The sequence below is a fragment of the Paenibacillus xylanilyticus genome (assembly GCF_047246825.1).
GTDB lineage: Bacteria > Bacillota > Bacilli > Paenibacillales > Paenibacillaceae > Paenibacillus > Paenibacillus xylanilyticus_B.
The window spans coordinates 115343-173013 of the sequence record NZ_JBFOLB010000006.1; the positions used below are offsets into that span (position 1 = coordinate 115343).

General features: G+C 48.9%; 57 protein-coding genes and 2 riboswitches (2 of these 59 running past the window's edge). Of the genes, 8 read left to right on the forward strand and 49 right to left on the reverse strand.

Features of this window, described 5'->3' with window-relative positions; translation table 11 throughout:
• Nucleotides 1-1165, forward strand: the 3' portion of a protein-coding gene (locus AB3N00_RS25625; protein ID WP_413037096.1) for an alpha-glycosidase. It extends 599 nt beyond the left edge of the window; only the last 1165 of its 1764 coding nucleotides appear in the window; the start codon falls outside the window, past its left edge; it ends in the stop codon at nucleotides 1163-1165.
• Between the two features lie 172 nt (nucleotides 1166-1337).
• On the opposite strand, the gene sdaAA is transcribed toward AB3N00_RS25625, so the two are convergent.
• From sdaAA to serS, 31 genes are all read right to left on the reverse strand, one after another.
• Complete coding sequence (gene sdaAA / locus AB3N00_RS25630) at nucleotides 1338-2279, reverse strand: L-serine ammonia-lyase, iron-sulfur-dependent, subunit alpha (RefSeq protein WP_413037097.1); 942 nt, start codon at nucleotides 2277-2279, stop codon at nucleotides 1338-1340.
• On the reverse strand, nucleotides 2269-2958 hold the full coding sequence (gene sdaAB, locus AB3N00_RS25635) for an L-serine ammonia-lyase, iron-sulfur-dependent subunit beta (RefSeq protein WP_413037098.1): 690 nt from the start codon (nucleotides 2956-2958) through the stop codon (nucleotides 2269-2271). The genes sdaAA and sdaAB overlap by 11 nt, the downstream gene beginning before the upstream one ends.
• A gap of 214 nt (nucleotides 2959-3172) precedes the next feature.
• A riboswitch (glycine riboswitch) is annotated at nucleotides 3173-3298 on the reverse strand.
• A gap of 195 nt (nucleotides 3299-3493) precedes the next feature.
• On the reverse strand, nucleotides 3494-4774 hold the full coding sequence (locus tag AB3N00_RS25640) for an MFS transporter (protein ID WP_413037099.1): 1281 nt from the start codon (nucleotides 4772-4774) through the stop codon (nucleotides 3494-3496).
• A 207-nt stretch (nucleotides 4775-4981) separates the two neighbouring features.
• Nucleotides 4982-6502: a PH domain-containing protein gene (locus tag AB3N00_RS25645; RefSeq protein ID WP_413037100.1), complete on the reverse strand. Its 1521-nt coding sequence runs from the start codon at nucleotides 6500-6502 to the stop codon at nucleotides 4982-4984.
• Complete coding sequence (locus tag AB3N00_RS25650; protein WP_413037101.1) at nucleotides 6495-6989, reverse strand: PH domain-containing protein; 495 nt, start codon at nucleotides 6987-6989, stop codon at nucleotides 6495-6497. The genes AB3N00_RS25645 and AB3N00_RS25650 overlap by 8 nt, the downstream gene beginning before the upstream one ends.
• 30 nt (nucleotides 6990-7019) lie before the next feature.
• The gene (locus AB3N00_RS25655; RefSeq protein WP_413037102.1) at nucleotides 7020-8108 is read right to left on the reverse strand and encodes a LolA family protein; all 1089 of its coding nucleotides are present in this window, start codon (nucleotides 8106-8108) and stop codon (nucleotides 7020-7022) included.
• 27 nt (nucleotides 8109-8135) lie between these two features.
• On the reverse strand, nucleotides 8136-9608 hold the full coding sequence (locus AB3N00_RS25660; protein ID WP_413037103.1) for an ATP-binding protein: 1473 nt from the start codon (nucleotides 9606-9608) through the stop codon (nucleotides 8136-8138).
• A complete protein-coding gene (locus AB3N00_RS25665; protein WP_413037104.1) occupies nucleotides 9605-10315 on the reverse strand; it encodes a response regulator transcription factor in 711 nt (236 codons plus the stop codon). Before AB3N00_RS25665 ends, AB3N00_RS25660 begins: the two co-directional genes overlap by 4 nt.
• A 200-nt stretch (nucleotides 10316-10515) precedes the next feature.
• On the reverse strand, nucleotides 10516-11556 hold the full coding sequence (locus tag AB3N00_RS25670) for a phosphotransferase enzyme family protein (protein ID WP_413037105.1): 1041 nt from the start codon (nucleotides 11554-11556) through the stop codon (nucleotides 10516-10518).
• A 240-nt stretch (nucleotides 11557-11796) separates the two neighbouring features.
• A complete protein-coding gene (gene pstB / locus AB3N00_RS25675) occupies nucleotides 11797-12552 on the reverse strand; it encodes a phosphate ABC transporter ATP-binding protein PstB (RefSeq protein ID WP_175395826.1) in 756 nt (251 codons plus the stop codon).
• A 12-nt stretch (nucleotides 12553-12564) separates the two neighbouring features.
• Nucleotides 12565-13452: a phosphate ABC transporter permease PstA gene (gene pstA, locus AB3N00_RS25680; RefSeq protein WP_175395944.1), complete on the reverse strand. Its 888-nt coding sequence runs from the start codon at nucleotides 13450-13452 to the stop codon at nucleotides 12565-12567.
• A gap of 2 nt (nucleotides 13453-13454) precedes the next feature.
• Complete coding sequence (pstC, locus tag AB3N00_RS25685) at nucleotides 13455-14390, reverse strand: phosphate ABC transporter permease subunit PstC (protein ID WP_236146679.1); 936 nt, start codon at nucleotides 14388-14390, stop codon at nucleotides 13455-13457.
• Between the two features lie 114 nt (nucleotides 14391-14504).
• The gene (locus AB3N00_RS25690; RefSeq protein ID WP_413037106.1) at nucleotides 14505-15437 is read right to left on the reverse strand and encodes a phosphate ABC transporter substrate-binding protein; all 933 of its coding nucleotides are present in this window, start codon (nucleotides 15435-15437) and stop codon (nucleotides 14505-14507) included.
• Between the two features lie 445 nt (nucleotides 15438-15882).
• Nucleotides 15883-16014, reverse strand: coding sequence for a hypothetical protein (locus tag AB3N00_RS25695; RefSeq protein ID WP_413037107.1), 132 nt, complete (start codon nucleotides 16012-16014; stop codon nucleotides 15883-15885).
• 316 nt (nucleotides 16015-16330) lie between these two features.
• Entirely contained in the window at nucleotides 16331-17623 is a 1293-nt protein-coding gene (locus tag AB3N00_RS25700; RefSeq protein WP_413037108.1) for an arsenic transporter, read from the reverse strand.
• 140 nt (nucleotides 17624-17763) lie between these two features.
• A complete protein-coding gene (locus AB3N00_RS25705) occupies nucleotides 17764-19857 on the reverse strand; it encodes a methyl-accepting chemotaxis protein (protein ID WP_413037109.1) in 2094 nt (697 codons plus the stop codon).
• Nucleotides 19858-20085: 228 nt separating this feature from the next.
• On the reverse strand, nucleotides 20086-21129 hold the full coding sequence (locus AB3N00_RS25710) for an EAL domain-containing protein (RefSeq protein WP_413037110.1): 1044 nt from the start codon (nucleotides 21127-21129) through the stop codon (nucleotides 20086-20088).
• 210 nt (nucleotides 21130-21339) lie between these two features.
• Entirely contained in the window at nucleotides 21340-23601 is a 2262-nt protein-coding gene (locus tag AB3N00_RS25715) for a bifunctional 2',3'-cyclic-nucleotide 2'-phosphodiesterase/3'-nucleotidase (protein ID WP_413037111.1), read from the reverse strand.
• A 482-nt stretch (nucleotides 23602-24083) separates the two neighbouring features.
• Entirely contained in the window at nucleotides 24084-24500 is a 417-nt protein-coding gene (locus AB3N00_RS25720) for a pyridoxamine 5'-phosphate oxidase family protein (RefSeq protein ID WP_095291705.1), read from the reverse strand.
• A 406-nt stretch (nucleotides 24501-24906) separates the two neighbouring features.
• Nucleotides 24907-25365 (reverse strand): NUDIX domain-containing protein, encoded by a 459-nt coding sequence (locus AB3N00_RS25725; RefSeq protein ID WP_413037112.1) that lies wholly within the window; start codon nucleotides 25363-25365, stop codon nucleotides 24907-24909.
• A gap of 63 nt (nucleotides 25366-25428) precedes the next feature.
• A complete protein-coding gene (locus tag AB3N00_RS25730) occupies nucleotides 25429-26193 on the reverse strand; it encodes a LamB/YcsF family protein (protein ID WP_413037113.1) in 765 nt (254 codons plus the stop codon).
• The gene (locus AB3N00_RS25735; RefSeq protein WP_413037114.1) at nucleotides 26193-27218 is read right to left on the reverse strand and encodes a biotin-dependent carboxyltransferase family protein; all 1026 of its coding nucleotides are present in this window, start codon (nucleotides 27216-27218) and stop codon (nucleotides 26193-26195) included. Before AB3N00_RS25735 ends, AB3N00_RS25730 begins: the two co-directional genes overlap by 1 nt.
• A complete protein-coding gene (gene pxpB, locus AB3N00_RS25740; RefSeq protein WP_413037217.1) occupies nucleotides 27215-27940 on the reverse strand; it encodes a 5-oxoprolinase subunit PxpB in 726 nt (241 codons plus the stop codon). The genes AB3N00_RS25735 and pxpB overlap by 4 nt, the downstream gene beginning before the upstream one ends.
• Nucleotides 27941-28015: 75 nt before the next feature.
• Entirely contained in the window at nucleotides 28016-28597 is a 582-nt protein-coding gene (locus AB3N00_RS25745; protein WP_413037115.1) for a histidine phosphatase family protein, read from the reverse strand.
• Nucleotides 28598-28646: 49 nt separating this feature from the next.
• Nucleotides 28647-29219, reverse strand: coding sequence for a DUF1572 family protein (locus AB3N00_RS25750; protein ID WP_413037116.1), 573 nt, complete (start codon nucleotides 29217-29219; stop codon nucleotides 28647-28649).
• A 52-nt stretch (nucleotides 29220-29271) separates the two neighbouring features.
• On the reverse strand, nucleotides 29272-29601 hold the full coding sequence (locus tag AB3N00_RS25755; protein ID WP_175395837.1) for a DUF952 domain-containing protein: 330 nt from the start codon (nucleotides 29599-29601) through the stop codon (nucleotides 29272-29274).
• Nucleotides 29602-29653: 52 nt separating this feature from the next.
• Entirely contained in the window at nucleotides 29654-30211 is a 558-nt protein-coding gene (locus AB3N00_RS25760) for a GNAT family N-acetyltransferase (protein ID WP_413037117.1), read from the reverse strand.
• Between the two features lies 1 nt (nucleotide 30212).
• Entirely contained in the window at nucleotides 30213-30584 is a 372-nt protein-coding gene (locus tag AB3N00_RS25765; protein WP_413037118.1) for a DUF2809 domain-containing protein, read from the reverse strand.
• Between the two features lie 56 nt (nucleotides 30585-30640).
• A complete protein-coding gene (locus AB3N00_RS25770; RefSeq protein ID WP_413037119.1) occupies nucleotides 30641-30850 on the reverse strand; it encodes a hypothetical protein in 210 nt (69 codons plus the stop codon).
• Nucleotides 30851-31011: 161 nt separating this feature from the next.
• Nucleotides 31012-32118 (reverse strand): Ig-like domain-containing protein, encoded by a 1107-nt coding sequence (locus AB3N00_RS25775; protein WP_413037120.1) that lies wholly within the window; start codon nucleotides 32116-32118, stop codon nucleotides 31012-31014.
• 255 nt (nucleotides 32119-32373) lie between these two features.
• Nucleotides 32374-33678: a serine--tRNA ligase gene (serS, locus tag AB3N00_RS25780; RefSeq protein WP_413037121.1), complete on the reverse strand. Its 1305-nt coding sequence runs from the start codon at nucleotides 33676-33678 to the stop codon at nucleotides 32374-32376.
• 389 nt (nucleotides 33679-34067) lie between these two features.
• On the opposite strand from serS, the gene AB3N00_RS25785 reads away from it, so the two are divergent.
• A complete protein-coding gene (locus AB3N00_RS25785) occupies nucleotides 34068-35303 on the forward strand; it encodes an MFS transporter (protein WP_413037122.1) in 1236 nt (411 codons plus the stop codon).
• A 441-nt stretch (nucleotides 35304-35744) separates the two neighbouring features.
• Here the strand turns inward: AB3N00_RS25785 and AB3N00_RS25790 are convergent, their stop codons facing one another.
• Together AB3N00_RS25790 and AB3N00_RS25795 are read right to left on the reverse strand one after the other, a co-directional pair.
• The gene (locus AB3N00_RS25790) at nucleotides 35745-36254 is read right to left on the reverse strand and encodes a hypothetical protein (RefSeq protein ID WP_413037123.1); all 510 of its coding nucleotides are present in this window, start codon (nucleotides 36252-36254) and stop codon (nucleotides 35745-35747) included.
• A gap of 151 nt (nucleotides 36255-36405) precedes the next feature.
• The gene (locus AB3N00_RS25795) at nucleotides 36406-37806 is read right to left on the reverse strand and encodes a phospholipase D-like domain-containing protein (RefSeq protein WP_413037124.1); all 1401 of its coding nucleotides are present in this window, start codon (nucleotides 37804-37806) and stop codon (nucleotides 36406-36408) included.
• Nucleotides 37807-38166: 360 nt separating this feature from the next.
• Nucleotides 38167-38279, forward strand: a riboswitch (TPP riboswitch).
• Between the two features lie 325 nt (nucleotides 38280-38604).
• Between AB3N00_RS25795 and AB3N00_RS25800 the strand changes: the two genes are divergently transcribed.
• The 5 genes from AB3N00_RS25800 to AB3N00_RS25820 all read left to right on the forward strand — a co-directional run bounded on the left by AB3N00_RS25800 (nucleotide 38605) and on the right by AB3N00_RS25820 (nucleotide 42586).
• Nucleotides 38605-39645 (forward strand): ABC transporter substrate-binding protein, encoded by a 1041-nt coding sequence (locus tag AB3N00_RS25800; protein ID WP_413037125.1) that lies wholly within the window; start codon nucleotides 38605-38607, stop codon nucleotides 39643-39645.
• 35 nt (nucleotides 39646-39680) lie between these two features.
• Entirely contained in the window at nucleotides 39681-39971 is a 291-nt protein-coding gene (locus AB3N00_RS25805; protein ID WP_095291668.1) for an MTH1187 family thiamine-binding protein, read from the forward strand.
• Nucleotides 39971-40729: an ABC transporter permease gene (locus AB3N00_RS25810; protein ID WP_413037126.1), complete on the forward strand. Its 759-nt coding sequence runs from the start codon at nucleotides 39971-39973 to the stop codon at nucleotides 40727-40729. Before AB3N00_RS25805 ends, AB3N00_RS25810 begins: the two co-directional genes overlap by 1 nt.
• 43 nt (nucleotides 40730-40772) lie before the next feature.
• Nucleotides 40773-41681 carry an ABC transporter ATP-binding protein gene (locus AB3N00_RS25815; protein ID WP_413037127.1) on the forward strand — a complete coding sequence of 303 codons (909 nt, stop codon included), beginning with the start codon at nucleotides 40773-40775 and terminating at the stop codon, nucleotides 41679-41681.
• Between the two features lie 98 nt (nucleotides 41682-41779).
• Entirely contained in the window at nucleotides 41780-42586 is an 807-nt protein-coding gene (locus tag AB3N00_RS25820) for a TatD family hydrolase (RefSeq protein WP_413037128.1), read from the forward strand.
• A gap of 72 nt (nucleotides 42587-42658) precedes the next feature.
• Here the strand turns inward: AB3N00_RS25820 and nfsA are convergent, their stop codons facing one another.
• The 11 genes from nfsA to AB3N00_RS25875 all read right to left on the reverse strand — a co-directional run bounded on the left by nfsA (nucleotide 42659) and on the right by AB3N00_RS25875 (nucleotide 52193).
• Nucleotides 42659-43402 carry an oxygen-insensitive NADPH nitroreductase gene (nfsA, locus tag AB3N00_RS25825; protein WP_413037129.1) on the reverse strand — a complete coding sequence of 248 codons (744 nt, stop codon included), beginning with the start codon at nucleotides 43400-43402 and terminating at the stop codon, nucleotides 42659-42661.
• Nucleotides 43395-44060: a TetR family transcriptional regulator gene (locus AB3N00_RS25830; protein WP_413037130.1), complete on the reverse strand. Its 666-nt coding sequence runs from the start codon at nucleotides 44058-44060 to the stop codon at nucleotides 43395-43397. The genes nfsA and AB3N00_RS25830 overlap by 8 nt, the downstream gene beginning before the upstream one ends.
• Nucleotides 44061-44210: 150 nt before the next feature.
• Nucleotides 44211-45371, reverse strand: coding sequence for a YhgE/Pip domain-containing protein (locus AB3N00_RS25835; RefSeq protein WP_413037131.1), 1161 nt, complete (start codon nucleotides 45369-45371; stop codon nucleotides 44211-44213).
• Nucleotides 45372-45624: 253 nt separating this feature from the next.
• Nucleotides 45625-48147 carry a heavy metal translocating P-type ATPase gene (locus AB3N00_RS25840; protein ID WP_413037132.1) on the reverse strand — a complete coding sequence of 841 codons (2523 nt, stop codon included), beginning with the start codon at nucleotides 48145-48147 and terminating at the stop codon, nucleotides 45625-45627.
• 162 nt (nucleotides 48148-48309) lie between these two features.
• Nucleotides 48310-48510, reverse strand: a complete 201-nt coding sequence (locus AB3N00_RS25845; protein WP_175395853.1) for a copper ion binding protein — start codon at nucleotides 48508-48510, stop codon at nucleotides 48310-48312.
• Between the two features lie 51 nt (nucleotides 48511-48561).
• Entirely contained in the window at nucleotides 48562-48963 is a 402-nt protein-coding gene (locus AB3N00_RS25850; RefSeq protein ID WP_175395950.1) for a metal-sensitive transcriptional regulator, read from the reverse strand.
• Between the two features lie 139 nt (nucleotides 48964-49102).
• Nucleotides 49103-49591: an N-acetyltransferase family protein gene (locus AB3N00_RS25855; protein ID WP_413037133.1), complete on the reverse strand. Its 489-nt coding sequence runs from the start codon at nucleotides 49589-49591 to the stop codon at nucleotides 49103-49105.
• Nucleotides 49592-49690: 99 nt separating this feature from the next.
• Nucleotides 49691-49873 carry a hypothetical protein gene (locus AB3N00_RS25860; RefSeq protein WP_175395855.1) on the reverse strand — a complete coding sequence of 61 codons (183 nt, stop codon included), beginning with the start codon at nucleotides 49871-49873 and terminating at the stop codon, nucleotides 49691-49693.
• A gap of 86 nt (nucleotides 49874-49959) precedes the next feature.
• Nucleotides 49960-50571: a hypothetical protein gene (locus AB3N00_RS25865; protein ID WP_413037134.1), complete on the reverse strand. Its 612-nt coding sequence runs from the start codon at nucleotides 50569-50571 to the stop codon at nucleotides 49960-49962.
• Nucleotides 50572-50603: 32 nt separating this feature from the next.
• A complete protein-coding gene (locus AB3N00_RS25870; protein ID WP_413037135.1) occupies nucleotides 50604-51119 on the reverse strand; it encodes an HXXEE domain-containing protein in 516 nt (171 codons plus the stop codon).
• 183 nt (nucleotides 51120-51302) lie between these two features.
• Nucleotides 51303-52193, reverse strand: coding sequence for a DMT family transporter (locus tag AB3N00_RS25875; protein WP_413037136.1), 891 nt, complete (start codon nucleotides 52191-52193; stop codon nucleotides 51303-51305).
• Between the two features lie 105 nt (nucleotides 52194-52298).
• On the opposite strand from AB3N00_RS25875, the gene AB3N00_RS25880 reads away from it, so the two are divergent.
• The gene (locus AB3N00_RS25880) at nucleotides 52299-53183 is read left to right on the forward strand and encodes a LysR family transcriptional regulator (RefSeq protein ID WP_175395859.1); all 885 of its coding nucleotides are present in this window, start codon (nucleotides 52299-52301) and stop codon (nucleotides 53181-53183) included.
• A gap of 126 nt (nucleotides 53184-53309) precedes the next feature.
• On the opposite strand, the gene AB3N00_RS25885 is transcribed toward AB3N00_RS25880, so the two are convergent.
• The 5 genes in view from AB3N00_RS25885 to AB3N00_RS25905 are tightly spaced (at most 23 nt apart) and all read right to left on the reverse strand, a layout consistent with a single transcriptional unit that may run on beyond the window.
• Nucleotides 53310-54068: a nucleoside phosphorylase gene (locus tag AB3N00_RS25885; RefSeq protein ID WP_413037137.1), complete on the reverse strand. Its 759-nt coding sequence runs from the start codon at nucleotides 54066-54068 to the stop codon at nucleotides 53310-53312.
• Nucleotide 54069: 1 nt separating this feature from the next.
• Nucleotides 54070-54741, reverse strand: coding sequence for a sulfite oxidase-like oxidoreductase (locus tag AB3N00_RS25890; protein WP_095291643.1), 672 nt, complete (start codon nucleotides 54739-54741; stop codon nucleotides 54070-54072).
• A gap of 23 nt (nucleotides 54742-54764) precedes the next feature.
• Nucleotides 54765-55688, reverse strand: a complete 924-nt coding sequence (locus tag AB3N00_RS25895) for an ABC transporter permease (protein WP_413037138.1) — start codon at nucleotides 55686-55688, stop codon at nucleotides 54765-54767.
• Complete coding sequence (locus AB3N00_RS25900) at nucleotides 55672-56739, reverse strand: ABC transporter permease (protein ID WP_413037139.1); 1068 nt, start codon at nucleotides 56737-56739, stop codon at nucleotides 55672-55674. The genes AB3N00_RS25895 and AB3N00_RS25900 overlap by 17 nt, the downstream gene beginning before the upstream one ends.
• Nucleotides 56736-57671, reverse strand: the 3' portion of a protein-coding gene (locus tag AB3N00_RS25905) for an ABC transporter ATP-binding protein (protein ID WP_413037140.1). The gene runs 564 nt beyond the window's last position; the window shows 936 of its 1500 coding nt (coding positions 565-1500); the start codon falls outside the window, past its right edge; it ends in the stop codon at nucleotides 56736-56738. Before AB3N00_RS25905 ends, AB3N00_RS25900 begins: the two co-directional genes overlap by 4 nt.

A 57671-nucleotide genomic window follows, 5' to 3' on the forward strand; every position in this document is an offset into this window, starting at 1 on the left:
TAAATATGATACCGAAGACTATCTGCGGGTAGATCGGCATTTCGGTGATGCAGATACAGTGAAACGGCTGGTTAAGCTGTGCCATGAACGCGGCATCCGGGTGCTTCTGGACGCGGTGTTCAATCATTCCGGGAAGACGTTTGCGCCCTTTGTGGACGTGCAGGAGAACGGAGAGAAGTCCAAGTACAAAGACTGGTTCCACGTACATGAGTTCCCGCTTGATGTGAAAGATGGTATCCCTACCTATGAAACCTTTGGTTTCGAGCCTCACATGCCCAAGCTGAACACAGAAAATCCCGAGGTGAAAGACTATCTGCTGAAGGTTGCCGAGTATTGGATCAAGGAAGTGGGCATGGACGGCTGGCGACTGGATGTCGCGGACGAAGTGGATGATGCATTCTGGCGAGAATTCCGCCGGGTAGTGAAAGCTGCGAATCCTGATGCGTACATTCTCGGTGAGATATGGAATGAATCCTCGGCCTGGCTGCAAGGCGACCAGTTCGATGCCTCCATGAACTATCCGTTTACCGATGCCGTGAATGGTTTCTTTGTGAAAAATAAAATGAATGCCGAGACGTTCGCGAACTCCATCGGCCGGCAATTGTCACGTTATCCGCTGCAAGCCAGCGAAGTGGCGTTCAACCTGTTGGACAGCCATGATACCCCAAGGCTGCTGACGCTATGTGAAGGTGACCAGCGCAAAATGAAACTGGCGGCGCTATTCCAGTTTACTTACATAGGAACGCCGTGCATCTATTACGGAGACGAGATTGGGCTGGATGGTGGAGCTGACCCGGGCTGCCGGAAATGCATGGAGTGGGATGAAGCCAAGCAGGACCGCGAGTTGTTAGCCTTTTATCAACAGCTCATTGCGCTTCGTCATGCTCACCCCGCTCTGCGCGCAGAAGGCAAAGTGCGATTCCTGCAGGCTCGGGCAGAAGGAAGCCAGCTGGTCCTGGAACGGCAGAGTGATGAGGAACGCATTCTCATTCTGTTCAATCGTTCGGAGGAGACGGCGATCATTGAACTGGATGCAGGTACAGGCGAATGGACCGAATTATTGGACGGCAACCATCGTACAGCCAGGGACGGCAATGTTCTGGCGATTGAGCTGCCTGCTTATGGTTATGCCGTATTAAGTACGGAGATCACTCGATACAAGTAGTCACTTTGCATGCACTTTAGAGTACACGACCTTCCCTCTACTTATTAATACCAAAGGAGCTAATTCAGATTTCCTGAATCGAAAACAAGCGTCCTGTATGACCTGTAAAAGGGCCAGCGGACGCTTGTTTTATTTGTTTTCTATGATGAATGCTCGCCTTAGCTGCTCGGTTCTAAGCCTGCTCTTCCGAATTTCCCCGAGCGTTTCCCATCTCCTCCTCAGGCTCTGCACGCTTCGCCTTCGGTTTGGCCAGCTTCTCCATCATTTTCCGCCCCGTTGGCGTCTGGGCCAATCCACCCTGCGCTGTCTCCCGATGCCTGCTCGGCATTGCACTGCCCACCTCCAGCATGACGTCAATGACTTCGTCCGATGGTATGGCACTTCGTACTCCGGCCAGTGCCATGTCGGCCGCAGCCAGAGCTGTTACGGCGCCCAGTCCGTTACGGACGATGCACGGGATTTCCACGAGGCCTGCAACCGGATCGCAGATGAGGCCCAGTGTATTTTTTAACGCGAGACCTACCGCATGAACAACCTGCTCCGGTGTCCCTCCGCGCAGTTCGACCATGGCACCGGCAGCCATGCCGATCGCAGAACCGACTTCAGCCTGACAGCCGCCTTCAGCACCGGAAATAAACGAGTTGTTGGCAATAACATATCCAATCGCACCTGCACAGAATAGGCCGTTCACCAGATGCTCATCACTCCAGCCGAATCGCTCTTGGGAGCTGATAAATACCCCCGGGATAATGCCACACGAACCTGCTGTCGGCGTAGCCACGATCCGGCCCATGGAAGCATTGACTTCAGACACACAAAGGGCATATGCCATCGCAAGTGCAGAAGCATCACCCGAACAGGTTTCGCCTTGACGAATATACTCCGCCATTTTCTTGCCGTCTCCGCCGGTCAAGCCACTGCGTGAAGTTGTATCCTCTGTCAGCCCTTTCTGCACAGCCTCCTTCATCACCTGATAGTACTCTGACATTTGCCGTACAACATCTGCTTCAGGCGTATTGGTCTCCTGAACCTGCTCCTCAATCATCAGCTCAGCAATGGTTTTGGATTCAGCTGTACAGATGGTATTCAATTCGTGCAAGTGCTTAAACCGCATTCGGATCCACCCCTTTCTTCAAATCAATAACGCGAATATCCAGCACATGATCCAGTGACCGCAAGCGGTTCAACATTTCCGGACTTGGCGCTCCGTCCATTTCCATCGCAGTCAGCGCTTCGCCATCCCGGGCTTTCCGGTCCACTTGCATGTAACCGATGTTAACACCTGACGAACTGATCGTAGACGTAACCGAGGCGAGCACCCCTGCTTTGTCCGAATGGCGCAGAACCAGTGTTGGAAACTCTCCACTGATCTGTACACGGAAATCATTGAGCGAATGCACCGATACGCTGCCGCCACCAATGGAAGCACCAATCAGCGAGCATTGACGCTCACCGTACCACAACTCGATCTTGACCGTATTGGGATGCGGAGCAGGTAGTCCACTCGTAAAGAATTCAACCTCCATACCCGCTTGCTCCGCATATTCCTCGGCGTCCGGTATACGCGGATCATCCGTGGCATAGTCAAGCAAACCGCCGATCAGTGCCAGATCCGTACCATGACCCTGGTACGTATCAGCAAATGAACCGTACAATGTCAGCCTGGCACGTTCCGGGGTACATCCCAGCCACTGACGCGCAATTCTCCCCAGCCTTGCTGCCCCAGCTGTATGTGAACTTGAAGGACCCGTCATCGACGGACCAATAATCGAAAAAACATCTTTAAAACGCATCCTGCACCCCTCCATATCGTCATATCCATCCAGACATGCACCATAATGTTCCTTCATTACTGAATGATGACATCAAAAAAGGACAGTAGAAGGCCTTAGGCCCTCTCTCTGTCCTCGTTACCTGAGAGTTTCATGATCAGGGGCAGCCGCAATCGGCATACCGTTCTCATCATATACCCCTTGGGTGGCGCAACCGCGCACTCTCCAGAGTTGCGTCCAACGATGGTACATTTACCTGAGAGATTAACCACTGCGCCGGGTGCGCAGCAGCTTGCTCCTTCGGTGCCTGGCAGCCATATTATTACCCTTGGCCGGCTCAGGTCTCTCCCGCTCGTTCTCATCCGCTGTATGGTCACATACTCGTTCGAACACATATCAAACGCTTATCATTTTCAAATGAATCATTCATATAACAGATTAATATGCAACACACGTAATGTCAATAAAAGTGACGTATCATTATCATCTTAAAAAGTTCCTCTTATATTTATATGCATCCTTCATCAATATTGTTCAATTAAGTATAGTATAAAGCCTAACTATTGATCGATTTTTTGGAAGACTCATGTTCGCCATAAAATAGTTGTCTGGAAGGAAACCAGCTAGTAAGCCACAATAGGAGAGCACCCAGCGTAAGAATTGCTGAAACAACCGTATACACCGTCCGAAGGGATATCACTTCAGCAACTCCCCCCATTACCAAAATGGAGATGACCTGTAAAGCACTCAGCATCAGTCCAAGCACGCTGCTCATCCGCCCCATCAGGTCTACCGGAATATTATTCTGATAAAAGGTAACCAGACCCGTGTTCGCCAGTGCGGAACACAGCCCAAGCAGAATAAAGGCGAATGCTGCAAGCTCGAACGAAAATGAACGAGCGAACAGGAAATAGCCAAGCGCAACCAGGAGCACACCACCGCCCATCATATGACGGATAGGAAAGTGTTTGGCGAATAACCAAACCAATAGAGATCCAGCCAAATAGCCAACTCCGGTAACACTCATCAACGCGCCATACTGCGATTCGGACAGGTTCATTACTTGACGGATAAACACCACTTCCTGCGCATCGAGCGACATGCCGATGACGAGAATGATCTGGAACAAAGCATAGACTCCGACCACATAACCTGATTGACGACTGAAGTGCAGCACGGCACGCCAATCCTGTGCAATCAGACGTGGGGTTAGCCTTGTCCCCGTTCCGCGGTTCTGCTCTCCAATGCCCAGCCTTGGCAAGAACATCAGGATCAGTGCAGACACAACAAAGGAAGCTGCATTGGCATAGATCGCGGCCACAGGAGACAGATAGATCAGCATAACTCCCGCTATGGCCGGACCGGTAATAAAAGCGCCTGAGCTGATCATCGCCTGCAGGGAATTGAATCGCTTGCGCCGCTCAGCAGGAACCAGCCGGGTAATATATACCTGTGAAGACGGCACAAATATGGAGGAACACATACTGACAAGAAACATGACGCCATACATCATCCATAGACTCGGCATCAGCGGAAGCATTGCCACGAGTACAGCTCTCACCAGATCGGCTCCAATCATCATCTGCCGCTGGTCATAGCGATCGATCAGACTGCCTGACCAGAACTTGGTGCATACCGAGGCAATAGGGGAGATGATCCACAATCCTGCTACTGCTGCTGGAGACTGAGTCATGTTGAGCACCATCAGATTAATAGCCACAATGTAGATAAAATCCCCCAGATTGGATATGCCTACCCCACCAAGCAGCAATCCGGCATGTTTCCATCCACCTCGCCGGCTTGTTTCCGCTTCCCCCTTTTTGTGATCATTGCTCATCCATTACATCCCTCCTTAATGAATCATCTAATTACAGAAAGGAAAATCCCATTAAATGTATTATCTCCTATTTCATCCTCTTCTCGCAGTAACAACATGGATCATGCCAAACGTTGTTGATCACGTTTAGTTAGCCTCCCAAACATAAAAAAGACTGCCGGCATTCCGGCAGCCTTAAATGGGTACATACTTCGTGATATTCGATTTTCATCTCTTCATAAAGGCAGAAGCCTGCCGAAACCAGTCCTTAACAGCATTGGCCTGTTCCCGTTCCAGAAAAACCGCTTTAAAGCCGATTCGATTCACCATAAGTTTCGCCCGGACGGATAACAAGGATTTGCTTCGCTGTCCAGGCGTAGCAACAGTATTCACCGTGACCACATGAGGCCGGCGCATTAATGCCGTACTGCGGGATATGGTCCGGTGGCGAAGTGTTAGCTGCTTGCCTTGAATACTCATCCCCTCATCGTTGAAGCATCCGTATCCCCACACGGCGCATATGGGCAATAAGAGAAACAGCAGTGCGCCCGTTGGGCCCAGAAACACGGTTCCCGCCGTTCCGAGCACGGCTGCACCAAGCAATTTCCAGCGCAGGAACAGCCAGCGCGCTCTCTTCGGAGGGCATGTAACGGGTGGCTGCAATTCGAATTGCGGTACAATTCGGGCGAGCAGCTCATTCACATCACGGAGCGGCAGCAGCGGATGCAGCATCATTTTTTTCTCCGTCTCTGAAGTCAGAACAAAAATCTCCACCTCGGCATAACCAAATGGCTGTCGCAGCAGCCCTTCCTTGATCTCCACTGCCTGCACCTTAGCGGGAGAAAATACATGCTTTTTCCGGTCGAGCAGACCGGAGACAATCGTAATATTACCGCCTTCCTGTTCTACGGTAAATCCGGCATATTTGATCGTAAACAGCACTGCCGACAAAATCCATGCCAGCAAAAACATGACGGGAACAAGTCCGAGCCACCAGATCGCTGACAGCTGTCCAGCCCGTTCAACCAAACTGCTGTAGAAGTGATCCGGGATCAGGTCATCTGCGAATGAGTAGACCCCTGTACCAAATACCACAACAAGCGGCAGATTCATCGTTGTCAACGCTCCGGCAAACAGTCTGCCGGCTGACAGCCGCAGCAGAACCTCCCGCTCCCGCGGCATAAGGGGAGCAGACTCGTGTATAGCCCCCTCATTCTGCTCAGGAGATTCTCCCTCTTCATGGTGAGCATGCTCATGAGCGTATTCGGCTGCGGTAGGTGCTTCCTCTTTCTTCGCAGCTTCACTTCGTTTCAGATATAGCCATTGCTCTACCCGTTCGGCCTCCGCAATCGCCAGAGCGGGAAGCACCCCATCCGCCTCTGTGTTGCCTCCCGGCGTCTCAATCTTGAGCTGAGCCAGCCGGAGGATCCGCTGAATCAGAGGCTGTTGTGTCTGGATGGAGTGAATCCGGCTAAAATAGATCGATTTCTCCTCCCGGACAAATATGCCCCGGCGCAGCACAATTCGATCTTCCTGCAGCGTATAGCTGAATTTACGCCATGTAAACCACCCATACAGAACAAAAGGTAGCACGATTACTACAATTGCTGCAGCGTAACCGTACCAGGGAAACTTGCTCCAGTTCACGCCTTTGATGATGAGCAAAACGAGGATTGGAATGATGGACTTCATTACACTAAAAAGGGGGAATAAGACGTACAACTTATGTAGACGCTTCGGTTCATTCATCGTGGTCTTCCACCTTGGCCAGATGTCCGATATTGCGCTTCAACTGCTCCGCTTCTTCCCTCTCCAGTCCGGCAATGTGGAGCGTGGCTGCCGCCGTAACGATGCTGACTTTGGCTAGCCCATACTTTCGCAGCAGCGGACCACTCTCCAGTTCCACTTGCTGTACACGTGTCATCGGCACAATGGTGTCCGTCTGCCACAGCCATCCTGAATGAATTTCCAGCTCATCTTCAGCAACCCGAAAACTGAAATGCCGATAACGCAATCCGGGCAGAATCCAGGTGTACCAGATTAGTGAAATGATGAAAAGCCCCACACCCATCCATCCCGGCCACTGCACCCACTCCTTAACCCATGCGACAATCAGATATGCGATGGCCAGAAGAGTCAACAGCCCATTGACCGTCAAGGCCGTCAGGGCTGTTGCTTGTTTGGCTTTGGGGTGGAGACGCCGCAGTTCTCCGTTGTTATGCTCTGTGTAATCCATTGCTTGACTCACACTCTCCTACAATTCAAATTAAGGCTGATTGGGCAGTGTCAGATCCTTCGCCCAAGCTTGAAGCTTCTCCTTCGTCCATTCTTCGTTCTCACCCATGATGGAGTAACGCAGTCCATTCTCGCTCCATGATATGTTCCGGATGCTCTTCATATACGAACCCTCGGTGTCCCGAACCTCAATCTTGGACTCATCAGGCAGCAGTGTATCATCACCATTTTCATCCGGTGCCTGGAATACCGTCAGACTCACTTCCACCTTGTTGTTGTTGACATAATACAAAGTCACTTCATCCCTGCCGAAATCTCCACTTGATGAATACATCTCAATCCGTGACAGTTCAAGCGCACCGTTCATATCCTGCAGAAAGGGTTGTCCCAAAGCTTGTTCAGCTTCTTCCAGACTCACTTCCGAACTCTGGGTTAGATCATTCAGATCCTTCACTTCAACCCCCTTGGGGATGTCGATCACGAACGTATCCTCAGAAAATTCAGGATCATATTGAATCGGATCATAGACCATTTCAGACTTTTCATCGCCATATGTGCTAATGACTTTAACAATCATCCACGTTTTGGGGTCTACCCAATACTCGGAGGAGATGGATAATGTGCCTTCTTCTTTTGGCATCAGTTTAATGTGAATGACATCCTGCCCGTGAAGCTCTTCCTGTCCCATCATATCCACATCATGGGAATCCCGCAACCGTTCCAGCTGATCCACCAGCATCTGCTTTTGAGTCTGTTCAGGCTGTTGTCCCATGGCAGATACGTCCATTGAATACGCCGTACCCGTCTCCTTTTCGTAAATGGTAATATCCGTTCCATTATTGACCGCGTAGCTTACGTTGCCATTCTCCTCTGTTTCTGTGCGCTTACGCCCTGTCTCTCCGTCGACCCATTCCTTGATATGCATGGTGTGGTTCAGTTTGTCATCCGACCACACCTTCATAACACCTTCGGCGTAATACGAGGCGGGTTCCGTTTCTGCACTGACGACCTTCTCGATCATCTCATCACCCGACAGGCCAAGCATATCCTTCTCCGCACAACCCCCGAGCAGTGAACCTGCAAGTAAGGCCATTCCTAGCATCATCCATCCTTTTTTCATCATACCACTCATCCTCTCTTATTTCGTTCAAAACCTCTGCGTTTCAGGCAATCGGCATGCTGCCAGCGTTCCGTATCCCTCGGATGACCACATGCGCATATCCCCTCCGTGCTTTATGGCAATCCGTTTGGCTATGCTTAATCCCAGACCCGAACCTCCTGCATAACCTTTCTCCTCCTGATTTTGAAGTTGAACATAGGGCTCGAAAATGCGACGCAGCTGTTCTTCAGGAATAGCAGGCCCTTCATTTTGCACCAGAATCAATGTTGATCCCGCCCTGTACTCATTCAACTCCAAATCCAGCGAAGGCATGATCCATTCCGGCAGCGGCTGATCTGAAGCAATGACTCCCAGCCCCATTACACCATTCATCCTTGTGTGGCGAAGTGCATTGTTAATCAAGTTATCGGTCAGGCGCATCAGCTGTTCGGGATGAACCTGGTACAGATGGTTTGTGCAGACAACCGTCTTCACGCCAATCTGTCCACGCTCGGTTAGTTCCCCATAACTCCCAAGCAGCATATCGAAGAATTCTTCACCTTCCACCTCAACCATGGCCATCTCCGATTCAGTGGAACCCAGTGCCGTGTACATCTCAAGTTCACCAATCATTCGTTTCATCCGCTCCACATTACCAAACAGCACTTCCCGGTACTCCTGTCTCTCCATTGGCTCTAAAGGCGTATCAACACTAAGTGCCTCTGCATAGGCACTAATGGACATTAACGGTGTCTTCAGGTCATGAGACAGCGAAGCGACCATGAGCTCTTTCTCTTGCTGCTCCTTCTCCACCTCTGCCCGGGTCCGTCTGACTTTTTCCTGCATTGCATCAAATTGCTGCAGCAACGTGCCCATTTCATCACGACGTATCGATACATCATTCATAGGGGTTTCTCCCCGAGCAAAAGCATGCATTCTGCCCATCAGTTGTTTCATCGGGCGGAAAAGCTTTCTGGATAGCAGCCAGAGCACGGTGCCATATAACAGGATAAAGAAAACGGAGGCGGATCCAATGACCCAGGTTGTCCGAATAGAGATGCCTTTGATCCACTCTCCACGGAGCATGGTGATTTCATAAATGCCAACCAGCTCGCCCTTTTCCCATACCGGTTTTTTCAGCGTAAATGTGCGATGACGAATCTGCATGTCGTACAGATCACGATATAATTCCGATCCCCTGACAGTATAAGCACCGGCAGACCAGGTATCCCCGCCAGATGTATACACCCGAATGCCAGACGGCAAATACAGGTCAAAGTTCACTTGTTCATTCGCCAGTTTGGAGAGCGGAGCATAGGCATCGGCCGATTGCAGACGGTACAGACCCGGGTCAGATAATACCTGCTCAATAGGAGCCAGCCGTCCGGATAGCTCCACATACTCCGTTACGGCACGCTGTTCGTTATAGTAGTTGTACAGGGAGAATAGAGCCCAGCCTGCGGCGACAGGCAGCAGCATCACAATGAGAAAAGCAATCATCAACCAGTACTTCAGCTTCATTCCACGGGATCCCCTACAAATCGGTATCCGCTGCCCCACACAGTCTGAATCCAGCGAGGTTGATGGGGCTCATCACCCAGCTTGGCCCGCAGGCTCTTCACATGGACAGTAACCGTGCCTGAGCTTCCCGCTACCGGCCGATTCCATACATGTTCATATATTTCCGCCTTGGTGAATGCCCGGCCCGGATGAGATGCGAGCAATGTGAAAAAGGCCCACTCCTTGTTGGTCAGTACGACATCTTCCCCATGAAGCTGCACCCGCTGATTCAATAGGTCGATCGACAACCCGTCGTTGTATAGTTGATGGGTTGAATCCGGCTTGTTGCCCTGATATCTGCGGTATCTGCTAAGATGGGATTCAATACGGGCTGTAAGTTCCGCCAGGCTGAATGGCTTGGTAATATAATCGTCAGCTCCCAGGCCAAGACCTCTGACTTTGCTCTCTTCTTCGATGCGTGCACTCATCATGAGCAGCGGAACGTCGCTGATCAGTCTGATATTTTTGCATACCGTGAACCCGTCCATTTCTGGCAGCATCAAATCCAACAAAACCAGTTGATAGGTCCCTTCTCTGAAATCTTCCCAGCTCTCCAGACCACTCGAAGCCCAAGTCACACCGTACCCCTCACGCCGAAGATGGTCCATTAAAATGCGGGCAATTTCCATGTCATCCTCTACCAGCAATATGTTTATGTTGTCTCTCATCGCTGTTTCATCCTCCCCATAACTGTATTGTAGTGAAGAATGTTCATCCCTCCGCAGAGTTTATACTTTCTTCATAAATGCGTTTATCGAACATAAGCACAGTAAAGCGTACGCAAAAAGAGCCCCCTGATCCCAGGACGCCCTCTTCCATTGGTTGACGCATGCTGCCGTTATGTCTTCATTTCTGATTGCGAAATAGGCTATAGATCATAGAAGATTTGTTGATTCTGGATATAAGGCCGGCAGTACTTGCTGCAAAGCTTGGGCATCCGATCCTTCATCCACTCATGCCTGGACTCGTTCCCCATTTGGAAGGCAAAATAGCCAAACGTAAAGATCAGCATGAATCCTTCCATCAGCCTGATCTCTTGTTCCGTGAGCGGGACCCTTTGTTTCGTATACCCGAACAGGAACACATCCCGTTCTTCCCGGTTGAAGATCAAGGCCGCACCTCCGGTATCAAAGAGATAGTAACCATAACCGTATAAACAGAAGTCTATCATGGAAATCCCCTGTTCCGTCACCAGCAAATTGCCCCGGGTGATGTCTCCGTGAATCACTCCCCATGTCTCCGGATGATGGGAATATGCTTCCAGCTGTTTGTTGATATTTTCAAATGTCTCACGTATCAGTTCAAAATCTTCTGGAGTAAAAATGCTTAATCGAACGCCTTCCTCGAGCTGTCTGAGCATGTTCAGATTTTCCTTGATGCTGCCGTAAGATGGGCGAACATCGGTCTGGTCTGCCCGGAAGGCCGCCTCCTCTGATCCCTGACCAGAAGTCTCAAACGTCTCATGTACACGACCATACTGATGAAGCGTCTGCATCTGCTCCCCCAGGTCATGAATTTGCTCCGCAGTCAGTCGCTCTCCTTGCTGAATGTCTCTGCCTTCAATCCATTCGAGCACCGTGCAACAGATTTCTTCTCCACTTTCCGAGAGCCAGACCGTAACCCAATCTCCTGATGAATTACGAACGGGAATCTGAACACGTAATCCGGCAGTTGACTTCAATTCATGGAGAAGATTCATCTCCGCTTCCAGTGCCGGGCGTGTATGCTGAATCCCCGTCATGCTCGCAAAAGCAGCCTTATGTATACGCAGCAGAAACTTTTGTCCGCTTGCCTCATCAACGACTTGATACGTCAGGTTTTCATTGTGACGGATAAAAGAAACAGATGGATTCTTCAAGGGGTAGTGTGTGATAACCTCAGCTGCCAAGCTGTCCAGGGACGTCGCCACAGTCAACAACTCCTTCGGATTTTATAGGTAATCTGTCTTGCATCTTTAATCTTCTGAAGATAGGTTTGAAAACGTGCAAACGTCATCGTAACTCTGGTTATCGTAGCACGATTGTTTTTGTTATGGCAAACTCTACCATTATTAAAATGTAAAAAGCATAACCCCCAAACTTCCCGTTCGGGTGTTATGCTCTCTTCTCTATTTATAGCTCTATATTATACTCTATCCAATGTACTTCAATTAACCGAAACGTCCCATAATGTATTCTTGCGTCAAACGGTTGTCCGGGTTGGTAAAGATATGCTCCGTATCCCCATGCTCAATCATGCTTCCCAGATAAAAATAAGCTGTGTAGTCCGAGATGCGTGCCGCTTGCTGCATGTTATGGGTTACGATTACGATCCGAAGATCCTTCTTCAGCTCGGAAATCAATTCCTCCACTTTACCGGTAGATACCGGGTCCAGTGCAGATGCCGGCTCATCGAGCAGCAAAATTTGAGGATCAACAGACAATGCGCGAGCAATACACAGACGCTGTTGTTGTCCACCAGAGAGGGACAGGGCCGATTCATTCAGTCGGTCCTTCACTTCATCCCACAGCGCAGCGCGGCGCAAGCTTTTTTCCACAATTTCATCCAGATCCTTCTTGCCTTTAATACCGCGGTAGCGGGGGCCAAACGCGATATTGTTATAGATGGATTTATGAAAAGGGTTAGGCTTCTGCCATACCATGCCGATTTTCTGGCGTAATTTGATAACGTCCGTGCCCGGCTCGTTCAGGTCTTTACCATCCATCCAGATGTGTCCCTCTGTACGTGAGCCGGAAATTTCATCGTTCATGCGGTTGAGGGACCGCAGAAACGTCGATTTCCCGCAGCCGGACGGCCCGATCAGCGCTGTTACACTGGCTTCAGGAAACGTCAGACTGATCTGCTTGACCGCCTGAAAATGTCCATAATATATGCTTAACTGTTCCGTACCGAAAGGTATGGCCATGTTGGTTCCTCCTTATTTCGAAGCTGTCATGCGGCGGTATACAACCCGGCCGATCCAGCGTGCACTCAGATTGAACGCCAGCACAAGAAGAACGAGCACTGCTGAAGCGCCTGCTGCCACTTCCTTGGAATCTGGCCCAATGCCTTCACTGTTGACTTTCCAGATATGAACGGCAAGTGTCTCTGCCGGACGGAACGGATTGAGCGGCGATCTTGGGCTCGTCGGATTCCAGTCTGTGAAGTCCAGTGGAGGACTGCTCATTCCAGCCGTAAACATCAGGGCTGCTGCTTCACCGAAGATCCGGCCGGAAGCCAGGATTGTACCAGTAATCAAGCTTGGCAGCGCCACAGGCAGCAGGATGGAGGTAATGATCTTCCATTTGGACAAACCAAGTGCCAGTCCTGCTTCCTTCTGTTCCTTCGGAACAGCCCGGAAAGCCTGCTCCGTAGTCCGCACCATGAGCGGTAAGTTAAATATCGCGAGTGCCATGGCACCTGAGATCAGGGAGAAGCCAAGACCGAACGTATTAACAATCAATAAGAGACCGAACAAACCGATAACGATCGACGGGAATGAGGACAATACCTCGACAACCAATCGGATGAAACTTGTAATCTTGCCTGGCTTAGCGTACTCCGCCATATAAATTCCTCCGCCCCAGCCGAGCGGAATCGTAATAATCAGGGTTAAGATCAACAGGAAGATCGAGTTGAAGAGCTGTGGACCAATTCCGCCTCCACCTTTGAGCAATTGCGGTGCACTCGTCAGGAAGTGCCAGTTAATTTGTCCCACTCCCCGAAACAGGATGAATCCAAGCAAACCAAGCAGCAATACTACGATGAACAGGGCTAAAACAACAATGACAGACGTAGCAATTTTATCTACCGTTTTCGCCTTCATTTTCATACCCGGTTCCTCCTTTCGAGCAAGCGAACCAGAATGACGAATACAAACGTCATCACGAGCAAGACAAGAGCCATACTCCAGAGCGCATTATTATGAACAGAACCCATGGTGGTGTTACCCATACTCAGAGTGATTACACTTGTTAAAGTGGAAGCTGATTCAAGCAGGGATGTCGGTACATGCGGAGCATTACCGATAACCATCTGTACCGCCAGTGCTTCACCGAAGGCACGGGCCATACCCAGAACGATCCCTGTCAGCAAAGCTGGCAGAACCGTTGGAATAATAACACGGTAGATCGTCTGCCAGCGCGTAGCGCCCAGAGCATAGGACGACTCACGCAAGCCTTTTGGCAGAGCAGACAGAGCGTCTGCCATGATACTTGTTACGGTAGGCAGAATCATAACGGACAGAACCAAACATCCGGCTGCAATCCCGATGCCGGCCCCGCCGAAGATGCTGCGCAATAAAGGCACAATAACACTCAGACCGATAAAACCGTATACGACGGACGGAATACCGGACAACAATTCAATGGCAGGCTGCAATATCTTTTTCCCTTTACCCGGTACGATCTCCGTCATAAAGAGTGCCGCACACAAACTGAGCGGGCTTGCAATCAGAGCGGCCAGCAGGGTGGTTGTGAAGGAACCGGTGATGAACGGTAATGCTCCATAGGCTGCTGGTTCTGATGATGGACTCCACGTTTTGCCGAACAGGAATTCACTCAGGCTCACACCATCCTTAAAAAAGGTTGAGAGACCCTTGGACGCCACAAAATAAACGATGGAAAACATGACAACGATCAACAATACGACACAAATCGACGTATAGATCCGTCCTGTCCATTCTTCCCAGAAATGTTTCTCTCTCAAGGGCCGGCGTGACTTGATCTTGCTGTTCATTACCGTTCCCCCTTCGGTCTGTTCCATAACAACCATCCTTCTATATTAGAGTAATGTAAAATATGGGATTATTTCAGTTCAAACCGCGTAAAGAGGCAGGACCTTAGTCCGCCTCTCTCGCTGTATGCGCAAGTTCAAAGATTATTGAGTCAAGTTACCCGCTGCATCGCGTTTCACTTTCATACCGGATACCGGAATGTAACCCAGTTCCGTTACGTCGTTTTGTTGAATTTCGTCACTCAACATATAGTCGAGGAACGCTTTAGTCGCTGCATCCGGCTCACCTTTAGTGTACATGTGTTGGTAAGCCCACACTGGATATGTTCCAGCTTCTACGTTCTCAACTGTTGCTTCTACGCCTTCGTATTTCAGTACTTGCAAGCTGTCATCCAGATAAGACAGAGCCAGGTAACCGATTGCTCCTGGAGTCTCGGATACGAGTTTCTTAACTGTACCGGAGGAATCTTCTTGGATGGATCCTTGGATATCTTCTACTTTCGTTCCCAGAGCGAAGTTCTCGAATGTTGCACGAGTACCGGAGCTGCTAGGACGGTTAACGATAACGATTGCTTGGTCTGCACCGCCAACATCTTTCCAGTTCGTGATTTTACCGGAGAAAATATCGATCAGTTGTTGCTTCGTCAAGTCTTCTACACCTGCATCTTTGTTGCTTACTGGCGCGATAGCTACTACTGCTACTTGGTGATCAACCAGTTCTTTTGCTTTTGCTTCATCTTCCAGCTTCTCTTCTGCAAATACGTCAGAGTTACCGATTGTAGCTTGTCCGTCGGATACTTGAGTCAGACCCGTACCACTACCGCCACCTTGCACTTGAACTGTTACATTTTTATATTCATCAACTGCCATAAATTTTTGTCCAGCTTGCTCTACCAGAGGTTGCAGTGCTGTTGAACCAACAGCCAGGATGTTTCCGCTAAGCTCAGTAGCTGCTTCGCCTGATCCTGAACCATTGCTTGCAGCGCCCTCTGTACCAGCGTCATTTTTGGATCCGCATGCTGCGAGTACCAGTACGAACGTTAAGGTCATCAAAATAAACGGCAACTTTTTAAACATGTTTTGTTTTCCTCCCCCAATGTAGTGATGGCGTTTTGTGAATTTGTTTGTTCACCATCAACTCTTTTATCATTGTAGTTTCGGTATGTCATCTCAAAATCAATGTTTTGTAAACGCAATGTTAAAATTATGGGCGGTGTTTTGAAATATATGGAAGATAAATCTACTCCGCGAGCGACCGTTCCGGTTCCGGATCGTTCTTCCGATCGCTGTATTTACCCGATTTCAAGTAAATTACATGATGCCACTACGCTGACAGAACAATCTTCCGATCGCTGTTATCCCCCGATTTCATTAGTTTCTTTTCTTTGGTAGAAATCCGGTGATAAAGGCGAGCGCTTCGCTTCTACAGATTATTACTGTCCTCTCCGTTCCTATGTAATGTTAAAAAATCTCCAAAATACCAAGCGAACGCTTCGCTTCTCCAGAGTCGATTCCGTCCCCTTCACTGATTTCGCTGTTGTTTGGTCGCTTCCAGACGTTTCAATCCACCGCCTGGGAGAGATAAGAAAATAGACCAGCCAATAAAAGGCTGGTCTTGTTTAACGTCTTTTTGTAAATAATACTTAAACTTCATATATAGAAGAAAATAAAAAAACCGCCTCTCCTCAGGTGCATAGCACACCAGAGTGAAAGCAGCCTTTTAAACGACAGATCGACCAACAATACTATTGACGAAATAAGATGGACTAGCCTATTTACACGAGAACGAAGAGTACTGAACCAATCTGGAGAAGCAGAGCGGTCGCGTTTATCCACGGATTTCCCCCTTTGGAGAAGGGAATCACAGAAATCCGGGGATAACAGCGATCGGAAGATGGTACTGCACTCGTAGTGGTTTAGTGTAAAGCTAATTGGGTTCATCTTATATAATCTAATGTAATTTGATTTTACTAACCCAAGATCCACAGCCATAGTGCCAGTCCAGCCAGAGTGAACAATAATGTAGGGATCGTCAGGATTACACCTGCCTTGAAATAATATCCCCACGTAATCTTAACGCCCTTCCGTGACAGCACATGCAGCCACAACAATGTGGCCAGTGAACCAATCGGAGTCATTTTCGGACCCAGATCAGATCCGATCACGTTGGCATAGATCAACGCTTCTCGAACAATGCCTTCGGTGTGTGCATCCTGGATCGCCAGTGCATTAATCAGGACGGTTGGTAGATTGTTCATCACCGATGACAATACCGCTGCAATTAAACCCATGCCAAGCGAAGCAGCCAGCAGGCCATGCTCTGCTATGGCATCAAGCCAGCGGCTTAGATGATCAGTTAACCCTGCGTTACGCAGCCCGTAAACCACGATATACATACCTACCGAAAAGACCACAATCGACCAAGGCGCTTCCTTGACGACACGTTTGAGGTCAACTGCTTCGCTCTTGCGTGCCAACATGGCAAACAACAGAGCGACTGCGCCAACGATAACCGATACCGGAATCGGCAGAAACTCACTGGAGACGTATGCAACCATCAGCAGCACAAGCATAAACCAGGCAATACGGAACATCCGCGGATCGCGAATGGCTTCCTTGGGGTCACGCGCAGCGGAGATCTCGTAGCGTAGCGGTATGCTTTTACGATAAAACAGAAATAGCATTCCCGTACTCGCCACAATGGAAAACAGATTGGGAACCATCATCCGCGCGGCATACTCCACAAATGTAATTCCGAAATAATCGGCAGATACAATATTCACCAGATTGCTGACAATCAGCGGCAGTGATGTTGTATCCGCAATAAATCCGCTTGCCATGACAAACGCAAGTACCATGCGTTCATCGAATTTCAGCGCACGCACCATGGCAAGGACAATTGGAGTCAGGATGAGCGCCGCCCCATCATTCGCGAATAGAGCGGACACTGCTGCTCCAAGTAAAATGGAATAAATAAATAATCTGCGTCCGTTTCCTCCAGCCAATCTCGCCATATGAAGGGCCGCCCATTCGAAAAACCCGGTCTCATCCAGGATCAATGAAATCATAATAATGCCGACAAATGCCAGCGTTGCATTCCATACAATGGATGCCACATCGGCGGCATCATTCAGGCTGACGACACCACACAGCAATGCCAGCAAGGCCCCGCCTGAGGCAGACCAACCGATCCCCAATCCACGAGGCTGCCAGATCACCAATGTGACCGTCAATGCAAAAATTAGTATTGCTACGTATGACATAAATCCACCTGTACCTTCACCCTATCATTACTATTAAAAATACACCGCAATTGAAGCGAAAAACCAGACGATATAGTTATACAGGGCAACAGGAGGATTGTCTATCTTTATTTTTTCTATAAGTAGGTGCTGTCACCGGGTTACGCTTGATTCTTGTTTTTCGGTGTTTCTTCGACCATCTTGAACATGCCCAGCAGTCCATGTAACTGTTCCGCCATACTGTTCAGATGTGCCGAAGAGGAAGCGATCTCTTCTACAGAGGCCAGCTGTTCCTCGGAGGAAGCTGAAACTGATTCCGCATTCGCAGCACTCTCCTGGGTTACGATGGAAATATCATCCATGGCTCGTGCAACACGAGCAGCCCCATCCTCCAACTGCTTCGTTGTTTGAGACAGATCATCAAGTGTGTGGGCCGCATCTTCAACAGCCTCCCGGATCTGGGCGAATGACTGTCCTGATGTGTTTACTGCCTGAATTCCGTCTTCCACTCGGGTTTGGGCAGCCGTCATGGCGTTCATCGCAGCATCCATATCCAGGCGGATATTATGAACGAGCTCACCAATTTGTGCTGCCGAGCTGCCCGATTCTTCCGCCAGCTTCCGTACCTCTCCCGCTACCACGGCAAAACCACGGCCCGCGTCACCCGCTCTAGCCGCTTCTATGGAAGCGTTTAGTGCAAGCAGATTGGTCTGTTTGGATATGGACGTAATGACATTAACCATATTGCCAATCTCCGTGGAACGCGCATTCAGGGACTGAACCACCACTGCCAATTGTTCCACGGTCTCCTGAATGCTGCCCATCTGTTCCATAGCCTGACCTGCGGCTTCATTCCCTGAATAAGCTGCTCCGGATGTATTCCGCATATTCGCTGTAATGGACTGCACGCGTTCAGACATTATGCGAACATCTTCGGCCATACGGCTCATCTGTCCCGATCCGTCCGTCACACTTTTGACTTGCTGCTCCGCGCCTTCCGCAAGCTCCTGAATAGACTGTGTTGAATGCTCAATGGCTTTGGTTGTTTGCTCCGCACTTGCGGACAATTGCTGGGAGGAAGCCGATACCTGTTCCGTCGTTTCCTGCACACCCAGAATCATCATTCGGAGGTTATCTACCATACGTTCAAAATACTTGGCGAGTTCGCCTACTTCGTCTTTTCGTCCGGTTTCCATTTTGACCGTCAGATCGCCCTTGCTCACCGCTCGCGCAGATTCTTGCAAACGCCGGATTGGACGCAGCATGGAACGTGTAAACCAGATAATAAATATCAGCGTAAGGAACGTTGCAGCCAAAATAACGATTAACGTTGCCATACGAATGTCTTGGCTGGCATGGGACAGTTCACTTTTTTTCATCGTACCGGCAATCTTCCAGCCCGTTGCTTCATTGGTCGAGAAGGTCATCATCTTGGAATCACCATTGTAGGTGTAGTCGAATCTTCCTTCTTTGCCTGCGAACATCGGATCAAGTTCCGTTGACGTTTCTTGTGTCCCAGATTCCACCACAGGTGAGGAGATATAGTTTTTCTCCGCATCCAAGATGATGACATATCCTTCCTTGCCCACCTTGATGGAAGCCTGCTCGCTAAGATCCGTCAGATCCAAGGACAGCCCCACCACACCGGATTGATCCTCTAACGTTTTTGAAATAAAAACTACGGTTACTCCATCTGTATTCTTGGATACAGCCGAGACTGCAGGAGTACCGGGACTCTCCATTGCAAGCTTGTACCATTCCCTTTCCCGTGGATCATAATTGGATCCTTGCGCACTGCCTGCTGTTTCTTTTCCCCGAATCATGATGCCATCTTCAGTTCCTACAAATATATTCATCGCATCAGGATGCAACCCTACGTACTGCTGCAGTTTCACTTCAATCTCAGAAAAGCCGCTATCCCCACTGAGCATATCCGTCCGAATGGAATTGGCAAAATAATTGATATCATGAATCTTCGCATTTACAAGGGTGTCAATCATTGAGTTAGTAGTGCTTACACTTTGTTTGGCACTATCCATCAGTTGGCCCTCCACCGTGCGATCCGCGATCATTAACGTAATCATCCCAATGATCAGACTGGGCACCAGCAATACAGCCAGAAACGATACCAGTAATTTATTGCGTATGCTCCAGACAAAGCCCTTCTTCTTGTTTTTCTTTTTTGCTTTATTCTCTTTCTGTTTGGCTGGTTTGGCAGCATTTTTCGCTTTCCCTTGATCCAGATTTTCCCCCATCCTGCTTCTCCCCCTCTAAAAAGTTGAATCTGTCTTTGTTGTTATGTAAGACCCTCTCCATGTCGACCTTAACCCTTATCTTTCAAACCTTATTTATCTATAGGGCTATCTTATATATCGGCTAAAGTTTGTATTTATTTGATCACAAAAATTTACATGGAATGTCAAACAAGCCACTCCGCTGATCCGAAGTGACTTGTCTATGTATACATAGAAAATACTCATTATTTAGGCAGATGTTTGCCGGTAAGGACCCTGCGGCGGCTTAGCCGATGGTTTGCCAAAGTAGTATCCCTGTGCCAATTCAATACCTATCGAACGACAAAAATCAAATTCTTCCATTCGTTCGATCCCCTCCGCGAGCACACGTCCCCCAAACCGGCGTGACATCTCTACAATATCGATAATTTGCTGTTGTTTGACCTGATCGGTATCGCATTGATCGATTAAACTTCGATCGATTTTGACAAAATCCGGTTCCAACCGATTCATTAATTCAATTGTCGAATATCCAGCCCCGACATCATCCAGTGCAACCGACATTCCACGGGAACGATACACCGAGAAGATATGCTGGAGGATGGACATATGCTGAATCTGTTCCGTTTCCACCACTTCAAACACAAAATCCTTGGGATCCAGTGCCAGTCGATCAATCGCTTCAAACGTATGGATCAGGCAATACTCAGGATTGTATATAGAGGAAGGCAGGAAGTTGACAAAGCGTTTAACACCATGAGGCAAAAAAGCTGCACTTGTCTCGATCGCCGTAATCCTTGCGGTTCGATCCAAAAAGGAATGCAGACCGGTATCGCGGGCAACCTCAAACAAATCATAAGGACTGAACGGTACTCCATCTTCGGCAGGTCGCAACAGGAACTCGAATCCGATAATCTGTTCCCTTGCATCGACAATGGGCTGCATATGACTGCTGAATTGATTGTTCAAAATGATAGACACCAGATCTGCATGCTTGAATCGGGATTCCAGCATCTGAGAACTAATCCAGCCTGTCGGATCAGCTGTTTCATGGATCGGAGTTACCTGTACTTTAATGGATTCTGGCAAGGTCTTTTCTAGCTGCTGTATCTCCTTCAGCCAGTTCAGTACCGAATCAGAATTCGAATAAGCCATCCAGATTGCCTCTTCCGAATGTTCAACATGCACACCTAACGTTCGCAGCGCTTCCAGCAAAACAGGGGAAACGGGACGCAGATACAGAGTACCTTGATCCTCAATTGGATAGATTGGACTGCAGCCACTGCAATTCATGTAGAACCCCCTTGCCGGTATATGATTCTATTTCAATTAATGTTTATTGGTATATACCCAAAGTTTGTAAATATTATAGCATGGGTCATAAAATTAATCTCTACTGTTTTGATGACTTCCTGTATGAACGTTTTTGCTGCAGTCTTAAACATATTTGCAGAAAAAAACCGACAGTCTGATGACTGTCGGTCTTCATTATCCGCTTATTAATTATGAAGCGGGAATTACGATTTTCTGTCCAACTTTCAATTGGTGCACATTTGAAATTTTGTTGGTTGTGGCAAGCTTGCGCCAGTCCACACCATACTTCAACCCGATGCGGTACAGGTTGTCCCCTTTTTTCACCACATACACGACTTTGCCGCCTGCTGGTTTCTCAGGTTGCGGCACAGGTTTAGGTGCTGGTGCTGGTGTCGGAGCAGGCGTTGGCGTTGGAGCAGGCTCCGTCGTACCTGGTTCTGGAGTTGCTGTCGCTTCTCCAGTCAGTCTCAAACCATACTCAGCAAAACCGTCATCATTGGTACCAATGAAAGACATCGCCGGGTTTGCTTCAACCAGCGCTTTGGCATCCGGTGAAGATGCGAACACCACTTCAAGATCGTTCAACGCAGCTGCAGTTACACTTGCCGAAGGCTTGATTGGCGCCAGGGACCAGTTGCCATCTGCTGCCGGATTGATCGTTTTGTTATCACGGATGTAGTCAATGATCACTTGACGATTCTCGTCAGGTGCAGCCAGAACGATACGTTTGCCGTCCGGATTGGCCAGTTTGGACGAGGAAGCACGATAATTGTTCGTCGCCACGATGAACTTTTGTTCCGGATCAATCGGTTTGCCATTAAAGCTCAGATCTTTAATCCGGCTTGCCGATGCATTAACAACGGTTGCTTTCGCATCATACTTCGCCGGCTGTGTCACATCAATTTGATAGGTTACACCGTCGATGACATCGAAGTTATACGTTGGGAAATCCATGTTGATCAGCTGCTGTTGTCCACCCTTGGCCGGGTCGATCTGGTTGAACTGGCCTGCAGACCATTCGAGCCATTCCTTGATTTCGGCGCCGTTAACCAGAACCGCATGTACCGTATTTGGATAAACGTACAGATCAGCCACGTTCTTAATCGCAATAGTTCCTGCAGGGATATTCGTGTAATACGAAGCACCTGAACGGCCGCCGGCTTTGAACGGAGCTCCAGCAGACAATACCGGGATATCTTCGTATTCTGTTCCTTGCATATGTTTCTCTACGTACCATTTCTGTGCATTCGTCACGATCTGAATGGATGGATCATCCTGAACCAATGCGAAGAAACTGTTGATTGGTGCAGTCGTCTCTCCAACCGGACCACGCACATATTCAAGAGTGCCTTCATGTTCCTCATGAACAGCATCAACGATCTCTTGGTCAGCATCGACAAGTGCCTTTTTGTTGGCTGTATCATAGATCGGACGCGCCTCCACTGCGGAGTCTACCACGTTCCATTTGCCGTCTACCAGTTCCAGATCCAGGTCGATGATCCCGAGGTGGTCACCCCAGAAGCCTGGCTCAACAGAAGGTACACCATTGATGGTACCCTTTTCAAGATCTACGCCTTTTTTGCCGGCAAAATCAGCACTCGGGAATACTTTGTGGGCATGTCCAAACAAAATGGCGTTAATGCCTTCCACCTGACTCAGATATAATACCGAGTTTTCCATCAGATCCGTTTGAGGAATATCCTCAAAACCGGAGTGTGGAATCGCCACGATAATGTCTGCGCCTTCAGCCTTCATTTGCGGGATGAACTTTTTAGCGGTAGCGATAATATCCTTGGCAATGACTTTGCCTTCCAGATTAGCGCTGTCCCACTGCATGATTTGTGGCGGTACAAATCCAATGACACCTACCTTGATGGTGTGCTCTTTGCCACTTTCATCCGTTACTTTTTTGTCCAAAATTTCATATGGCGTGAAGTAGTTCTTGTCATTGGTTTCATCGTCGTCACCGTCATCCACATAAACATTGGCATTAATATAAGGGAAGTTCGCGCCTTCAAGCGTCATGTCCAGGAAATCCAAACCATAGTTAAACTCGTGGTTCCCGATGTTTCCTGCATCATAATCGAGCAGGTTCATTGCTTTATATACAGGGTGAGTCTCACCCTTTTGAAGTGGATCGATTTTGGCTACATAGTCTCCAAGCGGGTTACCCTGAATCAGGTCACCATTGTCGAACAGCAGGCTGTTTTTTGCCTCATCACGCGCTTTTTTGATCAGCGTGGCTGTTTTGGCCAAACCATACTCGTCCGTCTCTTTGTCAGAGTAGTAGTCATAGTTAATCAGATTATCATGAATGTCTGTTGTTTCCATGATCCGCAATTTTACCTTGGCAGCATCTGCAGCCGATACAGGTACCGGAAATACTGCAAGCACGTTTAATGCAACCAAAGCGGCAGTCAGGCTTGATAATACTTTCTTGTTCTTTCTCAAAATAACCCCTCCCGGTTATGTACATTGAATCATGCCTTAGTATGCAAACGAATAGGCGCAGAAATAGGATAGATTTCATGGGTTGTGCGTACTGGAACCCCGGTCTCTACCAGCAGAATTCCAGGTTAGTTTATCTCACATGAACATCTATTCATATCTGTGCGTATCGTTTACATTCCAAATCATAACGCAATGTGAAGCGGTTGAAAAGCATTATTTTTTACTTTATCCGCACATACTAAGCTAACTTTACATAATCATGCGGAATTTCGACATTTTTCTCGCTACTTTTGTTAATATATAGTTTACGTTTAGTGTTAAATACGTATATTACATACGGCTTACATGTATATCCAATTCAACCTGATCATTTCCATAGAAAAACCGTGAAGCCACTTGGCATCCACGGTTAATATGTCCTTTTAGATATAGCTGGGGCCGATCATCCCTTCTACTCCAAAAGGTACTTTATTGAGTTTGTGTTACTGTTCCCACACCTGATGTTCATGATCCTTGCCTGTGTATTCAATGCGCACCGGTGTAATATCCAGAATCACATAATTCGGATCATTCGGGCCGTCAAACCATGCTTTCAGTTCGTCATTCCATACTTCTTCGCGCAGGTTCTCGTTCTTGGTCACTTCACAGGTTCCCTCAATCTCTACCACTTCTTTGGAGCCACCTGCCTCGTAGCCGAGCAAAAGACTTACATTCGGGTTGTTCTCAAGCTCCTCCACCTTATGGGTACGGCGGTTCGTCGCCAGATGAATATTCATGCCATCGTTAAAAAGCGCCATATAGCGGGATTTCGGTTTACCATTTTCCACAGTCGAGAAGCTGCAAAAAGGATTGTTTTCCAATGCCTTTACAATGTTTTGTTCCAGTTCAGTCTTATTCATGGGACATGCTCCTTCCGGTTTGGGGGTTAGTTTTGATGAGCATATGGGCAATCGTTACGGTTACGGATCGTTCTTTCGATCGCTGTTGTCTCTAAATTTTCTTGATTTGATCTTTATAAGGTTATAATTCAGAGACAAACGCGACCGCTCACGCTTCTTCAGAATCGATTCCGTCCCCTTCACTACTTCCCCAGCTCTTCAAATCTGGGATTGCTAGGCCAAGTGCATTAAATATGCTTATTAATCGCCCTTCTTGTGGGCTTCCTCAGTTCTTCATGTTAGCGCATAACCATCGGCCTGCTTATATAAGTTGTTGTGACATAAAAGCCTGTACTTATAGTGTACCCACCCCACCTATGGTGAATCCATGAATCCGTTCTTAAACGTGACAATATTGGAAAGAATACTAGTTCAGATCCCCCAGATAAATCCGTGATGGCAACCGCTTCAGCAGCAATTCACCAATGGTTTTGGGGTACAGCCGGACTGCAGGCAGATCTTCAAGTGCGATCCACTCCACCGCGACCTGATGATCATCCGGATTGGAGCCTTCGAACACTGTCGCCCCTGCATCCTTCAGGGTGCATTCGAAATAAAATTCAACCTGGTGGACGTCTGCGTCCCACTCGGCAAATTCATGATTTTTTCCGATATACTCACGGATATGCAGCAGCTCTCCCACCGTCACTGCCTGTCCAATCTCTTCCAGACACTCGCGGGCAACCGCATCCTTGAGTTCTTCGCCCTTCTCTTGTCCTCCCCCGGGGAAAACATAGGCTGTACCGTATTGATCCTCCAGTCGAATCACAAGCAAACGTCCATCCTGTACAATGACCGCCTTAGCTGAGTTGCGTATGGGTTTCATCGTGTTCATCTACTCCTATTCATCTCATATGTATTGCCCAGATGGTCCGCTTCCGAACCATTCTTAAGGTGTTCCGGCAGCAGCGAGGATAATCCCTTCAGCTTCAAGTCGCATGCGGATCTCCCTCGCAAAAGAAAGGGCATGCTCCCCATCACCATGTATACATATAGTCTCAGCCTTTAGGGGAATCTGTGCGCCTTCCGTGGAAACAACGATTCCTTCTCTCACCATACGCAGAACTTGAGCCAGCGCCAGTTCCGTCTGCTGAATGACTGCCCCGGCTTGACTGCGAGGTGTCAGTTTCCCATCCGAACCATAGGTACGATCTGCAAACACTTCGCTCACACTGCGCAAACCGATGCGATCCGCTGCCTGTATGAGCTGGCTGCCTGCTAGACCATATAAGTACAGCTCAGGCCGCACGTTGTAAACAGCACGGGCAATAGCTTCAGCAAGCACCATATTCTCTGCAGCCATATTGTACAAAGCGCCATGTGGTTTTACATGATGCATGCAACCACCGTATGATCGGACAAAGGCATCGAGCGCGCCAATTTGGTATACCACCATGTCATAGGCTTCCTGTGGTGTAATTTCCATACGTCTCCTGCCAAATCCCTGCAAATCCGGCAATCCGGGGTGAGCTCCAACCGCAACCTGATGTTCCAGGGCCCGCTCCACGGTTGATCGCATGGTCCCCGGATCCCCCGCATGGTATCCGCAAGCGATATTGGCGGAAGTAATCAGCGGCAATACCGCTTCATCCCACTGCATTCGATATACACCATAACTTTCGCCCAGATCACAATTGATATCCACCGTCTTCATTAATAGCCCTCCGTTTCAATCAATCTTCTGCGGATAAATGCTGCACCCAATTGTAACTCCCGTTCCTGGTGAAGGAACAATTGCTCAGCTTCTTCATGTGTAATTGCCTGAAAAGCAACCCGTGTCCCTGGCCTCGCCTGGGCCAATACCGGCAAATCCACCCGAGCCACCTGAGCAATGACAGGATATCCTCCAATGGTTTGATGATCTGCCATTAATATGATAGGCTGACCATCTGCAGGCACCTGTACTGTGCCGTAAGTAACGGCTTCCGATAATCGACTGATGGGTTGTTCAAGCTCCAGTCTCACGCCTTCCAATCGATAACCCATCCGATCCGACTGGGGACCAATAACATATCGTCCATTATAAAATTGCTCCAGGCCAGACCGGGAAAACCTGGAGTTATCCATGCCTGGCATAACACGAATCACAGGCTCGGCCTGATATGAGGGCCATTCCCTGCTTGATAGAAACCACGCAGCTGCCTTCATTGGTAATTTTTCTATTTTCGCTTGCCTCAGCAAATGATTAAGCATGGCTTGCGCTTCAGGAGAGTCCTCTCCCGTTGGAAACATATCTCCTGTACGCAAGGCACGGCCGTCCAACCCACCCATACCTGTTTTGAGATCCGTACTTCGACTTCCCATAATCTCAGACACCACAATCCCGCCAGCAATCGCCAGGTATGCCCTTAATCCAGATCGGCACTTTCCAAATTTCAATACACTTCCAGCCGTTAGCGCAACCGGACGCCAGAGCGGAACCGGCTGGCCATCTACGGACGCCGACAAGTCCGCTCCACATAAGGCGATGAGGTGATTCTCTTGAAATTGGAGCTCGGGTCCCGACATGGTCATTTCCAGTACGGCTGCACTACGGTGATTATTGACCAGCATATTGGCCGCTATGGCGGCAAATGCGTCCATGACCCCGCCGGTATGAACTCCATGCCGTCGATACCCGTATCTTCCTTCATCCTGAACCGTGGACAACAACCCTGGGCGAATGACTTCAATCCTCATCCTTCGCCCTCCTTCCATTCCTTATAATCCTGCTCGGTAATCGGTTCAAAACGAATCCGATCCCCTGCCTGGAGCAGGCTTGGCGGATCTTGTTCAGGGCGAAACAGCGTCAGAGGAGTTCGTCCAATACATTGCCATCCACCAGGAGTGGCTACCGGGTAGACTCCGGTTTGCTCGCCGCCGATTCCTACGGTTCCAGCCTCCACCCGCAGCCTAGGGGTTGCCCTTCGGGGTGTAGCAATCCGTTTAGATAAACCACCAAGATAGGGAAATCCCGGTGCAAATCCGATCATGTGAACCAGATACTCCCCCGATGCATGGATGGCAATGACTTCATCTGGCGTCAGCCCATGTTCATCTGCAACATGCTTCAAATCAGGCCCAAATTCACCACCGTAGCAAACCGGAATCACAACGGTTCTGGCGTGATCATGTACCGATTCTTCCAGCATGTTTAACCGGGCTAATAACATACCGCACACCTCTTGATAAGGGGAGGATAATCTTGCTCCTTTTCCTGCCGTTGATACAGCAGTCGCTGCAATAATTAGTGGATCATAGAACAGTGCAACTGATGCAAACGATGGCACCAACTCGCCCATGCCCGAAAAAGAATTTTGTTCCAGTAAAGTACAGACCGAGATCACTCTGCGATGAACCTCATCCGATATCGTATCTCCACACCGAATCATTACTCCAGCCTCACCCAGTGGAGACAGCATCTCTTCTGTCCACGAATACTTGGTTATGCTCACGCCATCGCCCCCCCTTGCCGGCAAGTTTAATCGCTTTTCGTTTTATTTCGGATTTAGATGCACACTGCAATTGTACAGTTCACATGCCCAAACTCCGGCTTTCTTTTTAATCCGGGTAATCGAAGTGTTGGACAACTTGGTACTAATATCTAGCGCAGGGACCAAGCCTCTGAGGGCATTCCGCAGAATCGCGCCATGACTAACCACAATCACTTTGCCATTAGGGTGCGCCTTACAAATATCTTCGATCGCCGCACTGCCGCGCACAGTTCCAGCCTCTGCAGCTTCCCGTCTCAGCTCAAGGCTGCTCCAGTCCGCGCCCCATTTGGCTATACGTTCTGCTTCCGTAGTTCCTTCCACTTGTCCACCGCCCATCTCACGCAATCTTGGGTCCAGGTGAATCTCGTTAATCCCCAGCCGCTGTCCAATGATCCGTGCCGTCTCACTTGCCCGCTCCAAGTCACTCGCATATATCGCATCCCACGACTCTGTACTCAGCCTTTCAGCAAGCAAAACGGCCTGTTCTCTCCCTTCCTGATCCAGAGGATTGTCCGTCTGTCCCTGGGACCGTTTTTCCTTATTCCACGCTGTGCTTCCGTGACGTATTAATGCAAACTGTGTCATAATGTTCCTCACTTTGTTCTGTAATAGGCGTTTAATTCATGTTTATCGATCAACCCTTGCCTAACTCATCCTTGGTAAAATGCCTGCGTGCTTTCGGCTTGGCAAATTTGCCGTCGTTGTATCCTGCGGACCCATTCCTTGGAATGGAAAGGCTGTTCCACGGTGTTTCTTTGAGCATTTTGGCCGCGTAGATGATCTGTCCCACATGGTATGGATAATGCGCCAATTGCCGTGAAATGGCCTCCATGATGGTATGTCCTTCATTGCGGATGTATATGATATGTGAGAGTTGTTCCGGTGTAAAAGAACGAATGGCATTCAGCAAACAGTTCCAGCCTTCTTCCCATTTGTCCAGCAGTTCTTCGCGGGTGGAGATGTCATTCACGAATTCGGCATCACGCTCCCGCCATGGTTTTTCTCCATCCGTTATGAGCACGTCCGTCCATCGGGATAACATATTGCCCCACAAATGCTTCACAATGACTGCAATGCTGTTGTCGTCTTCATGCCATGCCTGAAATAACTGCTCGGTCTCAAGCTGCTCCATTGCCTTTTCTCCGAGCTGCTTATAATACTCAAATTGCTTCTCGGCTGTCTCCAGAAATGCCTGATTCATATTCATATCCAATATGCCAACACCTTTCTGTATCAATGATCGCGTTTCAGGGATTGCATTACTCCGGAAAAGAAAGTACTCCCTCTTTATTGGGCTCAAAAGGAATAACCTTCTGCACCGCATCCAGATTAAGCTCTCCATAAATATGAGGGAACAGTTCGTTCAATTCATACAGGTCTTCATATACAAGTTCAGGCTTCAATGCTTTCTCATCAATACCGAGCAATAGCAGATCTGTTCGCCCGGCGTAATATTGTGCGGCTACCCATGGAATTTGCTCCTTGGTGGAACAATGAATGAACCCATCCGTCTTCAGGCTATCTGGTGCGTACACGTTCTCCTTGGATACCTGCTCCCATACCGATCGGGAAATAATACTGTAGATCATTGTTCCGCCTCCTTATTATTTCTTCTATGTACTCTGTGCATCATTGAACGTATTATAGATCATCCCGGATACGGGAGTACAATTTCTGATCCGTGAACACACCTTTGATCTTCAATTGTTTGCGAAGCAAGCCCTCATATGACATGCCCAGTTTCTCCATAACCCGTGCAGATCCGATATTGCCTGCGTTGCACCTGCCTTCCAGCCGGTTGCAGTCCAATTCCTGAAAGCAATAATTGACGATGGGCTGCATCGCTTCGGCAGCAATCCCTTTGTTCCAGTGGGCGCTGGCAATGGCATATCCCAGATCAGCACTCTGCATAAATTCATTAAAATGAAAAATCCCTCCTCGACCTATCAGGCGACCGTTATCTTTCAGAACAAAGCCCCACAGATACACCAACTTCTTCTCATAATTGTCCAGTGCACGTTGAATGTATTGAACAGACTCATCCACTGTCTCATGACAGTTCCACAGACTTTGCGCACTCACTCTTGGGTCGGAGGCGAATGCAAAGTAATCCTGGGTATCCTCCAGCGTAAGACGTCTCAGCCTCAATCTCTCGGTTTCGAATTCTGGTGCCTCGGCAAACAGCTTCTCGATATTCATATTAACGCCTCCTATTACTTAGGAAATAATGATCTATCACAAACATGCACATAATCCCTACCGTGTACCTGATTAGATCTGCCACCAGAAATCCGCGTCCCAAGATCAGACCTCCGAACATTGTTGAACGCAACTCATTAAGCCAAGGCGTCTGGATCATTTGTGAGAACTCTATCGCCGAGCTGAATATTACGCCAAACAAGATGGCCCAAACCCTGCTGTGACTGATCCAAATCATACGTATCCCAAAATAGACCATGCCTGCCCACAACGCATCGCCAGCATGTTCACGCAAGAAAACAGGCAGCATTCCCCCAAAATGCCGGGAGGCTAGCCCGGCTGCCATTGTAATTACTGCCGCAATAAGATACATCAACCTTCCTTTAATCAACATCACCTTCTTAGATGTTTGAATTCCAAATGTACTCCCTACACATGAGCCTGTTCTTCAGCCGCCCTCCCCTTTTGATCGGACTTCAGATGGTAGCCTGCTTTGTACTTTTCACATGCACGTTGCTTCATGCCTTCAACCCGGGTACTCTTCTGAAACGTTAGTAGGGAAACGATGGATAGCAAAAGATACCCCAGGTAAGCCAGATCATTCAGATCCAGGTTTGAGCTTACAAATGTAGCTTTCATGTAATCACGTCCATTCCGTTCTTAATTTCGTGTATACAGCCGCCACCAACCTCTGGGTGACTTCGAATTTTGGTATCTAAAAAGGGGCGTATATCTACGCCCCCCCTCTGCTGTCCATTGCATTAATGAAAAATAATGGTGTCAATCGCTATTTTGATGAGTTATTTTACCGTTACCGGTATCGTCACTTTCTTGTTGTTCCATTTGGCCGTTATGCTTGTTTTCCCTTTGCCCACAGCCACAACTTTGCCATTCGTTACTGTAGCTACACTTGGTTTCGTACTGCTCCAGACTGCACTGTTTGTAACAACCGTCGTTTTACCAGTGTCATATTGAGCCATAACCGTTAGCGTAGTGCTTCCCTGTGGGGATAATACAAGCTTCTTCTGACTTGGAATCAGTTTTTTGAGCAGCGGAACAACAGTAACTTCTGCCTTTATTGTCTGATTTTGATAGGTTCCTGTCAAGGTCGCCTGACCTTCCGTCAGCGTTTTGACCGTCCCGTTTTTAACGGTTGCCACCGCATTATTCGATGAAGTCCAGGTCACCTGCTTCGAGAGATTAATGGTTTTTCCATTTGCATATGTACCAATAACCTTCAGTGCTTTGGATTTCTTGATATTCAACTGCATTGCAGTAGGAGTCACTTCAACTTTGGTAATAATGTCAGTGATAGCGACAGGTACTTTAACGGTTACTGAACCGTATTTGCCTTGTAACAGCACTCGGCCAGGCGTATTGCCTTTGATCTTTCCATTTTCCAGCACAGCCAAATCATTCGATACCGTCCATACGATCTCTGACGTTACATCTTCTTCTTTGCCGTTCGCACGTACAATGCTGACTTTGGGTAGCGTGCTTTCACTGCCTTTGACAAAACTGTACGATTTGGGCGAGGCTTTTATGCTTTTGATTTTCTCGGAAACCTGAACAAGGATCTGGGCCTTTGCTCCATCGACCTCGGCATATATGGTTGCCTCACCAGCTGCTACCGCCTTTACTTTACCCTTCACAAGGGTTGCAACGGCTGCATTACTCGTAGACCATGTGACACCTGCAGTTACATCCTGCTTGTTGTCAAACCCTTCCACTTCAGCCATAACCTTAAGCGCAACGGTCTGTGACACACTTAACTTTTGCGGACTGCTGTTGGTAATTTCAATGGAGGTCACGTCACCCGCAGCAGCCAGAATGTGTGACGGAGCCAGTACGGTACATACCATGATGAGTGCAAGCAATCCTCGAAGTGTGATTTTGATTCTGTTCATTTCAATCTCCCAGCTCCTATAATCCAATATTTTACTTCTATTATATTATATCGGAGATGCAAAGCATAAAAGTGAATATTATAGCAATAAAATGATAAAAGGATTGAGATTCGACAAAGAATACAGGTGAACTATGGAACATATAGAACTGGCAGCTAGGCTTGAACAAGAATATCTTTAGGTAACAGACCATATGTTTGATTAAACGGAACCCCATTCAGGGTTCCGTTTGCTTTTACAATTTTTCACAATACATTACTTCTGGTTTTCTTCATCTAGATTCGGCAAAATCAAATATTCAGCACCATTCATATAAGGCTGGAGAGCCGCCGGAATACGGATGCTTCCATCCTCCTGCTGATGATTCTCCAGCAAGGGGATAAGGATCCGCGGCGAAGCTACGGCTGTATTGTTCAGTGTATGGCAGTACGCCAGTTTACCCTCGGCATCACGGCAGCGAATATTCGAACGACGCGCCTGAAAATCATGCAGGTTTGACGACGAATGGGTTTCTCCATAAGCCCCCCGGCTCGGCATCCATGTTTCAATATCATATTGTTTATACGTTTTCTGGGACATATCTCCTGTGCACACCGCGACTACCCGATAAGGCAGCTCCAGCAACTGCAGCAACTCTTCAGCGTGCCCGGTAATTTCCTGCAGCATGCGCTCCGATTCCGCCGCATCTGGTGCACAGAGAATGACCTGTTCGACTTTGGCAAACTGATGAACCCGGTATAACCCTCGCACATCACGACCGCCTGATCCAACCTCACTGCGGAAACATGTCGATGCGGCAGCCAGCTTGATCGGCTTCTGTACATCCACAATTTCATCGGCATAATACGATACGAGAGGTACCTCCGAGGTTCCGACCAGCCACTTACCCTCGCCTTCCAGCTCGTAGACCTGATCTCGTCCTGTCGGGAAAAAACCCGTGTTCACAAGTGCATCCTCCCTGACCATTAAAGGCACTTCCATAGGCGTAAATCCATGCCTCAGGAGCAAATCCAGCGCAAGCTGCTGTACAGCCCGGTGCAGAAGAATCCCTGCCCCTTTCAGGACATAGCTCCGTGTTCCACCGATCTTCACCCCGCGCGGAATATCGATCAGATCGTGGAGCTCCCCGAGTTCCACATGGTCCTTGGCTGTGTAATCGAATTTAGGTGTTTCTCCCACGCGCCGCAGCTCCACATTATCCTCGTCGGATGCTCCGTTCGGCGTATCCGGCGATACAACATTGGGCACCAGCCATTGCAGCCTGGTCACTTCCTCCTGCACGTCCGCAAGCTTCGCTTCGACCTGTTCCAGCTGCTCATTAAGCTGTTTTACCTGAATCCTCAGTCCTTCGGCCTGATCCCGATCCCCGGATTGCATCAGTTTCCCAATATCCGTTGATAATGTGTTTCGCATTCTGCGTCCTTCTTCTGTCTCCTGCAAAAGCGCTCTGCGCTCCTCATCCAGTTCCAGCAATGCATGAATGCTAATATTGATTTTCTTCCCGTCGGCCGCTGCCTGCACCTCATCTGCATGTGCCCGAATCCACTTCATGTCCAACATGGTCACCGTCTCCTTTGGCTGTAAAAATGCAAAGAGCGCCCTCATCCCTTGGGACGAGGAGCGCTCTGCTCGCGGTGCCACCCAACTTGCCGAATCAGGATATCCTCATTCAGCCTCTTGGTCCGCGATAACGGGCGGTTCCGGTTAACTTGGGGATATATTCGCTCCCCTGGCGATAACGCCTCCGAGTTGGATGCTCTTCAACGGCATGGTTCCGATCTGTAATTGTTGTGTCTCAGTATATACGAACGCCGGACCTAATTGCAACCTTCTGTATCGATCCGGAATTCATGGCATAACTTAACATGTCCTGTTATGATAGACTTTGTCTCCAAGATTGCGCTTTATTGTGATCCTCATTTTATGTATATAGGTAGAAGGAGTTCTTTATGAAAAAATTACTTTGGATCGGATGTCTATCCTATTTCCTGATTGGACTTGCCCACGTTGTGCTCGGTTCCATTCTGCCGGTTGCACTTGAACATTATGGCAAGGATTATAGCCAAGGCGGAACGCTGATCTTCGCTCAATTTGCCGGATTCCTGGGTGGTGTATTGTTATCTCCATGGCTGAACAGACGCTTTGGTAAACGGGGAGGCCTGTTAATCGCCACAGCACTGCTCTGTATCGCAGAATTATCCTATATGCTGCTGCCACCGTGGGGCTGGATGTACGTCATCGCACCCGCAGCCGGCTTTGGATTCGGAATGGTTGAAGCTGTCATTGGTACCATTATCATTGCTGCAATCAAAGACAATACAGCCGTTGCCATGAGTCGACTTGAAGTGTTATTCGGGATCGGGGCGATGGTCATGCCGCTCATTGCCAGCGGTCTGATTGCTGCCGGATACTGGCGCCTTTCCTTTCTCGTTGTTGCGATCTGCGCAGCGCTGACCTTTGTTTTCTGGGCGAAAGGATCATTCGGTGAACTCGATAAGGTTCTAGAGCGACGTAGTTCTAATAACGGTTCAATACATGCCCACACTGCCGGGGCATCAGGTGAGATGCATCCCGTAGCTGTCAGCACACCCGGTCCAACCTATCGTGGCCGTAACATGACTCTTCTGGTATTATTCGTGCTTTTCTTCTTCCTTTATGTTGGTACGGAGATGAGTCTTGCGAACTTCATGCCAGCGATTCTGATTGAGAAAATGAACATGAAGGAAGCCGGAGCAGCGCTTAGTGTCACCTGTTTCTGGATTGCCATGTCTGTCGGACGACTCTTCGCCGGGTATATCGCAGAGAAATTCCAATACCGCGTCTATGTCCTGTACAGTTGTCTCGCATCTGTTCTCTTGTTAATGGTATTTCCATTTACAAACCAAATCTGGTCTGCGTTTCTCATCATCTTGCTGCTTGGACTTGCGATGTCAGGCATTTTCTCCATTGCCCTTGTCTTCGCCAGTAAACTGTTGCCCGGAACAGAAGAGTCCACACCCAGCATTTTGATTGCCTCAGGTGGGGTTGGCGGTGCCATTCTGCCTTTGACTACGGGATGGAGTCTTGATCATCTGGCGGTTAATCAGTCTGCATGGATGCTTGCCATCTTTGCAGTTGGCCTGCTTGTCATTAGCGTAATCACGTATCAATGGCAGAACAAACATATAGCGAATTCTGCGACTTAACAGTTCTGTGTTGATCCAGTTCTGAGGATTAGAAATACCTATTATTGAGATTGAGATTGAGATTGAGATTGAAATGTCTACTGTCATGACCTGACGGTGGACATTTTTTTGTAGCGTTACTCTGTTCTAACGAACCTAGCACACGCTATCCCCCTCCATTTCTACATGTTTGAGATCTAACGAATCCTAGAGCCGTTATTTTAGGTAATTATCTCAAATTCAAGGTCTCGTTGCAGTTTCTTAGCATAATAACGCCGCTGAGATTCGTTAGATTTTTTATTCCCTAAAAACTGGCCTAATAAGGTGTTCTCGATTCGTTAGCGCTGTAATTACGGGGGCAAGTGCCCCATCTTTGCCTCTGATCACCTTAAATCAAAGGAAAGAATACGATCTATTCTCATTTGCACAAGATTGCCCAGGAAATACTTATGGCCAACCGAATCACACACTTTTGTTAACAACAGGCATTACAGGCCCGTTATCCTTGATGAATTTACCGAATACATATCGCACGAGGGGCCCCAAAATGATCAATTGATATGGAAGCGCCAGGCTAAAGTTACGAGCAATTGTATGGAGATACGTACGGAGTACGGATGACCCACTTAATTGATCCGCGAGATATGCCGAGATCATTCCATACAAGGACATGATCAGAACCATGCCAATCACCATAAAAAATGACATAGCAAGCACACCCAATATCTTATTGGACTTGTCAAAGGGCAAGGAGAATGCAATCTTTCTCGCCACAGGGCCAACAATGAAAGACTCCACCAGAAACGCGATGACAAAACATAATATGAATTGAAGCAGTATCTCAAGCGGGGACATCTTGCCGAGTAACCCACTGTGCCATAGATTGAAGAACATCATGACCAAGACCATTCCTGTGCACATCATTAATCCGAAAATAATTTGTTCCCTCTTGCTTGTTGGCAATTCTCTCATCCTCTCTGTTTACCTTCGTAATTATAGAGATGAGGAAACCCTCCACATAAGTGAACATTCTGTGTCCAAATTAAAATTTGTGAAAGTAGCTATATCTATTAGCTGGTCATGTGCGGGATTAATTCCATAAGGAATAGTGTTCTTTTCTATCCTACAACATAAATTTCCAGAGAAAAGACAGTTTGGATAAAGCTGTGATTGCCATTCGTTTGATAACAGAGCCTTTCTGATTCGTAGATTCTGCTGGATGCTCACCTTTATTCACACGCGTACTATGTGCACGTTTGATATCCATAGCCTCTGTTAGTTCGTTGGCGAATGCAGAACCAGAAATGACCACAGCAGATTCGGTATTTAGAAAGGCGGATCTGGGATCAAGATTATACGAACCAACCATGCTGAGGTAATCATCCATGACAAATGATTTGCCGTGTATGGAATAAGGGCCTTGGTATTCATAAATGGCCAGACTGGTATCAAGCAACCGTTTCTTAGAGCTTAAGTATCCCGCGAAAGCCAAAGGGTTAGGGGTCTGCTGGATTGAATTGGTTAGCATGACCCATTCTGCTTTTGGATTCATCGACAGATGTACTGCTTTCTTCATTTTCTTGGTAGGAATGGCATATGGCGTCTGAAGGTACACTTTCGACTTTGCTTGATTGGCGAAATGAACAAATGCTCTCCACATGGTCGGGTCTTTATACAGCCTTTTGATTGGATTGTGAATGAAAGCGACGTGGTCGGAATGAAGAGCTCCTTGAGCCCATTCCTTCGGCAACACTTTAACAAAAGGATCGCTCTGAGCCCGGGCTTTTTTATATAACTGAGCCAGCCGAGCCAGCTCTTTTAACCCCTTTGCATGATGCTGACGTTTTGCATGTTTTTCTGGTTTGGTGAATGGATGATTCCATAACCGATCTATATATTTTTTCATTTCAACAACCGTGCTGTTCGTATTATGCTTTGGATTGTAAACAAGGACATCCCGATCGAATACATAGTCTTTTTGGGGTTGCAATGCCATGTATCTATCACCAATATTTTGGCCGCCAATGATGCCATATGTGTTGTCCACAAGAAAGATCTTGTCATGCAGACGATTATGCCATGTCCATGGCATAACTATGTTGAGTGGTTCATAATACCTTAACTCTACATTGGGGTGAGCTGCAATGGCATCTGGAATATCACGCAATTCTCCGCGCATGTTGTGAAAAATCCCGTCTAAAATGATTCGAACATGAACACCCCGATCAGCTGCATCGAATAAAGCAGCAAAAAAGAGTTGAGATGTTTTTCCTTTTTGGATGGAGTAATAAGCCAGGTCGATGCTTGTTTTCGCCTCTCGAATGGTCTGGATTCTCACCTGACCGGATTGAAAGCCGTCCTCCAAGAGCAATACGCGATCTGTCGTACTTCCTGCGGTTAACAATTTTTGGATATCCGTATTTTCAATAGTAGATGGAGACGGAACCAAAAATAAGAGGTAAGCTGTGAAAAAAACGTAGATACAATAGGATAGAATAATTGCGAATATGGTTTTAAGGATCATTCAGTACGCCCCCATATGTAAAAAATAATTATTTATATAGCAGTACTATCTCCTTTTGTATCTAAATTATGTTGTTTAAATGAATCAAGCGACTCCGGTCAAGGTCAAACGATCAAAAGCTGATCATTGAAATAGGGAAAGCAGCCCTTATGCGACGAGATATCAAACATTGGATTTGATCCAAGTATTTGTTGGGAGCCGCCTTATATTATTCGCCACGATAATTATTGAAAATTAAACAGGCTGTTATACATATGTATAACAGCCTGTTTAATAAGTTCATACGTATCCCATCCAGTTCCTGACTGGACACGTTCCACCCGCTGGCCTATAATAACACCTAGTAATGCCCGTAACTTCATAGTTTCCCAGGGGAGTCGGAATTGGCCGGCTGAGAGTGTATCCCACGAAGATACTAACCCTTAGACCTGATCTGGATCATGCCAGCGTAGGAATCGGAGTATATTGAATAGGCCCAGCCATGTGCTGTACGCCACCTCTCTAACGCCTGCACGCGTCCCGGATTTCGGGACGCTTTTTTTGATAATATCAGAAAGTACAGGCTTCAAAGCACCACTTACCCACCTACCTGATATTGCAAGAAAAACTGCCGCCAAATCGGTCTGGCTTCTTTTTTTACATAAGATAAGACATTTTTCCTAATTTCTTTTTTGTATAAAAAAGGATGCCATCCGGATCATAGCTGGTATAAATCGAAGGATTTATGCACCATGCTTGGATATGAAGCCAAGGAGTACCCCGTGCCACTGGCCGGACATATGAAGGAGAGAAATCAAGATGAGATGGCGTAAAATGATCGGCCTCCTGCTCTTGTGTGTGACACTGGTCACCGTCGCTGCATGCGGCAGCCAGGAAGCATCACCCACAGGACAGAACGGCAGCAGCAACACTGAAAACACCAATGAAGGGGATAGCGCAGCACTGAAGGATGTCAAAGTCGTGCTCGACTGGACCCCAAATACAAACCACACTGGCCTGTATGCCGCCGTGGATCAAGGTTTCTACCAAGCGGAAGGCTTGAATGTTGAGATTGTGCAGCCGGGTGCTGGGGGAGCGGATACGATGGTTGCGTCGAACGAAGTGCCTTTTGGCGTAAGTTATCAGGAGAGTGTAACACAAGCCCGTACACAGGACGTTCCGCTTGTCTCCATTGCAGCCGTCATTCAGCATAATACGTCCGGATTCGCCGCTCCGGCGGACCGAAACATTAAATCACCCAAAGATTTTGAAGGCAAATCCTATGGCGGCTGGGGTTCCCCTGTGGAAGAAGCAGTCATGCAATCCATAATGGAAGGCGAAGGCGCCGATGTGTCCAAAGTGAAAAATATTAATATGGGCGATGCCGACTTTTTTACCGCAGTGAAACGGGACATTGATTTTGCCTGGATTTTCTACGCATGGACCGGAATTGAAGCCGAGCTGCGCGGAGAACCCATCGACATGCTGTATGTGAAAGATTATTCTGACGCGCTGGACTATTACACCCCTGTACTCGTTACGAACGAACAGACAATTCAGAACGATCCCGAGCTGGTTAAGGCGTTTATGAAGGCCACTTCCGAGGGGTACCAATACGCCATTGATCATCCCGAAGAAGCTGCGGACATTCTGATCAAGGCTGTACCGGATCTGGATAAGGACCTTGTTTTGGCAAGCCAAAAATGGCTCAGCCCTAAGTACAAGGACGATGCCCCGCGCTGGGGTGAGCAGAAACAGGAAGTATGGCAAAATTACACGGACTGGATGTTCGACAAAAAACTGCTCGATGAGCAGATTGATGTATCCCAGGCGTATACGAACGAATTTTTGCCTCAATAAAATACAACTCAACCCGAAAGGAGCCGTGATCTCTCATGGCAAGCACACTGCTTAGCATTCAGGTCATTCCCAAAACGCCAAATGGTGAAAATTCATACCCTTACGTGGATCGTGCCATTGAAGTTATTCAGCAATCCGGTTTGAAGTATCAGGTCAACCCGCTCGACACCACGATGGAGGGAGAACTGGAGGAACTGCTCGAAGTTGTCCGCAAAATGCACGAGGTGCTCGTGGAGGCTGGCAGTCCAAGCATCATCTCCCAGATCAAAATTGCCCATAGCCCGAACGGCTTCAGCATGGATACTCTGACGGAGAAGTATCGCTAATGCATACCTATTTCAAAAGTGTATGGCCGCCCATTGTGGCGGTTATTCTCTTTATAGCGATATGGCAGGGCGCGGTGTCCCTGTTTCACATCGAAAAATGGATGCTGCCCGCTCCTTCCGACATCGCACATGAAGCGGCATCCCAGGCAGAACGGCTCGGCATGCATGCATGGGCAACCATTCAGCTCACGTTGATCGGCTTCGCGGCAGGCACACTGGTAGGACTGCTGATTGCGATGGTGCTGCACCTGATTCCATTCCTGAAATCTGCCCTGTATCCATTACTTATCCTTAGTCAAAATATACCGACCATCGCGCTTGCTCCGCTCTTGCTGATCTGGTTCGGATTCGGGCTGCTGCCCAAGCTGATTACCATTATCCTGGTCTGCTTCTTCCCCGTTGCTGTTGCTGCCATGGATGGCCTGACCCGAACCGATGCCGCAATGATGAATTATATGCGCATGGCGGGAGCAAGACGCGGACAGATCTTCTGGAAGCTGGAGCTGCCGCACGCTTTGCCCTCGATCTTCTCCGGTGTCAAAATTGCCGCCACGTACAGCGTGATGGGCGCCATCATTGCAGAATGGATCGGATCGGATAAAGGGATCGGCTATTATATGATGCTTCAAAAGTCTGCCTACCGAACAGACCGTCTATTCGTTGCGATCATGATTATTGTAGCGCTCAGCCTGCTGCTCTTCCTGTTCATTGCCCTGCTGGAGAAGCTGCTCGTTCGCTGGCGACCACAGAAGCGTTGAATCGCATCATAAGCAATATACAAGGTTAGGAAGTGAATGCGAGATGACACTCAAACAAAACGAACAGGCGCAATCTGTGCCAAGCGGAAGTGCCACAAATAAGGGATCAAATGAAGGATCACTCACTCCCTCTCCTGCTGATATTTCCGTTTCCGGGACAAGGAATCTGCCTGCACTGGAAGTGCAGGACGTTCATGCTTCATTTCGGGAACGCAGGAGCAAGCTCCCGGTCCTGAACGGATTGTCCCTGACTGTGGAGCAGGGCGAATTTGCAGCCATCGTTGGTCCTTCCGGCTGCGGCAAGAGCACGTTGTTTCACATCATTGGAGGCTTGCTAAAACCGCAAGCAGGCCAGGTCCTGATGAACGGACAGAACGTTACCGGACAGCGGGGTAAAATCAGCTATATGCCACAGCAGCCTGCTCTCTTCCCATGGCGTACCATTGAAGAAAATGTGCTGCTTGCAGGTGAAGTATCGGCAAGTGCTCCGCCCAAGGCAGAAGCACTCACGGAAGCACGGAAGTGGTTGACCAGTGTTGGTCTCGCCGGATTCGAACAGGCCTATCCGCATATGCTATCGGGCGGCATGCAGCAGCGTGCTGCATTTCTTCGCGCCCTGCTCAGCCCACAGGAACTGATGCTGCTCGATGAGCCCTTCAGTGCGCTTGATGCATTGACGCGCAGCGATATGCAGCGCTGGCTGCTCGATATCTGGGAACAGAACCGCCGCTCGGTGCTGTTCATAACCCATAATATCGAGGAGGCACTGCTGCTTGCCGATCGAATCTATGTGTTATCCAATCGACCTGCTGCAGTGCTACAAGAGGTAGATGTTCCTTTTGGCCGTCCAAGACGTGAAGAAATTACGGAAGAACCTGCTTTCCTCGAACGCAAACGACAGATTTCCGAGTGGATGAGAGAAGAACAAAAGAAAGCCCGGCTATCTCCATAGTACGGGTTTTTGGTTATATTTATCTAAAGCGGTGGTCCAGTTCAGCATCCTTTGCGTATCACTATTCGAAAGACAAAAGACTACAAGGGGGCACCTCCATGCATACTCAAGCTTTTGCACCATTAATCGATGCTCATATTCATTTTGATCAATACACGCCAGATGAGCAACGTGAGATGCTGCAATCCTTTTCGGACAAACAGGTTGAAGCGCTGATCGCAGTTTCCATGAATATGGCTTCGGCCCAGGCCAATCTGGAGCTGGCGAGACAGAATCCCCGAACCGTGTATCCGGCCTTCGGCTTCCACCCGGAACAGTCCTTGCCTGCCGCGGCAGACCAGGACCTCTTCTTCGATTGGATTGAAAAGCACATCGGTCAAGCTGCAGCCATTGGGGAAGTGGGATTGCCTTACTACAATCGCCAGGAAGCTGAACAGGCCGGGCAAGATTTTGACCAGAGCGGTTATATCGAGCTGCTTGAACGATTTATTCTGCTCGCGAAGCGGCATAACAAACCCATCGTGCTTCATGCCGTATATGAAGATGCCGACATCGTTTGTGACATGCTGGAACAATATCAGTTCAGACATGCCCATTTTCACTGGTTCAAAGGCTCTCGCAAAACAGTTCAGCGGATGGCTGATAACGGGTATTTCATCTCATTCACACCTGATATTCTATACGAAGAGGAAATCCGTGATCTGGCAAGGCAGTACCCTGCCGAACAGGTCATGGCGGAAACTGATGGCCCCTGGCCTTTTGAGGGACCGTTTCAGGGGTGCATGACACATCCCGCCATGACGAGGCAGGTCATTCAGGCCTGGAGCGAGATTACCGGCATGGAAACCGAGCGGGCAGCACGACTCTTTTACCAGAACACCAAGCGCTTCTACCGTTTGCCCTAATTCAGGGTGCAGATGACGACAACAAAAAGGTCAGCCGGGACTCCCCGGCTGACCTTCTTCTATACAACCCCTTTAGCGCTTCATAAATCCTCTGCCTTCGAGGTAAGGCTTCATTTGAAGACGTGCCGGCTCCGTAAGGCGTTTCGCCATCAACTCGGACCATGGTGTGGTACGTTCACCGTTCGTGCGAGCTTTCATGTATGCTGTCGTTGTTTCGTCGTAGCTTTCTACGCCCTGGAGCGTCTGCTCGGCATCATAGCGATTGCGGTGAAGCACCGCTTTTAATGGCAGACGTGGGCGAATTCCGGTTTCCTGATCGGCTACGCCGATACACATACCGAACACAGGGTAAACTCCTTCCGGCAATCCCAGTAATTCAGTCACTTCCTCAATCCGGTTCCGCAGCCCGCCAATATATACAATCCCGAACCCAAGCGACTCAGCCGCCAGAGCGGCATTCTGGGAGGCCAAGGCCACATCGATAGTTGCTACCATGAAGTTCTCTGTGGAATCGGCATAGGATTCCTTCTCTGGCAGGTGGCGCCTTGCCGCATCACTCAATCGGTACAGATCCGCACACCATACGAGAAAAACAGGACATTCTTCCACATAGACTTGGTTACCTGCCAATGCAGCGAGTTTCGATTTTAGTTCCGCATCCGTCACGGCAACGACGCTATATGCCTGTACGCTGCTGGATGAGGAAGCCATCTGCCCGGCTGCCACAATTGCCGCCAGCTGTTCCTCGCTTACCGGGTCCGGCTTGAATTTCCGCACCGAGCGGTGTTTCATCATCAATTCAATCGTTTCATTCATGTCTATTCACTCCCAGTCCTCGTAGTACGAATTCAATCGTCTGTTCAGCCAGCTGATCTGTATCCATATCCTCATAGTTAAACGTAAACCGTGAGTTTTTGGCACGTTTATGTGCCAGAGCCACACCCATGACCTGAAGCATTGCATAAGATACGGAATCGATCTGGAATATCCCTTGGTCCTTGCCTTCTTGCAACAAGTCCTTCACTTTGGTCCATACAGGATCCAGGAAGCGAAATACGGTAGCCGTGCGATGGGTATTCAGCGTTATTTCAAGCTGTACAATATCGCTCATCTCCCAGTCATTCATCGTGAACTTCACGACTTCACCTACAATTTTGGTGATACCCTCAACAGGGGACATGGACTCCGCAGCCAAATCATTCAGCATATGACCAGGAAAGAAGTGCTCGAATATGGCTTCAAACACCTTTTCTTTTCCGCCAAAATGATACGAGACCAGTGACACATTGGCACCTGCCTCATCACAGATTTGACGAACACTTGTCCCGTCATACCCCTGCTGTGCAAAAAGTTTCTTGGCTGCAAGCAAAATCCTCGTTTTGATATCCAATTCCGGTTCCGTCATTCCGTTCGCTCCTCTTGTCCGTTCTTTTCTATGCTCCAGCTTCCCGGGCTGCAGCCAGGCTGTTCTCATCTATTTATTATGAAAGTTTGTATATCAAAGCGCAAGGCACGTTCAATGCCATGCCAGAGCAGCAACTGTTCGTCTGATTACAACAGGCACCCCGATGAAATTCACCGGGGTGCCTGTTCCACTGCTATGAAGTCAGGTACAACTGTAATGTTAGTTATTCATTTGAGCCGGGCTTGGTGCAGCCGCTGGCATGCGGTGTTTTTTCAACAATGTCACAACTAGGGAGAGTGCAACCGCGATGACCAGGACAATGGCAACAGAGCCTGCTGCCGACTGAACTCCAGGTCCACCAAGTTGAACGCTCAGAATACCCTGAACCGCGTACGTTGCAGGCAAATACTGTCCAATTCCGCTGTAGAAGCTGTTAAGCAGTTCACGCGGCACCATTGCACCGGAAGATACCAGCTGCAGGGACAGTGAGATGATGTTGAACAGGCTTCCTGCAGGTCCGAAACAGATCAGGAAGAACTGGGAGAAGAACATGAACGTGCAAAGGAACAGAGCCTGGAACAACCAGAAAGCGACGAATCCTTGAGCAATCTGTCCTCCCAGCGCAACAATCAACGATGAGCCGAGAAGGGATACAACCAGAGCGGATCCGATGTTAATCACAATTCTCGCACCGAACAGCGTCAGGCGGGAGTGCGTAGCTGACAGCATCCCCATTGCTGTCTGCAGATTCATACCCATGATCATGGCGCCGACATAAGAAGCTAGTACCATCATCATCGGTACCATCTGATTATTCATTCCATTCACGGGGTTAATCGAAGTTGTTGTTCCTTCGACCCGGGAAGCCAGGTTGGCAGCAGCAGCTGCAGCCTGATCCGCAGGTGCTCCTGTAGCCGTCAGCAGGGTCTGTACACCTTGAGCTGTTGCTTGCTTGTTAATCGTGTTTGTTACACTTTGTGATACACCTTGCATCATGCTTTTGATCGTAACCGGGTTAGCCTCGTTAATCGTGTACTTAATTTCGGCTGTGGAACCCGCGGTCTGAAGCAGCTCGTTAAAACCTGCCGGAATATTCAGCACCATGTGCACTTGGTGATGATTCAATTGATCCAATGCTTCAGCAGAACTGAGATCGGATACCGTGTGGAAAGGCAGTGTTTTAGCCATACTATCCGCTATCCCTTGGGACATTTCTCCGTCCTCATTCACAATCGCAACCGTCAATTCATTCGTGCGGTCGTTCACGCCGGAATATGCAGTCATCCAGATGACACTAAAGATCACTTGGAACATAAGTGCCGTAACGATCCCTACAATCACTGGCGGTTTTTTCAATAAAATGCGTAATGCCTGTAACATGAATAAGGTCCCCCATTACAAAATAGTTCTAATTTGATTTAAACGATCGTTTGAATCAAACAATTGTTTAAATTTTAATGGCATATGTCACTATTGTCAACTGATTTCTGAAATGTTCAGAAAACATAATTTACATTTCACAAATAGTGCTGCACATTTTCATAAGAAGACAAGAAAAAGCACGGCTCGCCGCAGCAAACCGCGCTTCCTCTCTTAGACATGTGACGACAAGGATGCAGCCCATGACCACAGCCTATTTGTGATTACGTTCCAACTTCAACCGTTGCAGACGCAGCGAGTTCAGCACAACGGATACCGAACTGAATGCCATGGCTGCACCAGCCAGCCAAGGAGCCAGGAAACCCACTGCCGCAATAGGAATACCGATCACGTTATAGCCAAGGGCCCAGAACAGATTCTGCTTAATATTGCCCATGGTGCGCCGACTCATTTCGATCGCATCCGCAATACTGTTCAGATCACCACGCATCAGCGTAATATCCGCCGCTTCCATCGCTACATCTGTCCCCGTGCCGATCGCCATGCCGATATCTGCTGTAGCCAGAGCAGGTGCATCATTGATCCCATCGCCGACCATAGCCACTTTGAGCCCGCGATCCTGCAGCTTCTTCACTTCTGCTGCTTTGCCCTCAGGCAGGACCTCTGCCAGGACATTATGGATACCCGCTTGTTCCGCTACAGCACGAGCAGTGCGCTCATTGTCCCCCGTAATCATGATGACATCAATACCCATGGCCTGAAGACGCTGAATGGCTTCTCGTGATGTATCCTTGATCGTATCTGCTACAGCCACTGTACCTGCCCAGCGGCCATCAACCGCAACCAACATCGCCGTGCGGCCGCGTTCCTCCAAGTCGTTCATCTGTTGAACGGTCGCCTCCGGAACCTCCACATGAGCATCTGCAAGCAGCCGCCGTGTTCCAACCAGAACTTCCTGACCCTCGACTCTGGCCCGAACGCCATACCCCGGCACGTTCTCAAACTGCTCCGATTGGGTTAAGGTGTGTCCTTTGGCTCGAATTCCTTCTACGATGGCTTCCGCCAGCGGGTGCTCAGAACTTTGCTCTGCTGCTCCAACCCGTTTCAGCAGTTCGGCTTCTGCCCAATCAGGTGCTGTGATTACATCCGTCAGTACCGGTTTGCCTTGAGTGACCGTGCCTGTTTTGTCCAGCACAACCGTCTGAATCTGCTGTGCCGATTCCAGATGTTCGCCGCCTTTGAACAGGATGCCATACTCAGCCGCACGCCCTGACCCGGCCATGACTGAGGTTGGTGTCGCCAGCCCGAGTGCACATGGACAGGCAATGACCAGTACGGCAATCGCTTTTTCAAGCGATCCGGCGAAATCACCGGGACTTGCGAACAGATACCAGATCAGGAATGTCAATACAGCAATCCCGACCACAATCGGGACAAAGATTCCCGAAATGACATCTGCAATTCGCTGAATGGGCGCTTTGGAACCCTGCGCCTGTTCAACCACTTTAATGATTTGAGATAACGCCGTATCTGAACCGACTCGGGTCGCGCGCAGTCTCAGTGCACCATTTTTGTTCAGCGTAGCACCCGTAACAGCGTCACCAGGCTTTTTATCGACAGGCAAACTCTCGCCGCTCAGCATGGATTCATCTACTGAGGACTGCCCTTCTTCCACGATGCCATCCACGGGAATGCTATCCCCTGGTCTTACCAGAACAAGGTCACCTACTGCCACGTATGCTGCAGGTACAACCACTTCCTGCCCGTCTCGCATTACCCGGGCTTCACGAGGAGCGAGTTCGATCAGGCTTTTAATGGCCTGCGACGAACGGCCTTTCGCTACGGCTTCAAACCATTTGCCAAGCAAGATTAATGTAATCAGAATGGCACTGGTTTCATAATAAAGTTCTACTGAAGGCATGGTGGCCATTGTGTTCGTCCCCATCCCACCATGATCCATTGTCGTTGAGGTTACAAATCCACTTGTGAGGGTCAGGTACAGACTGTAGAAGAATGCCGCACTTGTACCCAGAGCGACCAGCACATCCATATTGGCACTGCCGTTTCGCAAGGCCTTGTAAGCCCCCACGTAAAATTGCCATCCAATCACGAATTGTACCGGTGCAGCCAGCACCAGTTGGAACCACGGATTCATAAACAGATCAGGCACCCAGATCCAAGAAGTGAACGAGAAATGACCTACCATCGCCCATAGCAGAGGTATCGATAATAGAGCGGATATCATCCACTTCCATTTCTTGCGCTGCAGCTCACGCTCGCGGACAGATGAGGTTTCTTCCTGTGTCTGCTGCAATTCTGCTCCGTAACCAAGCTGTTTGATTTTGGCCGTGATATCGGAAGGTTTCAATGCTCCGGCTGCATATTCAACATGCCCTGTCTCCAGCGCCAGGTTTACATTCGCACGCGATACGCCTGGCAATCGGGAAAGCCCCTTTTCAATTCGGGCAGAGCATGCGGCGCACGTCATACCCGTAATATCGAGATCAACAGACTCCGTCACTGTACCATAGCCAAGCGCCTCCACCTTATCCCGCAATGCGCCTAGACTAACAGCTTTCGGATCGTAGGTCACGCTTGCTTGCTCTATGGCGAGATTGACACTGGCCTGCTGAACACCTTCCATACGTGATAATCCCTTCTCAATCCGTGTGGAACAGGCCGCACAGGTCATGCCCGTAATCTGCAGCGTTGTCTTCAAACCATCCGGCTGCAATCCGGCTCCTGGTGTATTATCCGTTGATGATGATTTATCCATGATGTCGGTCTCCTTTCATACTTGAATCGTCATCCTAAGGTACCCCTATGGGGTATAAAGTAAACAAAAAATCAGGCTTAAACGATGCACCTCTCGTGATCAACGCCTGTCGGCACTTTGGACTGAGCCATAAATCGAGAGAACACCGTTTAAGCCAACTTCTTAGACTACATCGTATCCTTGATCTTCAATGGCAGCCTTGATCTGCTCCACATTGACTTGCTGTTCATCATATTCCACTGCAACGGTTCCTGCTGCCAGATCCACTTGTCCTTTGGCTCCCGCACTTTTCACAGCTTCTTCGACTGATTTTACACAGTGGTTGCACGACATTCCAGTAACATTCAGAGTAACGTTAGACATAATTCATTTCCTCCTTGGCATATATAAATGATTACTTCTTTCTGCAAATCATTACTTCATCAATTTCCTTACCGTAACCAACAGCTCATCTACAACCTCGTGTTCCCCCGCTTGGATCCGTTCAACGATACAACTCTTCATGTGACCTTCCAGCAGCAGTTTGCCCACTGAATTGAGCGCAGACTGCGCAGCCGCAATCTGGGTAAGCACATCGTCACAATATGTGTCCTTCTCGATCAGTCCCTTGATCCCGCGAATCTGTCCTTCGACACGGTTCAAACGGGATATCAGGTTCCCCTTCATCTCCTGCGAGTGATGGCTCTTACGCACATGCTTCCCGTCACTGCCTTCAGAATGACATGCAGCCGCTTGTTGATCGGGCGGTACAGCCGCTTCCGGCTGGTTCGTTACCGATGGTTCCAAGGGTTCCTTGGGATGGCTCTGATGATCCATCATGAACACCCCTTTTCTTCGTTCTTTTCACAGTGTAACATACCCCACGGGGGTATTCAAGCATTAAAAATAAAGTCTTTATTTTGCGAAAAAAGTCCTCTTCTAATCCCTTATTTATTATAAATTGTGCAAGAAACCGCTACAGTATGTACTCCATCCTGCTGCTTCGGACAGACAGACCCATTTGTTCGTAGAAGGCCTGCGCACCCGTATTAAAAGTAGATACCGTCAATTCGACACTGTCTGCCTGGAGCTCCCTGCCTAAATCAATTAGAGCGTGCATCAACTTCTTCCCTGTCCCCTGACCCCGCTGACCGCTTCCAACAACCAATTCATTGATATACAGTATTTTGCGATCACACAGCAGATCCACATTTTGAATCCAATTTAACTGTGCACTTCCGTAACCAAAAATTTCACCTGTGCTTGATGATTCGGCAACATAGAGATAACGCTCGTCCGTTTCTAGTAACTCTACAAACTCCTGCTTCTCCATCCTGGGCTGCATTGTTCTGTACACATCGGGCCGAGCCTCCACATGCATTAGATGCAATTCATCCATTAGCAGCGATACACCAGGATAGTCTCTAGCTTCTGCCTTTCTGATATGGATACGATCCACTCTCATCACACCTTCCTTGCTTGAATTCACATTATTATATAACAAAATAAAGCAGATACCTCAGGCGGTATCTGCTTTGGTTAGAAACGACTCATTCGTTTCGTCTTATTCTTTGGAGGATTTTCCCTCATCAAATGCAACTGGAGATGGCTTCGCAGCCCAATCATCCGCTTCGGGCTCGATATCCACGCCGTTCATGATTTTCTTTTTCTCCATCAAGGAATCCCCGTCTTCGTCCAGCTTGTTGCGAATTTCCGCCTCATCTTGAGGTTGATTATTCTGTGTCATTCTAGAGTCCTCCTTTATATTTCATCATCATAATGATGTTCCTTTATATAACTTACCCAATTTTTTCATTCCCATTCGCAATGATGCTATTCGAAGTCCACCTGTTTGTCCAATATGACTTCTTCTATCTTATGTTCCAGCTCCGGGATTGAAGGGATCAGTGAGAATTGAATATTCTCCAGAGTGGAAGGCAGGGCGGGTACCACGCGAAAACTCATTTGTGTCTCGCCACCCCCTCCACGACTGCTATGTCTCATCGACATATAACCCTGTCCACTAATAATCTCTAGTGCCAGATGTGGTACCACATGTACACGCTCAGCTTCCTTCCCCTTATATTGAATCTCCAGATGAACTATACTCTCTGTTTCATATTGCATGGAATGGGTTATGAGGTACTCACATGAATCGATTACTGCTTTCTTCATAATCGGCACCACACCGATCAATGGCAGTTCTTCGCGCGGAAAGAAATGTCTCTGCGGCATAGGTTGAACATTACGGAGAACATAACGGATGTCTTCTTCCTTCATATCCAGTGATGTTACCCATTCATCAATAATCTCTTGAGGCGGATGGTATTGAACCGCTCCCGTTATATTTTTCCGTCCAGCGACCAGTCTAAGCAGTTGTTCATCAATCTGCCGCACCTCATCATTATATTCAAAAGGAATTGCACGAAATTCACTCCACCCCATATTCCATTCGCCTCCTGTTTAATGAAATTCCATTATGTATCCGGTATAAGTCTGCGTCCAAGTTCGTGACCCAACATAACAATGGGCAGAACTACAAGTCCCACTGGTATGCTTACCAATACCTCCCCCCAAGTTACAATTCCCTCGTTCAGAAATCGGTAAAACAGATACATGCCGTACGGCAACGTGATACATACTGCGCTGACTACCCCCGGGGTGTACATTTTCAGGTACAAGCTTTGCCCGATATGTGTAAATACATGCAGCAAAAAGAGTGTATTAAAAGCCAAAAACATAAAATAATGCCCATACTCCGCCGCAATATACACAAAGGGTATGAAGACGACAAATTCCAGCAGTACAGCCACACCGAACTGGCTGCTGTTGATCCGCAGCATGGATTCCAGACGTTTGGAGATCCTTGGCGAGACACGCTGGAGAACTTTTATTTTATTCTTCCGAATCCAGGGACCTACCCAAATGATTTCTTCGAGATCATGAAGCAGAAAAGTGACAAGAAATAACCAGATGAGTGTTGTAAGCGACATGGGTTAATGAAAACACCTCCTCGTTAGATCATGTTAAATTCTGTATGCTCATAAACTAATTCGCTACTCCACGCCTTCTCCCCCTTCTTGGCCAGAAATTATAATTCATTCACTTAATAACAAAAAAGTGGCGAGCCTCCCGCCCAGCTGGAAAGCTGGATCGAGGAGGTTCACCACTAGCTTTTATATTTTTGCGACTTTGCTGCCCTTTACCTTCAGATTTACGAGCAGAATGCTGGCTATAATCATGACCAAACCTGCGATCAGATTGACCGTCACCGATTCCCCAAGGAACAGCACACTGCATAGCAGGGCAATCAGCGGAATCAGAAATGTGAAGGACCCCACCTTGCTGGCTTCGCCGGAGCTGACCAGTTTGAAGAACGCGAGCCATCCCATTGCAATGACAAACACCGAAATGAACAGCATATCCAGTATAAAAGGAAGTACCCACTGCACTTCAGCCCAGCTCTCTGTGGCTGTACCCGTCAACGTCAGGACAACCCCGCCAATCAGAATCGGAATCGCCGTCATCCAGATCCCGTCCACCTTCGTTGATGTTCTCTTCATATATACGGTCCCAATCGCCCAGCTGATCGCACTAAACAGTCCAAGCATAACCCCTTCGGGGGATACTTTGCCTGTCATGCCGCCGATGCTGATCGTCGCCACACCGGCAAACCCGAGAACCAGTCCGGCGATTTTCAATCCATACATCGACTCGCCCAGCCACAGCCAGGCCCCGATCCCGAGCAGCACAGGCTGAAGAAACACGATGGAGGAAAATAAACCTGCGGGCACTTCCGTCAGGCCAACGGTCTGAAAGCCGTAGAAGAAAATAATGTTCAGCACCGCAGAGATAGCATAGATATGCCAGGTTTCCCGGAGCCGCAGCGTTTTGTACCGTGGAAAAGCATAGATACCAAGCAACAGTCCGCCAATTAACAGTCGCATGCCTGCAAACAAAAGCGGTGGTGTGAAATTTAACGCATATTTGGTCAGGGGCCAGTTTACTCCCCACATAAGTACCAGAAAAGCAAGGACCCAGCCTGCTTTTGCACGTGATAAAGCCATAAGTTAACCTCTCCTATCCGTTGATCGTTTCCGTGTCTCCATGATACAATAATCACCGAAATAATTGAAATGCATGTTAATCATAAGGAGCATACCATATTAGTTATGACCAATTCACAATTACAGTTGTTCGTGAAAGTTGCCGAGACCGGAAGTTTCACCCGTGCAGGACAGGAACTGAATATGACGCAGCCTGCGGTCAGCCGGGCCATCTCTTCTCTTGAAAATGAATTGGACGTCACCCTGATCATACGGGATCGGCGGAACGGCATTCTACTTACCGATGTGGGGCAGCGAATATTGGTCATCTTCCGTCGGATCTTGCAGCAATACGATAAAGTCCAACAGGTTGTTGCGGCTGAAAAAGGACTTGAGATTGGTACCATTCGCATTGGTTCTTTTCCCATGTCATCTGCCCATCTGCTGCCCAAAATTATCCGCTCCATCCGTGACCGCTATCCGCACATTGAGTTTGAGCTGCATGAGGGAAATATTCATGAGATTCAGGAGTGGCTTAATTCACGCTCTATTGATGTTGCTCTCATTATTGTGACAGATAAGGAACCATTGGATAGGGCTTATGAGACGCTGCCGCTGTATAACGAAGAGATGCTGGCCGTGTTTCGGGAGGATGAGCCTTTTGCGGATCAGGAGATCCTGCCGGTGAAGAGGCTGAACCAACATCCGATGATTATATGCAATGGCGGATACGAAGTGCCCATTGTGGATTTGTTCAGACGGGCGGAAGCGGAGCTTAAATTCGGGTTTATTGTTCATAACGTCAACACTTGCCTTAGCATGATTGAACAGGGACTGGGTACCGCTTTGCTGCCTGCCATTTCTCTTTCCTGGCTACCTCCTGGTGTAAAAGCAGTCCCTACTGAACCGAAGGCTTATCGCAATATTGAGATTGCTGTCCCTTCCCTGGTGGAAGCTTCCCCGGCATCCCGTTTGTTTATCGAGACGGCGCAGCACTTGTTCGGGAAGTAACTCGCTATATATAAAAAAGACGTTCACTAAGGTCATACAACATGACCAAGTGAACGTCCCTTTTTCAAACCAACCATTTCAGATGGAGCTTTACTTCACCTTACGTTGCACCCCGATGAGCGATGCCTACGCCTGATCTTGGCGTGCGAGCGCAGCAAGCGCACGCAGAGCCGCATTCATCTCGTGTTCAACTGCATGTGCTACTGCATCCGTATGCGGATCATACTCGGCCGCCAGATCGCTGTCCGCGAAACCATCGATCGCCACAATCGCTCCGGCACGTGCACCGCGCAATGTGCTGACAATATAGAGCGCCGCAATTTCCATCTCAGCTGCAAGCGCACCAGCCTGTTTATACTTGCGGTGAGGAATCTCCTCCACCCCTGTGAAGAACGCATCCAGTGTCACTGTGATGCCCACACCGACTTTGCCTGCAGCGGTTGCCGCGTCCGCATTCCCTTTCTCCTGTGCAGCTTCAATCAGCGCCTGTGTAACTCCGATATCAGCAACCGCAGGAAAACCATCCGGTACCAGTTGGCGGGTTAATCCATCCGAGCGGACCGCTGCCGTACTGACAATCACGCTGCCTGCCGGGTAATCCGCAGTATACGAGCCTGCTGTTCCGACACGAATCAGGGTGGTCACCCCAGCGCGAATCAATTCCTCGAAGCAGACGGCTGCCCCCGGTGAACCAACGCCATGGCTGACAACAGCCATCTCCACGCCTTCATACAACCCAACGAATGTGCGATATTCCCGGCTGAACGCCAGTTCTCTTGCCTGCTCCAGCTTGCGGGAAATCTTCTCGGCACGTGCCGGGTCACCACAGACGATGGCATAAGCAGGCATGTCTTCCGATTGAATCTGCAAAATAGGCATCAACATATTAATCAAACTCCTTCTTCGTCCATTCGTCTTCCGGAATCGGCAGATCTTCGCCCGAGAAGCGCTGCTCCTTGAATGGATCGGCAAAGTGGTGAAACCCATTGCTCTCCCAGAATCCGTTACGATCTTCTGTCATGAATTCCAGACCGCGTATCCACTTGGCACTCTTCCAGAAGTACAGCTGCGGCACCACCAGGCGCAGCGGGTAGCCATGCTTCGGTGTAAGCGGCTCGCCGTTATATTTGAAAGCAAGCAATACGTCGTCGTGCATCAATTCTTCGAGCGGAACATTCGTCTCATAATCATGATCGGCATGGATCATGACATATTTGGCCTCGGGTTTGACCCCCAGGAGCTTGATGAAATCCGAAAAACGAATGCCTTCCCACGGTGTATCGAACTTCGACCAGCGGGTAACGCAGTGGATATCGCTTACGGTATTCACCTGCGGCATGGCCTGAAGCTCAGCGAAGGAAAACACTTTCTCTTCCTCTACCTCGCCGAACACTTTCAGGTCCCACGTGGACAGGTCGTATTCCGGCACTTCACCTTCATGCAAAATCGGGAATTTCTCGGTTAGCATCTGTCCCGGCGGCAGCCGATCTCCATGCTCAGCACCCGCTTTGGGTGCTGGAGTTTTGGTTTTTTTCAGACGTTCAGCCTTGTTATGCAATGTTAACCCTCCTTCGTTTTACATTAACGCGAGCTTCCGCCCGCTTTCAGTGCATCTTGCGCATAGGTACGATCTTTGAAAAAGAACATTGCAACCAGCGTCACAATATACGGCAGCATCAAGGTAAAGTGCGTTGGCAGGGAGAAGCCCTGCAGACGAATGCTGAGTGCTTCCATGAAGCCGAACAGCACACTGGAGCCCATTACACCAAGCGGATTCGCTTGTCCAAGCATGGTAGCGACCAATGCGATAAAGCCACGGCCTGCGGTCATACCCTCGGTGAACATTGTAACCTGACCCAGAGACAACTGAGCGCCAGCAAGGGCACACAGGATACCGCACATCAGAACTGCACCATACTGAATGCCGCGCACCTTGATACCGATGCTCTGCGCCGCGATAGGATTCTCACCCACGGAACGCAGGCGGAAACCGGACACACTTTTGAACAGATAAAATTGTAATGCAATAACGAGTATGATTCCGAGATACACGAGCGGGCTATGCCCCGAGATTACGTCGCCAACCCAAGGAATGTCCTTAATGAGGGGAATATCCCATTTGGGAAGTCCCACCATGTCCTTGTCGTAGTATGCACCCTTCACATCAAAAATGGCCCGTAGTGCAAAGGTCGTTAATCCTGTCGCCAGGAAATTCAATGAGATCCCGACCACGATGGCGTTCGCCTTCAGATTAATACTGATAAAGGCAAAAAGTGCCGAGAATAACATTACGATAATAATGGAGAACAAAACGGCCAGAAGTACGTTGCCGAACAAATAGTTGCCAACGATCGCGGAGAAAGCGCCGATCAGAACGAGTCCTTCGAGACCCACATTGAAGAGGCCCACACGGGAGCATAACGCCCCGCCGAGCGCTGCAAGCAGGATCGGAGTCATAATCCGCAAGGTAGAGCCAAACATGGCTGCATCAAACAGTTGCTGCATTGGACTTTTTCTCCTTTCTCCGCTTCAGGAATGAATACCCGATCTGGGCTGATACAAATAACGTCAGCACGGCCTGGATCACACTGCCGACTTCAAGTGGGACATCCGTATTCCGTTCCATGCCCATTGCGCCTGTCTGCAGAGCAGCAAGCAGGATCGCCGCTACAGCGGTACCTAGCGGGTGCGAGCGGGCAAGCAGTGTCGCCATGATACCGCTCCATGCATAACTTGCAGAGGACAGTGATCCGTCCAAGAAACGGTACTGCGTTCCCAGCACTTCGCCAGCACCCGCCAGACCCGCCAGTCCACCACTGATCACCATGGACAGCATCATCATCCGAATCCGGCGTACCCCGCCGTAAGTCGCGAACGACGGATTGCTTCCGAGCATGCGAATCTCATAACCGGTTACGGTTTTGTGTGTGAACCAGTAGATCAGAATCGCAGCTACAATGGCAATGATAAATCCGGCATGAAGTCCCATGCCCTGGAAGAGCTTGGGCAGCCAGACAGTCTGATCAATCATCGGAGTCTGAGCCATTGCTGCGGATCCGGTACGATCTTTGAATGGGTAGGATACCATGTATCCACCAAAATAAATGGCAATATAGTTGAGGAGCAATGTTGTAATCAACAGGTTCATGCCAAACCTGGCATCCAGCCAACCTGCAAACACCGACCAGATCCCTCCGGCCAGGATTCCCGCCACAATGGCTGCAATGCAGACAAACCAGCCCGGGCCTGGCAGATAGAGCGCCGTCAGCGCGGCACTGAGTCCCCCGAGAATCATCTGGCCTTCCGCTCCCATGTTGAAAAATCCAGCACGGAATGCAAGTGCTACGCCCAGTCCAGCAAGTATAATGGGTGTCGAACGAGCCAGTGTATTGGTGAAGAAGTAGAAGTTGCCGAAGGCCCCTTTCCACATCTCTGCGTACGTATCCAATACATTCCCACCTACGACCAGAATGGCCACAGCTCCTGCAAGCAAACCGATCAATATGGCAAGCAGCGGCTGTACGAGACCGCGAAGTGTTTCTTTTACCCGATTCATATCCGCTCTTTCCCTCCTGCCATCAACAAGCTAATCTGTTCTTCTGTGGCTTCGTCCGCCTTCAGTTCCCCGGCGATCTCACCTTCATACATCACAATGATCCGATCGGATAATTGCAAAATCTCGGACAACTCGGAGGAAACGAGCAGCACGCCAGCACCTTCATTGCGCTTGCGAAGCAGCTCGGCATGGATTGTCTCCATTGCTCCGATATCCACACCCCGAGTAGGTTCCGCCGCAATCAAAAACGGAGCATCCTGCGCGAATTCACGCGCAGCAATCAGCTTCTGCAGATTACCTCCGGACAAGAACTGTGCCTTCGTCTCCGCTGAACCTGTCTTGATGCTAAATTGCTTAATCCAGCCCTCCACCATGGCACGTGCGGCCTTGGCCTTGATGACACCCCTCGTCTGTAGCCGGTGATGATGTCCCATGAGTCCGTTCTCACGAACACTCGCGTCCTTGGCCGCTCCCCACATATACCGATCCTCGGGAATGTGAGCAAGTCCATGCTCACGAATGCGGCGGACAGGCCAATTCGTTGTATCCTGCCCTGAGAGCAGAACACGGCCGCTGTCTGCATTGCGCAGTCCCGCAATGACCTGGATCAGTTCGGATTGACCGTTACCGGAGATGCCCGCAATGCCAACGACCTCACCTTTTCGAACTTCCATATGGATATCTTTAAGCGCTGACCGATCCTTTGCTCCGGACAAGCTTACTCCATCCACCTGAAGTACCGCTTCTGCCGGAACGGATGGCTGCTTGTTCAATCGTATTAATTCACGGCCAACCATCAAGCGGGATAACTCCTCCACATTGGTGTCCTTCGCTTCCAATGTTCCCGTTATCTGACCATCTCGAAGAACGGTGATCCGGTCTGCTACATCCATGACTTCCTGCAGCTTGTGCGTAATCAATACAAACGTCTT

What these genes read in the sequence shown, in the direction of transcription:
- AB3N00_RS25655 (WP_413037102.1), bottom strand. Translation starts at nt 8,108, where the DNA reads ATGAAAAAAGGATGGATGATGCTAGGAATGGCCTTACTTGCAGGTTCA.
- AB3N00_RS25755 (WP_175395837.1), bottom strand. Translation starts at nt 29,601, where the DNA reads ATGATCTACAGTATTATTTCCCGATCGGTATGGGAGCAGGTATCCAAG.
- pstA (WP_175395944.1), bottom strand. Translation starts at nt 13,452, where the DNA reads ATGAAGGCGAAAACGGTAGATAAAATTGCTACGTCTGTCATTGTTGTT.
- nfsA (WP_413037129.1), bottom strand. Translation starts at nt 43,402, where the DNA reads ATGAATGAAACGATTGAATTGATGATGAAACACCGCTCGGTGCGGAAA.
- AB3N00_RS25650 (WP_413037101.1), bottom strand. Translation starts at nt 6,989, where the DNA reads ATGGATTACACAGAGCATAACAACGGAGAACTGCGGCGTCTCCACCCC.
- AB3N00_RS25895 (WP_413037138.1), bottom strand. Translation starts at nt 55,688, where the DNA reads ATGCAGCAACTGTTTGATGCAGCCATGTTTGGCTCTACCTTGCGGATT.
- AB3N00_RS25770 (WP_413037119.1), bottom strand. Translation starts at nt 30,850, where the DNA reads ATGAAAGCTACATTTGTAAGCTCAAACCTGGATCTGAATGATCTGGCT.
- AB3N00_RS25700 (WP_413037108.1), bottom strand. Translation starts at nt 17,623, where the DNA reads ATGTCATACGTAGCAATACTAATTTTTGCATTGACGGTCACATTGGTG.
- AB3N00_RS25735 (WP_413037114.1), bottom strand. Translation starts at nt 27,218, where the DNA reads ATGAGGATTGAAGTCATTCGCCCAGGGTTGTTGTCCACGGTTCAGGAT.
- sdaAB (WP_413037098.1), bottom strand. Translation starts at nt 2,958, where the DNA reads ATGCGTTTTAAAGATGTTTTTTCGATTATTGGTCCGTCGATGACGGGT.
- AB3N00_RS25855 (WP_413037133.1), bottom strand. Translation starts at nt 49,591, where the DNA reads ATGAGAGTGGATCGTATCCATATCAGAAAGGCAGAAGCTAGAGACTAT.
- AB3N00_RS25645 (WP_413037100.1), bottom strand. Translation starts at nt 6,502, where the DNA reads ATGAATGAACCGAAGCGTCTACATAAGTTGTACGTCTTATTCCCCCTT.
- AB3N00_RS25865 (WP_413037134.1), bottom strand. Translation starts at nt 50,571, where the DNA reads ATGGGGTGGAGTGAATTTCGTGCAATTCCTTTTGAATATAATGATGAG.
- AB3N00_RS25695 (WP_413037107.1), bottom strand. Translation starts at nt 16,014, where the DNA reads ATGAAGTTTAAGTATTATTTACAAAAAGACGTTAAACAAGACCAGCCT.
- AB3N00_RS25835 (WP_413037131.1), bottom strand. Translation starts at nt 45,371, where the DNA reads ATGTTACAGGCATTACGCATTTTATTGAAAAAACCGCCAGTGATTGTA.
- AB3N00_RS25745 (WP_413037115.1), bottom strand. Translation starts at nt 28,597, where the DNA reads ATGACACAGTTTGCATTAATACGTCACGGAAGCACAGCGTGGAATAAG.
- AB3N00_RS25885 (WP_413037137.1), bottom strand. Translation starts at nt 54,068, where the DNA reads ATGTTGATGCCTATTTTGCAGATTCAATCGGAAGACATGCCTGCTTAT.
- AB3N00_RS25790 (WP_413037123.1), bottom strand. Translation starts at nt 36,254, where the DNA reads ATGAGAGAATTGCCAACAAGCAAGAGGGAACAAATTATTTTCGGATTA.
- AB3N00_RS25805 (WP_095291668.1), top strand. Translation starts at nt 39,681, where the DNA reads ATGGCAAGCACACTGCTTAGCATTCAGGTCATTCCCAAAACGCCAAAT.
- AB3N00_RS25830 (WP_413037130.1), bottom strand. Translation starts at nt 44,060, where the DNA reads ATGAGAACAGCCTGGCTGCAGCCCGGGAAGCTGGAGCATAGAAAAGAA.
- AB3N00_RS25875 (WP_413037136.1), bottom strand. Translation starts at nt 52,193, where the DNA reads ATGGCTTTATCACGTGCAAAAGCAGGCTGGGTCCTTGCTTTTCTGGTA.
- AB3N00_RS25870 (WP_413037135.1), bottom strand. Translation starts at nt 51,119, where the DNA reads ATGTCGCTTACAACACTCATCTGGTTATTTCTTGTCACTTTTCTGCTT.
- pstB (WP_175395826.1), bottom strand. Translation starts at nt 12,552, where the DNA reads ATGGCCATACCTTTCGGTACGGAACAGTTAAGCATATATTATGGACAT.
- AB3N00_RS25705 (WP_413037109.1), bottom strand. Translation starts at nt 19,857, where the DNA reads ATGGGGGAAAATCTGGATCAAGGGAAAGCGAAAAATGCTGCCAAACCA.
- AB3N00_RS25690 (WP_413037106.1), bottom strand. Translation starts at nt 15,437, where the DNA reads ATGTTTAAAAAGTTGCCGTTTATTTTGATGACCTTAACGTTCGTACTG.
- AB3N00_RS25785 (WP_413037122.1), top strand. Translation starts at nt 34,068, where the DNA reads ATGAAAAAATTACTTTGGATCGGATGTCTATCCTATTTCCTGATTGGA.
- AB3N00_RS25815 (WP_413037127.1), top strand. Translation starts at nt 40,773, where the DNA reads ATGACACTCAAACAAAACGAACAGGCGCAATCTGTGCCAAGCGGAAGT.
- sdaAA (WP_413037097.1), bottom strand. Translation starts at nt 2,279, where the DNA reads ATGCGGTTTAAGCACTTGCACGAATTGAATACCATCTGTACAGCTGAA.
- AB3N00_RS25850 (WP_175395950.1), bottom strand. Translation starts at nt 48,963, where the DNA reads ATGGATCATCAGAGCCATCCCAAGGAACCCTTGGAACCATCGGTAACG.
- AB3N00_RS25860 (WP_175395855.1), bottom strand. Translation starts at nt 49,873, where the DNA reads ATGACACAGAATAATCAACCTCAAGATGAGGCGGAAATTCGCAACAAG.
- AB3N00_RS25795 (WP_413037124.1), bottom strand. Translation starts at nt 37,806, where the DNA reads ATGATCCTTAAAACCATATTCGCAATTATTCTATCCTATTGTATCTAC.
- AB3N00_RS25660 (WP_413037103.1), bottom strand. Translation starts at nt 9,608, where the DNA reads ATGAAGCTGAAGTACTGGTTGATGATTGCTTTTCTCATTGTGATGCTG.
- pxpB (WP_413037217.1), bottom strand. Translation starts at nt 27,940, where the DNA reads ATGCTGTCTCCACTGGGTGAGGCTGGAGTAATGATTCGGTGTGGAGAT.
- AB3N00_RS25900 (WP_413037139.1), bottom strand. Translation starts at nt 56,739, where the DNA reads ATGAATCGGGTAAAAGAAACACTTCGCGGTCTCGTACAGCCGCTGCTT.
- AB3N00_RS25800 (WP_413037125.1), top strand. Translation starts at nt 38,605, where the DNA reads ATGAGATGGCGTAAAATGATCGGCCTCCTGCTCTTGTGTGTGACACTG.
- AB3N00_RS25760 (WP_413037117.1), bottom strand. Translation starts at nt 30,211, where the DNA reads ATGAATATCGAGAAGCTGTTTGCCGAGGCACCAGAATTCGAAACCGAG.
- AB3N00_RS25840 (WP_413037132.1), bottom strand. Translation starts at nt 48,147, where the DNA reads ATGGATAAATCATCATCAACGGATAATACACCAGGAGCCGGATTGCAG.
- serS (WP_413037121.1), bottom strand. Translation starts at nt 33,678, where the DNA reads ATGTTGGACATGAAGTGGATTCGGGCACATGCAGATGAGGTGCAGGCA.
- AB3N00_RS25720 (WP_095291705.1), bottom strand. Translation starts at nt 24,500, where the DNA reads ATGAATAAGACTGAACTGGAACAAAACATTGTAAAGGCATTGGAAAAC.
- AB3N00_RS25775 (WP_413037120.1), bottom strand. Translation starts at nt 32,118, where the DNA reads ATGAACAGAATCAAAATCACACTTCGAGGATTGCTTGCACTCATCATG.
- AB3N00_RS25765 (WP_413037118.1), bottom strand. Translation starts at nt 30,584, where the DNA reads ATGTATCTTATTGCGGCAGTAATTACAATGGCAGCCGGGCTAGCCTCC.
- AB3N00_RS25750 (WP_413037116.1), bottom strand. Translation starts at nt 29,219, where the DNA reads ATGAATATGAATCAGGCATTTCTGGAGACAGCCGAGAAGCAATTTGAG.
- AB3N00_RS25710 (WP_413037110.1), bottom strand. Translation starts at nt 21,129, where the DNA reads ATGAATTGCAGTGGCTGCAGTCCAATCTATCCAATTGAGGATCAAGGT.
- AB3N00_RS25880 (WP_175395859.1), top strand. Translation starts at nt 52,299, where the DNA reads ATGACCAATTCACAATTACAGTTGTTCGTGAAAGTTGCCGAGACCGGA.
- pstC (WP_236146679.1), bottom strand. Translation starts at nt 14,390, where the DNA reads ATGGAACAGACCGAAGGGGGAACGGTAATGAACAGCAAGATCAAGTCA.
- AB3N00_RS25725 (WP_413037112.1), bottom strand. Translation starts at nt 25,365, where the DNA reads ATGAAACCCATACGCAACTCAGCTAAGGCGGTCATTGTACAGGATGGA.
- AB3N00_RS25810 (WP_413037126.1), top strand. Translation starts at nt 39,971, where the DNA reads ATGCATACCTATTTCAAAAGTGTATGGCCGCCCATTGTGGCGGTTATT.
- AB3N00_RS25665 (WP_413037104.1), bottom strand. Translation starts at nt 10,315, where the DNA reads ATGAGAGACAACATAAACATATTGCTGGTAGAGGATGACATGGAAATT.
- AB3N00_RS25730 (WP_413037113.1), bottom strand. Translation starts at nt 26,193, where the DNA reads ATGAAGACGGTGGATATCAATTGTGATCTGGGCGAAAGTTATGGTGTA.
- AB3N00_RS25640 (WP_413037099.1), bottom strand. Translation starts at nt 4,774, where the DNA reads ATGAGCAATGATCACAAAAAGGGGGAAGCGGAAACAAGCCGGCGAGGT.
- AB3N00_RS25820 (WP_413037128.1), top strand. Translation starts at nt 41,780, where the DNA reads ATGCATACTCAAGCTTTTGCACCATTAATCGATGCTCATATTCATTTT.
- AB3N00_RS25845 (WP_175395853.1), bottom strand. Translation starts at nt 48,510, where the DNA reads ATGTCTAACGTTACTCTGAATGTTACTGGAATGTCGTGCAACCACTGT.